The organism is Agromyces terreus (genome assembly GCF_009749465.1).
GTDB classification, from domain to species: domain Bacteria; phylum Actinomycetota; class Actinomycetes; order Actinomycetales; family Microbacteriaceae; genus Agromyces; species Agromyces terreus.
This window is the reverse complement of the sequence record NZ_WBIS01000015.1, coordinates 1-45240: the sequence shown is the minus strand read 5'-3', so window position 1 is coordinate 45240 and position 45240 is coordinate 1. Positions and strand designations below refer to the sequence as shown.

Below are 45240 nucleotides of genomic sequence, written 5' to 3'. Positions count from 1 at the left end.
GTCCCACCAGTCGAGCACGAACAGGCGTACTGGGCTGAGCGCCCCGACGTCGACTACGCTCAACCTCGCACCCTCACGGGCGCGGCTTCCAACTAACCCGGCCTCCATCAAACCCGGGGCGCATCATCGCTCTCGCGTGGATTGGACTTGGAACTGAGGCTGCGGAGGTTGCGAACATCCCGGCAATCGACGTCTGGTGGGAAACGCGAGTCTTCTGATGACGGTTGCTATTCGCCCCGAGGCCGTGAGATCCACGCACCGAGCGATTGCCATACGCGTGGTCGGATCCATTGCGATCGCAGGGCCGGTCCTGGGAGCCTGGTCGTCGACGTTTTCGACTACGCCCCCGGACTGGGAACCCTTCCTCTCGATCGTTCTCCGATACGGCCTCTTTTGTGGCCTGTGTGTGGTGGTCGCGGTCGTGGTGGGTTTCGCGATCTCGCGTGGGGCGGGGCATGTAGAACGAATCCTTCGGCGCGAAGGGTTTGATGGGCCTATCCGATTTGCTCGTGTTGGTCCGCTCCATGTGATGGCCACGCTCATCGAGCGGGAAGGGCGGATAGAGGCCTGGGTGTGGGAAAACGGACAACCCCTCCTGATCTTCGAGCAAACAACTCCGTGTTCGGCGGCATTAACTTCGCAGCGAATTGCCGGTCTGCATTACTACGCGTTGGAAGTTGAATCTGGCGATGACCAGGTGTTGCTGACTTTGGGGACTTCGTGGACCTCAGGCCACGGTGTGGCCTCACGGAAGGCTCATCTGCGATTCGCTCAGTCCCTGGTCGACGCGCGGATCAAATCATGAGCCTCATACGGCGTGGTCGCACCAACGGCGCGTGAGTCAGCGTGACTTTCGTTCCTATCCCACAGGCGGCTCCATCTTCTACATCGTTCGCGGGCCGCGCTCCGCGCCCGGCATCCGACGTCCGTTCCGGGGCGATGTCGGCGCGAATCGTTCGCGGTGCGAGCGGGCAGGATCAATCGTCTGGTCGATTCGGCCGCGCACGCCGCGCGGCTACGTTTGCGCCATGGACACGCGCATCGGGTCGACGGAACGACGGGACTTCATCGCCTTCGCCGAGAGCGGCATCTCTCCGAAGGGCGTGGCCGCACTGCACGGGCGGGCCGAGATGCTCTCGCGGCTGCCGCTCGGGCTGCAGCGTCGGATCATCGCCAACGCTCGCGCCGAGGAGTACATGGGGTTCGTCGTGGAACCGTACTGCACGTTCCTTGCCTACGAGATCCTCGACGAGGACGCGGCGGCGCGGCTGCTGCCTCCGGGGTACCGGCTCACCCCGACCGCGATGTTCGCGGGTGAGGAGCCGCGGCACTGCGCGATCATCGGCGCCTTCAACGTGCACGCCCCGGTGTTCTGGGGTGTGCGCGTCGAGCTCTACCTGATCGCGGAGGACATCCGTACCGGCATGCTGACCTGGATCATCTGCGACTACGAGTCGAACACCGTCAACTACGACCCGGCGCAGGGCTTCTCGACGCCGACCACCTCTCGCGCGGTGATGACGACCTCGCACGCCGCCGAGGTGATCATCGACGTCCGCAGCCGGCGGGGGTCGAACGACCTCGTCGCGACCGCCGGACTGCGGACGGGTGCCATGACCCCGCTCGACCAACGCCTCTGGGTCGACGGCAACCTCTCGGTCGACTACGGCGGGCGGCTCATGCACGAGGACTCGGTGGCGTTCGGGCTCGTGTTCGACCCCGACGAGATGGCCGAGGCGCTGCGGATCCCGCTCGACTCGGTCTCGGTCGAACGCAACACCTTCGGCGCAGGAGTCCTCGCCGAGGCGCCGTGCTCGGCGGCCTGCTTCCCGTACGCCCAGCACTTCCTCACGACGACCACGCCCCGCTCGAGTCCGATCCGCGATCGCGAGGCGCTGGTGGATGCGGTGCGGTCGTCCGCGGCGCGGCAGCCCTGAGCAGGCTGCGCGCCGCGCGTCGCCCGCCCGAATTGATATAGCAGCTAAAGTGAATTCATGAGGGTCATCGCGTGGTTCGGCGCGACCGGCAGCACGCAGATCAGCCGCGACGACCTCGCCGACTTCATCCTCACTCAGGTCGAGGATCGCACGTTCATCGGCGAGATGCCGTTCGTGAGCCGCTGATGGGCGCCGTCGACCGCGCAGCCCGCGTCGCCTCGGTGCTCGAGTCGATGACGCTGCTCTCACGTGCCGTCACCGCCGGGCGGCGCACCCCCTTCGGCGATCACGAACTCTCGCGCACGCAACTGCAGGCGCTGTTCACGCTCGCACACCGCCGCGGTCCCGTGACGCCGAGCATCCTGGCGTCCACGCTCGGCGTGACGCCGGGGGCCGTCACCCAGCTCATCGACGGGCTCAAGGCCGCAGGGCTCGTCGAGACCGACGCGAACCCCGATGACGCGCGCTCGCGCATCCTGCGCATGACGGATGCGGCGGCGACCGAGGTCGACCGGTTCGAGCGGTCGGTCATCGAGCGGATGCGTCCGCGTTTCGACCTGCTCGACGACGGCGAGCTGATCCTGCTCGCCGACCTGCTCGACCGGATCACGGAGGAGACATGACTCGAGAAGCGGTGTTCGTCACGGGAGCCACGGGCATCGTGGGGTCCTCGGTGGTCGCCGAACTGGTGGAGCGCGGCGAGCGCGTCGTCGCCGGCGTGCGCGGCGGGGCGGCCGAGCTGCCCGACGGCGTCGAAGCGCGGGCCTTCGAGTTCGGCGCGCAGGCGGCAGCGCTCGAAGCCGCGCTGGAAGGCTGCGATCGGCTGTTCCTCATGCGCCCGCCCGCGATCGAAGACGTGCAGACGTACCTGTTCCCGCTCATCGACGCCGCGATGCGCCGCGGCATCCGCCAGATCGTCTTCCTCTCGTTGCAGGGGGTGCAGGCCAACCGGCGAACGCCGCATCACGCCGTCGAGGCGTATCTGAAGCAGGTCGACGCGCCGTACACGTTCCTCCGGCCGAACTTCTTCATGCAGAACCTCACCGCCATGTACGGCGAGGAGATCCGCGAGCAGGACGAGATCTTCGTGCCGGCCGGGCGGTCGCACACCGCGTTCATCGACGCGCGCGACATCGGCCTCGTGGCCGCCGCGACGTTCACCGGCGAGGGGCACCTGCGCAAGGCGTACACGCTCTCGGGGGAGCAGTCGTTGACGTACCGCCGCGTCGCCGAGGTGCTGACCGAGGTGCTCGGGCGCCCGATCCGGTACGCCAGGCCGTCGGAAGGCGCGTACCTCGACCGGCTGCGAGCCGAGGGCCGGCCCGACGACTACATCGCGGTGCAGAAGATGATCTACCGCGTCGTGCGCTTCAACATCTCGGCGTTCCCGAACCGCATGGTGCGAAAGCTCACCGGGCGGCCCGCGACCACCTTCCGCGAGTTCGCCGAACGGGAACGCGGCGTCTGGGAGCGCTGAGCGCTGTGGGCGCGGTCAGCGCAGTTCGGCCGCTCCGTGCGGGTGCGTCAGGCGCGCGCGCGGGAGATCAGCGTTGCGAGCACGCTCCCGTCGGCGACGCGCGCGAGCATCTCGGCGCCGTCGAGGGGGTGCGCATCGGCGACCTGGATGTCGGCCCCGGGTAGGCGCGAACGGAGGCCGGATTCGAACTCTTCGACGATGCGGTGACTGCGGAAGATGCCGCCGGCGGCACGGATCCTCGGCGCTCGCGCGGTGTGCTCGTCGACCCGGCGCAGACCCGTGAAGGCCGACAGCGCGAGCTCGCCTGCTGCCCGTGTCGCGATGTCCCGCGCGACGGCGTCGTGGTCGGCGATCTCGCAGACCTGCCGCGCATGTGCGGCGATGCGCTCGACCCGCTTCGGGTCTGCCTGCAGCTCGATGTACGCCGCCTCCACGTCGGGGAACTCGGCTCCGACGAGATCGAGGAGCGCGGTCTGCGGGCCTCGTCCGTCGTGGGCGCGCATCGCGGCGTCGAGAGCCTCGCGGCCGATCCAGTAGCCGCTGCCGGCATCGCCCATCAGGTTTCCCCAACCGTCGATGCGTGCGACCTCGGTGGCCCCGACCGCGAACGCCACGGATCCCGTGCCCGCCGCGATGACCACGCCGCGCTCCTCGCCGAGCGCGCCGAGGTAGGCCGTGACCGAGTCGTGGGCGAGCGTGATCGTGCGGACGCCGAGCTGCTGCGGCCCCGAGCGGAGCAGCGGAACCGCGTCGGCCTCGAGATGCGTGAGCCCCGAGACGCCGATGCCGACCGTGGTCGGCCGGCAGCCGCGGTCGAACGCGTCGCGGATCACATCCGCGAGCTGCGGGCGCAGCGGAAGGTCGGTGCGGATGCCGGGACCGGCCCATTCGCGCACGTGCTCGCCGTCGTAGCGCACCTTGATCGCCGACTGGCCGGCGTCCACCGCCAGGATCGGGTCGCCGGGGGACGACCCGATTCCGGGCGTCATCGCATCGGACCCCATGAACTTCCTCCCGCTCGTCATCCGAGCGCACTCCGGCGACGGTCGACACCGGGCCTCCTGCTCGGGAGCCCGGATCCTGTGCAGCGCCGCTCGTGACGAACGCCCAGCCGCATGTCAACGATGGACATTCGGTATCCACGCATGCTACCCGACATGACGGCTTCTGTGGGAGGCTGTCGGCGAGCACTCGAGCCCACGAGCGCCGTCGGCTTCGTCGGCCCGATCGCCGACACGGAGATCTCGATGCAACCCAGAGCGACCCTTCACGATGTCGCGAGGCTCGCCGGAGTCAGCGCGAAGACGGTCTCGCGCGTCTACAGCGGCTCGTCGAGCGTGTCTCCCGAGACCCGCGAGCGCATCCTCGAGGCCGCGAAGCGGTTGCATTTCCGCCCGAACACGCTGGCCCGAAACCTCCGACAGGGCGGCAAGACCGCCACGGTCGCGTTCGTGATGGGCGACATCCGCAACCCGTTCTACTTCCAGGTCGCCGCCGGCATCGAGCAGGAGCTCACGAAGAACGGCTTCACGATGCTGCTCGCGAGCACCGGCGATGCGCCCGAGAGCGAGCCGGTCGTCGTCGACGCGCTGCTCCGTCAACTGGTGCGCGCCCTCGTGCTGATCCCGATCGCCGGCGACCAGTCCTACCTCGAGGGCGAGCGCCACCTCGGCACGCCGATCATCACCGTCGACCGCCCGGCCAACGACCTCGTCGCCGACACGGTCGTGCTCGCCAATCGCAGCGGCATGGCCGAGGCAGTGCGCTCGCTGACCGCGCTCGGCCACCGCCGCATCGGGTTCATCAGCAATCCCTCCGAGATGTACACGCTCACCGAGCGGCTGGCGGGGTATCGACAGGCACTCGCCGAGGCGGGCGTCGCCGATTCGTCGTCGTGGGAGCGGCTCGGCAACGATCGGGCCATCTCGCCCGAGTCCCAGGTGCGCTCGCTCCTGGACTCCGACGATCCGCCGACGGCCATCGTCACCGGCAACAACCGCGCGACGATGGGCGCGCTCCGCGAACTGAAAGCCCGGCCCGAGGAGATCGCGCTCATCGGGTTCGACGATTTCGAGCTCGCCGAGATGCTGGGCATCTCCGTGGTGGCGCACGACCCGATCGAACTCGGCCGCGCGGCCGGGCGCTTGGCGATCGAGCGCATCGAGCACCACGCCGGCCCGACCAGGCTCATCGAGATCCCGACGCGGCTCGTCAAACGCGGCTCCGGCGAGATCCCCGCGCCCGGCCCGCGCGCTGACTGACCAGTCGGCGTTATCCGTCCGGGGCCCCGCCGGCGATGCCCCGAGGCATCCGCGGTCCCAGAGATGTCCAACGTTGACATCCATGTCCGTCGTGTGCGAACCTGCGGTGGCAACGCTGAGATCCCGCTCTCGAAAGAATCCGCCCGACGACAACCTCGCCCGCGCGATCATCACGTCGGCCAAGCAGGCCGGCAAGGACATCTCGAAGATCACGGTCACCGGTCAGGACTCCGAGGTCGAGTCGGTCGAGTCGATCATGCCCGGCGAGCAGTACTCCACCATCAACAAGGACACGACCCTCCTGGTCGAGCAGACGATCGAGATGGTCCAGCAGCTCCAGGCCGGCGACGAGGCCGAGGTCAACGACACCGAGCAGTACGACAACGGCGTGGAGGTCGTTCCGGCGTACCTGCTCGAGCCGGTCATCGTGACGAAGGTGAACGCGGCCGAGGCGCACGCCGACAACCCGAACGTCGTCGACATCGTGAACTCGTCGAACTCGTCCGACGACGCACGGCACCGGGGCCCCCGCTCCGAACGGAGCGGGGGCCGTTCCGCGCTCCGGCCGCGGATCCGACCGTTCCGCCGTCGGCGCGCGTCGCTAGGCTGGACGAATGACCGAACGACTGCGCTGGGGCATCCTCGCCACCGGCTGGATCTCCCACCTGTTCACGAGCGACCTGAAGGCGAACGGGTTCGACGTGCGCGCCGTCGGTTCACGCTCGCAGGAGGCCGCCGACGCGTTCGCCGCCGAGTTCGGCATCCCGAACGCGCACGCGAGCTACGAGGCGCTCGTCGCCGACCCCGAGGTCGACGTCATCTACGTCGGCACCCCGCATCCGATGCACGCGGCCAATGCGCGCCTCGCGCTCGAGGCCGGCAAGCACGTGCTCGTCGAGAAGTCGTTCACCGTCAACGCGCGCGAGGCTCGCGAGATCGCCGAGCTCGCGGCATCCGAGGGCCTGCTCGTGCTCGAGGCCATGTGGACCAGGTACCTGCCGCACATGGCGCGCATCCGCGAGATCATCGAGGCCGGCACGCTGGGCGACGTGCGCTCGCTCATCGCCGACCACACGCAGAAGCTGCCCGACGACCCGGCGCACCGCATCAACGCGCTCGAGCTCGGCGGCGGCGCGCTGCTCGACCTCGGCATCTACCCGATCTCGTTCGCGTGGGATCTCTTCGGGCCGCCGACGACGGTGCAGAGCACGGCCACCTACAAGACGACCGGTGCCGACGCGCAGGTCGCCGTCGTTCTCGGCTACGACGGCGGGCGCATCGCGACCACGGTCTCGGCGAGCGACCTCAAGGGCCCCAACGTCGCGACCGTGCTCGGCACCGAGGCCCGCATCGAGATCGACGCCGTCTGGTACTCGCCCACCTCCTTCCGCGTCATCGCCCACGACGGCACCGTGCTCGAGACGTACGAGTCCGAGGTCGTGGGGCGCGGCATGCACTTCCAGGCCGAGGCGGTCGAGCGACACGTGGCGGCGGGCACCCTCGCGGGCGACCTGCTCACGATCGACGAATCGGTCGCGATCATGGGCACCCTCGACACGATCCGCGAGCAGATCGGGCTGCGCTACCCCGGCGAGTGAGCGGCCGGCCGACGCCGCATGCAGGGGATTTTCGGCCCGTGATCAGGGTTCGCTCCGGTGCGGCCCGTAGAATCCCCGGATGACCGACGAGACGGATGCCACGGGCGAGCCCGATCCCCGACCCGTCGACGCCGACGCGTCGCCCGACCCGGCCCACGCGCCCGCGGTACCCGATGCGGTCGACGCGCCCGCTGAACCCGAAGCCGCCTCCGGATTAGACGGCCCCGCGGCATCCGCACCGTCGTTCCTGCGCCGGCACCGTCGGGCACTGACGATCACCGCGGGCGTCGCGGCGTTCGCGATGCTCGGCGTCGGCGCCGTGTTCGCGGGCACCGCCGTGGCCCCGCAAGAGGCCGCTCCCGTCGCGATGGTCTCCGAGACGCCCATGCCGACGCCCGACCCGGCGCGCCCGTCCCCGGCGGTCGCCGTCGCGCCGGCCGTGATCGACACGAAGGTCCGCACCTGCTCGGTGGCCGATCGCGCCGCCGACCCGCGCCTGGCGAACCTGCAGGCGCAGGTCGTGAACGCGTCCACCGGCGAGGTGCTCTTCGACCGCGGCGGCAGCACGCCGTCGCGCACCGCGAGCGTCATGAAGGTGCTGACCTCGGCCGCCGCGCTGAACGTGCTGGGCCCCGACTACCGGGCGACGACCACCGTCGTGAAGGGCGCCGAGCCGGGTTCGGCGGTGCTCGTCGGCGGCGGCGACGTGACCCTCTCGCGCACGGCGAGCGGCAACGAGACCGTGTACCCGGGAGCCGCGCACCTCGACGACCTCGCCGCGCAGGTGCAGGCCGCGTGGGCGGCCGACCCCTCGAACCCGCCGCTGACGAAGCTGATCCTCGATTCCAGCTACTTCGGCGGCGACGAGTACCAGTCCAGCTGGGAGACGATCGAACGCGACGACGGCTACATGTCGAACATCACGGCGCTGCAGGTCGACGGCGATCGCGACGACCCGTACGCGAACACGTCCTGGCGCAGCGGCGATCCCATCAGCAGGGCCGGTCAGGCGTTCGCCGACGAGCTCGGCGGCATCGCGACGATCGAACGCGGCACCGCGCCCGCGGGCGCCCAGCAGCTCGGCGCCGTGAGCTCGCCGACGGTCGCCCAACTCGTCGACAAGGCGCTCGTCGTCTCCGACAACACCGTCGCCGAGATGCTCGCGCGTCTCGTCGCGATCGAGACCGGATCGGGCAACACGTTCGACGCGATCAACGCGGGCGTGCTGCAGGGGCTCGCCGACTACGGCATCGACACCACGGGCATCGTGATCGTCGACGGCTCGGGCCTCAGCGACGACAACGCGGTGCCGCCGTCGTACCTCACGCAGCTCTTCGTGAAGATCAACGCCCGTGAGGGCAACCTCGGCGTGCTCATGGACGGACTCCCCGTGTCGGGGGAGCGCGGCTCGCTCTCGTACAGCGACCGGTTCTCGGGCGACAACTCGGTGGCATCGGGCGCGGTGTCGGCGAAGACGGGCTGGATCAACTCGGGCTACACGCTCTCCGGAGTGATCCGCGCGCAGGACGGCACGACCCTCACGTTCGCGATCTACGCGCTGGGCGACGTGAGCGATGACGCCAAGCAGGCGATCGACACGCTCACGACGGGCTTCTACCTCTGCGGCGACGACCTCTCCGACGCCTGACCCGCCCGATTCGGCGAGGGCGGATGCCGCGACGACGCGTCGCTGGGAGAATGGGACCCATCTGCGGCATCCGGCGGCTGCGGCATCCGCACGTGCCCCGGCCCGATGCCCCGACCGGCGGGAGAGAGCCATGACCCGGGCCCTGTTCATCATCGACGTGCAGAACGACTTCACCGAGGGCGGCGCGCTCGGCGTCGACGGGGGAGCGGCGGTGGCCGCGGGCATCACCCGGCACCTCGCCGCGCACCGCGACGACTACGCGCTCGTCGTGGCATCCCGCGACTGGCACTCCGGCGAGAACGACAACGGCGGCCACTTCGCGACCGACGCCGCGCCCGACTTCGTCGACACGTGGCCGCCGCACTGCGTGGCGGGCACGAGCGGCGCCGAATACCACCCCGACCTCGACGTCGCCGCGATCGACGTGCACATCCGCAAGGGCCAGGGGGTGCCCGCGTACTCGATCTTCGAGGGCACCGACGATGCGGGCGCGACGATCGGCGAGGTGCTGACGCGCCATGGCATCACCGAGGTCGACGTCGTCGGCATCGCCACCGACTACTGCGTGCGCGCCAGCGCCCTCGACGCGCTCGAGCACGGCCAGCACGTGCGCGTGCTCACGGGCCTCGTGGCCGGGGTCGCGGCCGCGTCCTCCGAGGCGGCGCTCGCCGAGCTCGGGCATGCCGGCGCCGAGATCGCGGGGGCGGATGCCGCGGGGCGGTCGGATGCCGCGGGGTCGGCGGATGCCGCGGGGGCGGATGCCGCGGGGTCGCCGTCGTGATCCCGGCGGCGTCGCGCGACGCGGTGCTCTACGCGGAGGCCGAGGACGGCGAGCTCATCGGCTACCGCGTCACGGCCCCGCGCGACGGTGACGGCGCCGAGGGCGCCCCCGGATCCCCGCCGGTGCTGCTCGTGCACGGCTTCGCCTCCGACGCCGCGACCACGTGGGAGCGCACGGGCTGGGTGCGGGCGCTGACCGATGCCGGCCGCACGGTGATCACGCTCGACCTCCGCGGCCACGGCGCGAGCGACAAGCCGATCGCGGCGGCCTCATACACGCCCGAGGTGTTCGGCGCCGACCTGCTCGCTGTGCTCGACACCGCCGGCGTCGATCGCGCCGATGCGATCGGCTACTCGATGGGCACCCGCATCCTCTCGGCCGCTGCGCTGCTCGCGCCCGAGCGCCTGCGCCGCGTGGTCATCGGCGGAGCCGGTCCGAACGAACTCTTCGCCTCATGGGACCTCGACGAGGTGCGCGGGCTCCTGCTCCGCGGCGAGTCCACGGGGCATCCGCTCGTCGACCAGGTGCTGAAGCCCGCGCTCTCCGCCGGCGGCGACGCCGAGGCGCTGCTCGGCGTCGTCGAGGGATTCGCCGGGGCGCCGCTCGAGTTCCCGCGCGGCATCCGCTCGCTCTTCGTCGTCGGCGAAGACGACCCGGTGCCCGCCGGTGCGGGCGGACTCGCCGAGGCGTGGGGCAGCGAGCTGGTCGCGATCCCCCGACGCGACCACGTGTCGACCCTCACCGCCCGCGCCTTCAAGGACGCCGCGATCGCGTTCCTCGCCTCTCCCTGACCTGCTCCTCGCTTCTGCCGGATTCGGAGTTTTGGCGACACCCCGTGTGCCGCGGCCTCGAGCGATGGCGTGTCGCCAAAACTGCCGAATCCGGCAGCGTGGGTTGCCCGCCGAGTACTCCTCCACAGGTGCGCCGCGGTCTGGCAGAGACTCCGTGCGGCGGATGTCGCGAGATCGACCCGTGCGCTGATCGCATGCTCGTGGCATGGAACCGGCGATCGACGTCATCAGGAGACTCGGAGGCACCTGCCGAACCCGGGACCTCCGAGAGGTCGGCCACTCGCCGAAGAGCATCGCCGCATCCGTGGCATCCGGCAGCGTCGAACGTGCTCGGATCGGACACTTCGTCGATCCGGCCCTCGACGAGAGGATCAAGCGGGCGGTTCGCGTCGGAGGCCGCATCGCCTGCGTGAGCGCTGCCACGGCGCACGGGCTTCGCGTGCTCGATCCCCCGTCGGCGCTGCACGTCTCCGTCGGGGCGCACGATTCGCGGTTCCGCCGGGCGAGCGACGGACGCGGACGGATTCGTCCCAGCCTCGCCGCTTCGATCGCACTCCATTGGGACGAACGCGGTCCGGCGGGCGATGCGCTGCCGCCGATCGCAACGGTGCTCGAGCAGGTGATCGACTGCTTGCCGCCCGTCGCGGCGCTGTGCGTCATCGATTCGGCGCGCGAGTCGCTGCCATGGTCCGAGGTGCCTCCGAGGCTCGACGACGCGTCGTTCGACGCGATGCTGGGTCGCCTCAGCCGGCGGGGATTCGCGATCGCGAGCCGCTCGAGCACCCTGAGTCAGGCTGTCGGGGAGACGATCGCGCGGGAGCGCCTCCGACAGGCGGGTATCGCGGCGAAGCCGCAGGCGGCATTGCCAGGCGGGTACTTCGCCGATCTCCTGATCGGCGAACGTCTCGTCGTCGAGTGCGAGGGCTACTCGGCGCACGGAGACGAGCAGAGTTTCGAGCGCGATCGGGAGCGCAAGGCGTTTCTTCGGGCCTGCGGGTATCTCGTGCTCGACTTCAGCCATCGGCAGATCGTCGCGGACTGGCCGAGCGTGCTCAGCACGATTCACCTCGTCATGCGGCGCGGCCAGCACCGCGCGTGACCTGTGCGCGGCGCCGTCGGTGCCGTGTGCGCCTGCCACCGGATTCGGCGTTCTTGGCGACACACCGGTGTGGTGCGCGCCGGTGACGGCGTGTCACCGATTCTCCGAATCCGGCAGGCCCGTCGGCAGCGTCGGAACCGCTACCGGATTCGGAGATCTGTGGGACACGCCGAACGTGAGAGGTTTCGGCGCGGCGTGTCGCCAAAACGCCGAATCCGGCAGAGGGCAGAGGGCAGCGTCGCTACAGCGTGTTGCCGAGCTTGAAGCCCTGCTCCTCGTCGCCCTTACGGGTGTACGAGAAGCCGTCGGCGCCGATCGTGACCTCCATCTCGGAGTCGTCGGTGCGGTCGACCACGGGCTGCGGGTTGCCGTCGAGGTCGAGCACGAGCGAGGCATCCGTGTACCAGGAGGGCACGACCGGGTTGCCCCACCAGTCGCGGCGCTGGTTGTCGTGCACGTCCCAAGTGACGACGGGGTTGTCGGGGTCGCCCGTGTAGTAGTCCTGCGTGTACACCTCGACGCGGTGCCCGTCGGGGTCGCGCAGGTAGAGGTAGAACGCGTTCGAGACGCCGTGGCGGCCGGGACCGCGCTCGATCGCGTCGGAGCGGCGCAGCGCGCCGAGCTTGTCGCAGATCGCGAGGATGTTGTGCTTCTCGTGCGTGGCGAAGCACACGTGGTGCATGCGGGGGCCGTCGCCGCCGGTCATGGCGGTGTCGTGCACGGTGGGCTTGCGACGCATCCACGCGGCGTAGACCGTGCCCTCTTCATCTTGGATGTCCTCTGTGACGCGGAACCCCAGGTCCTGCATGTACTTCACGGCGCGGGGCACGTCGGGCGTCACCTGGTTGAAGTGGTCGAGGCGCACGAGCTCGCCGGGCACGTGCAGGTCGTAGCGCCACGACATCCGCTCGACGTGGTCGACCTGGTGGAAGAACTCGTACGGGAAGCCGAGCGGGTCCTCGACGCGCACCGAGTCGCCGATGCCCTTGGTGAAGCCGTCGGGGCGGCGTTCGACGCGGCATCCGATCTCGGTGTAGAACGCGACGGCGCGGTCGAGGTCTTCGGGGGTTCGCACGCGGTACGAGAACGCGGCGACCGCGGCGACCGGGCCGAGGCGGAGCACGAGGTTGTGGTGGATGAACTCCTCGGTCGACCGCAGGTAGATCGTCTCGTCGTCCTCCTCGGTGACGTAGAGGCCGAGCACGTCGACGTAGAACTCGCGCGACGCCGCGAGGTCGGTGACGACGAGCTCCATGTAGGCGCAGCGCAGGATGTCGGGGGCCGGCGACGTGGGCGTCGGCAACGGGTTCGGCGTCGCGATCGGGGCTTCTTGGGAGACGTAGAAGCCCGACGAGGTCAGGGTCATATCCGCGCGGTTGGTCATGTCAGCGTCCTTGCTCTGGTACTCGGATGTCTCGGGGCGGGCGGGTCTCGATACGCTTCGCGAACCGACCGGCGCCGGTCAGTTCTGGCCGAAGGTCGGGTTGTGGGGGGCTCCGAGCGTGATGTGCACGCTCTGCTGGTCGGTGTAGAAGTCGATCGAGCGGTAGCCGCCCTCGTGTCCGAGCCCGGATGCCTTGACACCGCCGAAGGGGGTTCGCAGGTCGCGCACGTTGTTGGAGTTCAGCCACACCATGCCGGCCTCGACGGACTGGGCGAAGTTGTGGCCGCGGCGCAGGTCGTTGGTCCAGACGTAGGCGGCGAGGCCGTACTTCGTGTTGTTCGCGAGCGCGAGCGCCTCCTCGTCGGTGTCGAACGGCGTGATCGCGACGACGGGGCCGAAGATCTCCTCCTGGAAGATGCGGGCGTCGGGGGAGACATCCGCGAAGACGGTGGGGGCGACGTAATTGCCCGTCGGGAAGCCCTCGGGGCGCCCGCCGCCCGCGACGAGGCGGCCCTCGGTCTTGCCGAGCTCGACGTAGCTCATCACCTTGTCGTAGTGCTCGGGGTGCACGAGCGCGCCGACCTCGGTCTTCGGGTCGTGCGGGTGGCCGACGACGACGCGCGAGGCCTGCGCGGCGTAGCGCTCGACGAACTCGTCGTACACGTCGCGCTGCACGAGGATGCGGCTACCCGCGGTGCACCGCTCGCCGTTCAGCGAGAACACCCCGAAGATGCAGGCGTCGATCGCCGTGTCGAGGTCGGCGTCGGCGAACACGATCGCGGGGCTCTTGCCGCCGAGCTCCATCGAGAGGCCCTTGAGGTACGGGGCGGCGTTGCCGAAGATGAGCTGCCCGGTGCTCGACTCGCCGGTGAACGAGATGAGCGGCACGTCGGGGTGCTTCACGAGCGCGTCGCCCGCGTCTTCGCCGAGGCCGTTGACGAGGTTGAAGACGCCCTTCGGCAGCCCGGCCTCCTCGAAGATGCCGGCCCAGAGCGATGCCGAGAGCGGCGTGAACTCGGCGGGCTTCAGCACGACGGTGTTGCCGGTCGCGAGCGCGGGGCCCAGCTTCCACGACTCGAGCATGAACGGCGTGTTCCACGGCGTGATGAGCCCGGCGACGCCGATCGGCTTGCGGTTGACGTAGTTCATCTGCTTGCCGGGCACCTTGAACGCGTCGTCGGACTGGGCGACGATCAGGTCGGCGAAGAAGCGGAAGTTCTCGGCCGCGCGACGCGCCTGGCCGAGCGCCTGCGTGATCGGCAGGCCCGAGTCGAAGCTCTCGAGCTCGGCGAGGCGGGCGTCGCGCGACTCGACGAGGTCGGCGATGCGGTGCAGCACGCGCGAGCGCTCGCGGGGGAGCATGCGCGGCCACGGGCCCTCGGTGAAGGCGCGGCGCGCGGCGGCGACGGCGCGGTCGACGTCGGCCTTCTTGCCGGCGGCGGCGTTCACGTAGGTCTCGTTCGTGACGGGGTTCAGCACCTCGAACGTGTCGCCGTCGACCGAGTCGACGAACTCGCCGTCGATGTAGTGGCGGATGCGGTCGGGCAGGCCCTCGGGCACGAAGGTCGCGTCGGGCGCCGTGGTGTCGGTCACGGTGGTGTCGGTCGCGGTGGTGTCGGTCATCGTGGATCTTCCGTTCGGACGGTGGGCGGGTGAGGTCAGACGGTCGCGGGCGCCGGATGCTTGTGCTCGGCCTGGTAGGCGAGCACCGCGTCGAGCGTGGCGGTGCGATGGGCTCGGGCGCACAGTTCGATGTCGAGCGCGTCGGCACCCGACTCGATGAGCTCGAGGATGCGCTCGTGCTCGGCGACGGACTCATGCGCCCGCCCCGGCACGAAGCTGAACGACGAATCGCGCAGCACCTTCATGCGGTTCCACCCGCGATGCACGAGATCGAGGATGTGCGGGTTCGGGCACTCCTCGAACAGCACGGCGTGGAACGCGAGGTTCAGCTCGGTGAAGCGCACCGGGTCGAAGTCGTCGAGGGTGCGACGCATCCGCTCGTTGACCTCGCGCGCCCGGCGAAGATGATCCGGGGTGAGGGTCGGCGCCGACAGCGCGGTCGCGGCCCCCTCGACGAGCGCGAGCGTCTGCATCGTGTGCAGGTACTCGGTCTCCTTGACGAGCGCGACCTGGGCGCCGACGTTGCGCTCGAAGGTCACGAGCCCCTCGGCCTCGAGGCGTCGGATCGCCTCGCGCACCGGGACGACGCTCATGTCGAGCTCGCCCGCGATCTGACCGAGCACGAGCCGGTAGCCCGGGACGTAGCGGCCGTCGTCGATCCGCTGACGGATGAAGCGGTAGGCCAGCTGCGACTTGCTCTCGGCGGTCATCGGGTGCTCTCGACGGAGTCGGTCGACGCGGTGGCCGCGGCATCCGCTCGCCCTGCGGCATCCGCTCGCCCTGCTTCGGCTCGCTCTGTCTCAGCGCGCTCCGCGTCGTAGCGGGCGCGCCACGCGGCGTTCATGGGGAACAACCCGTCGACGGATGCCCCGCCGGCGACCTGCTGGGCGACCCACGCGTCTTCGGCCTCCTGCGCGACGGCTTCGGCGACGACCTCGGCGAGCAGCTGCGGCGGGATCACGATGACGCCGTCGCCGTCGCCCACGATGACGTCGCCGGGCTGCACGGCGGCGCCGCCGCACGCGATCGTGACGTCGACCTCCCACGGCACATGGCGGCGGCCGAGCACGCTCGGGTGCGGCCCCTGCGAGAACACGGGGATCTCGAACCCGGCGACGGCCTCGAAGTCGCGCACGCCGCCGTCGGTCACGATGCCGGCCGCGCCGCGCACCTGCGCGCGGAGCGCGAGCACGTCGCCGACCGTTCCGGTGCCGCGCTCGCCGCGGGCCTCGACGACGAGCACTTCGCCGGGGGCGACCGTGTCGAACGCGAGCTTCTGGGCGTTGTACCCGCCCCCGTGCGCGGCGAACAGGTCGGGTCGGAAGGGCACGAACCGCAGCGTCTTCGCGATCCCGACCATGCGGTCGCCGGAGTGGTTGGCGTGCACGCCCTCGATGAAGACGTCGTGGTACCCGCGCTTGCGGAGTGCGACCGAGAGGGTCGCGACGGCGACACCGGCGATGGCGGTTCGCAGTTCGTCGGTGAGGGGGCTCGCCGGTCGAGCCGTCGACGGAGCCTGCGGAGTCGGCGTGTCGAGACCCCCGGGCGCGTCGAGCGGGCTCGCGAGCCCGGCGGCGACGGCCGCGGCATGCTCGGCCTCGCTGCCCCACGCCTCGATGCGCTGGGCGTCGTCGATCGCGGGCTTCGAGCCGAAGTCGCCGAACGGCACCTCACCCTGGGTGACGGTCGTGACGAGGCGGCCGGTCGACGGCGCGCCCGCGGCATCCGGTGCGTCGACCTCGACCTCGACGATGTCGCCCGGTACGACGACGCTCGAGCCCGCGGGGGTGCCGGTGAGGATGACGTCGCCGGTCTCGAGCGTGAGGTGCTGCGACAGGTCGGCGACGAGGCGTCCGAACGGGAAGAGCAGGGTGTCGCTGGTGTCCTCCTGCACGAGGGAGCCGTTCACCCAGGTGCGCACGCGCCAGCCGTCTTCGCCGGCGACGCTCGCGGGGATGAGTTCGGGGCCGAGGGGCGTGAACCCGTCGCCGCCCTTGTTGCGCACGTTCGAGCCCTTGTCGGCGGCCCGCAGGTCGTAGAGGCCGAAGTCGTTCGCCGCGGTCACGGATGCCACGTGCCGCCAGCCGTCGGCGGGGGAGACGTGCCGCGCGGGCTCCCCGATGACGAGCGCGATCTCGCCCTCGAAGGCGAGCAACTCCGTGCCGGCCGGGCGCTCGATCGTGCCGCCCGTGGCGGCGAGCGAGGAGGCGGGCTTGAGGAAGTAGCTCGGCTGCGCTGGCGTGCGGCCGCGCTGGGCGGCCCTCGACGGGTAGTTGAGGTGCACGGCGATGATCTTGCCGGGAGTGCCGGGGGTGCTGGGGGTGTGTGAGGTGTGTGAGGTGCCGGGGGTGGCGCCCGGGGTGCCCGGGTTCGCGCCCGTGGTGGCGGTGGCGTCGGTGGTCATTGACATCCTCGTCTCCTGATATTTCAAATGATATACGATCTGGCGGGTTGCGCAAGGTGCGGCGGCTCGCGCGCGCGGTTCCCTGCGCGCCGGCGCCGCCCGCGCGGCTCCTGCGCGCACCGGCGCCGCCCACGACGGCGAGCGTCGCGAGATCAGGCCGACCGCGCCAGATCAGGCCCGAATCGGCGATTCCGTCCTGATCCGGCGCCGTCGGCCTGAATCCGCAGCCGGGCGGCTCAGTAGCTCGGGCGCGGCGCGGAGCCGTCGGCATCCGCGTCGGGCGGCGACCCGATGTACCGGTCGGCGAGGGCTTCGGTCGCGCGGGCGAGCAGGGCGACATCCGCCCCCACGACCACGAATGACGCTCCGGCCTCGACGTACCGGTCGGCGGACGAGGGCACGAAGGCGTTCACGGCGGCGGGCTTGCCCGCGGCGCGGGCGGCGGCGATGCCGTGCAGCACGGCGGCGACGACATCCGGATGCTCCTGCTGGCCGATGAGCCCCATGGATGCCGCGAGGTCCGCGGGTCCGAAGAACACCCCGTCGACCCCGTCGACGCCCAGGATGGACTCGACGTTCGCCGCGGCGGCCGCGGACTCGATCTGCACGAACAGCGAGATCGTCGACGACGCGTCGGCGAGGTATCCGTCGACGCGGTTCCACCGGGCCGAACGCGCGAGCGCGCTGCCGACGCCCCGCACGCCGAGCGGGGGATACCGCACCGCCCGCACGATCTCTTCGGCCTGCGACGCGCTGTCGCACATGGGCACGAGCAGGTTCTGCGCGCCGAGGTCGAGGAACTGCTTGATGGTCACGGTGTCGCCGTAGGGCACGCGCACGAGCGGCGCGACGGGGTAGGCGGCGACGGCCTGCAGCTGCGCGAGAACCGACTCGAGGCCGATGGGCGAGTGCTCGGCGTCGATGAGCACGACGTCGAGGCCCGAGCCGGCGACGATCTCGGCGTTGACGGCGCTGCCGCCCGACGACCAGGCGCCGAAGAGCGGGCGGTCGGATGCCGCGATGCGGGCGGCCAGCGTCGGCGGCAACGTCATTCGAATCGGCATGTCACGGTTCCCAACTGTCCGTAGTCGGCGTGCACGGTGTCGCCGCGCTCGACCCACATGGGGCGCGTGAACGAGCCCGCGAGGATGATCTCGCCCGCACCGAGCGCCTGGCCGTGCGCGGCGAGCTTGTTCGCGAGCCAGGCCACGCCCATGGCGGGGTGGCCGAGCACGGCGGCCGCGACGCCCGACTCCTCGATGGTCTGGTTGCGCGAAAGCAGCGCCGAGACCCAACGCAGGTCGACCTGGTCGACCGTGACCGGTCGGCCGCCGACGACCATCGCACCCATGGCGGCATTGTCGCTGATGGTGTCGACGATCGTGCGGCCCTGCATCTCGATGTGCGAGTTCAGGATCTCCAGGGCGGGCACGACGTAGGCGGTGGCATCCAGCACGTCGAAGATCGTGGTGTTCGGGCCCTCGAGCGGCTTGGCGAGCACGAACGCGAGCTCGACCTCGATGCGCACGTTCGAGAAGCGGTCGAACTCGACGGAGGCGCCCGACTCGATGACCATGTCGTCGAGGATCACGCCGTAGTCGGGCTCGGTGATGCCGGTCGCGACCTGCATGACCTTCGAGGTGAGGCCGATCTTGCGGCCGACGATGCGGGCGCCGGCCTCGACGCGACGTTCGGCCCACACGCGCTGCACGGCGTAGGCGTCGTCGACGCTCATGCCCGGATGCCGCGCGGTGAGCAGGGGCACGGTGGTTCGGTCGCGGTCGGCGGCGACGAGTTCGTCGGCGATCGCGTCGATCTGGTGCTGGTCGAGCACGGGTTCTCCACTTCATCGAGGGACGACTAGATCGTATACGATGCCGCGGGCCGGATGCCGATGCCGGATGCCGGATGCCGATGCCGGATGCCGGATGCCGATGCCGGATCTCGTGGGCCGGGCCATAGTCAGCGGCCGGGCCTTCGCGATACGTTCGAACACGGCGGTGCGATGCTGCTCCGCCTTCGAACTCTCCAGGGGGAACCGATGAGCGAGTCCGCATTCATTCCGAGATCCACGCCCGGGGTTCTGCCCCGGCCCGACTTCCATTTCGGCGGCCAGGTGGGACGAACCTATCTCGAGTCCGACCCGGCGACCTTCCCGCAGCCGGTGGAGGCGCCCGAGGGTGCGCCGAACATCGTGCTCATCCTGCTCGACGACGCGGGGTTCGGGCAGTTCGGCACATTCGGCGGCGGGGTGCCGTCGCCGACCATGGACCGCCTGCGCGACGAGGGGCTGCACTTCAACCGGTTCCACACGACCGCCCTGTGCAGCCCGACCCGCGCGGCCCTGATCACCGGCCGCAACCACCACTCCGCCTCGTTCGCGGGCATCACCGAGATCGCGACGGGCTACGACGGGTACTGCTGCATCCTGCCCAAGTCCACCGGAACCGTCGGTGAAGTGCTCCGGCAGAACGGCTACATGACGGCGTGGATCGGCAAGAACCACAACACGCCCACCTGGGAGACCAGTTCGGTCGGCCCGTTCGACCGTTGGGCGAACGGGTTGGGCTTCGACTACTTCTACGGCTTCAATGCGGGCGACATGAACCACTGGAATCCGCTCCTCTTCGAGAACCGCGACCTCGTGCCCGGATCGCAGGACCCCGACTACCACCTCACCGAGGACCTCGCCGACAAGGCGATCGACTGGCTCCGCCGGTCGGCGACGATCGCGCCCGACAAGCCCTACTTCCTCTACGTGGCGCCCGGCGCGACGCACGCGCCGCATCAGGTGCCCAAGGAATGGATCGACCGGTTCGAGGGCGAGTTCGACGACGGCTGGGACGCCTACCGCGAGCGCACGCTGGCCCGCCAGAAGGAGCTGGGCGTGGTGCCGCAGGACACGCAGCTCACCGAGCGCTCGGCGGGGCTGCCGGCATGGGACGAGCTCAACGACGAACAGCGCAGGCTCTACTCCCGCATGATGGAGGTCTTCGCTGCGTTCGGCGCGCACGCCGACCACCACATGGGCCGAATCATCGATGCGGTCAAGTCGCTGCCGAACGCCGACAACACGCTCATCATCTACATCGCGGGCGACAACGGCTCGAGCGCCGAGGGCGGCCTCGAGGGCTCGCTCTGCGAGAACATGTTCTTCAACGGCTTCCCCGAGAGCTGGGAGGACAACATCCTCGCGATCGACGAGCTAGGCGGTCCGAAGCACTTCAACCACTTCCCTGCCTCGTGGGCGCACGCGATGAACACGCCGTTCCAGTGGACGAAGCAGGTCGCCAGCCACTTCGGCGGAACGCGCAATCCGATGCTCATCTCCTGGCCCGACCGAATCACGGATGCCGGCGCACTGCGCGACCAGTTCCTGCACGTGATCGACATCGTGCCCACGATCTACGAGGTGTGCGGCATCACGCCGCCGACCGAGCTGAACGGCGTGCAGCAGAAGCCCATCGAGGGCATCAGCTTCGCCGACGCGCTGCTGTCGGGCGACGCGAAGGGCAAGCGAAGCACGCAGTACTTCGAGCTCGCGTGCAACCGCGGCCTGTACCACGACGGATGGATGGCGTCCGCGCCGTCGTTCGTGCCGTGGAACCCGAACCGGCAGGAGTGGGACCCCGACAAGGCGGTCTGGGAGCTGTACGACATCACGAAGGACTTCTCGCAGGCGAACGACCTCGCGGCCGAGCACCCCGAGAAGCTGCGGCAACTGCAGGACATGTGGTGGGTCGAAGCGTCGAAGTACAACGCGCTCCCGCTCGACTGGCGCGGCACCATCCGGATGAACGCCGAAGAGATGGGCCGCCCGAATCTGAACGCCGGTCGCACGAGCGTCACCTACTACCCGGGCACGATCGCGCTGCCGGATGCCGCGTGCCTGCCCATGCTGAACAAGTCGTGGATCATCACCGCCGACATCGAGGTGCCAGACGGTGCAGCCGACGGCATGATCGTCACCCACGGCGGGCTCGAGGGCGGGTACGGACTCTACCTGCGCGACGGCAAGCCGACGTTCGTGTACAACTTCCTGTCGGTGGAGCGTCCGACCGTGGTCGCGTCTGAGCCGCTGGCGCCCGGCCGCACGACGCTCGTCGTCGAGTTCGAGTACGACGGCGGCGGCATGGGCAAGGGCGCGACGGTCACGCTCTCGGCGGGCGGCGCCCAGCTGGCGCAGGCGCGACTCGATCGAACGGTGCCGATCCAGTTCGCGCTCGGCGAGGGACTCGACATCGGCATGGACACCGGTTCGCCGATCGACTTCACCTACCAGATGCCGTTCGCGTACACCGGCACGATCCACAGCGTGCGGATCGATCTCGAGACCGAGGCGCCGGTGACCGCCTGATCGGCGGACTTTCAGCACAACGGCTGCACGGATGCCGCGGGGTCGGCGCCATCGAACAGACGGCCCGCCCTGCGGCATCCGCTCAGCTGTTCACCCGGATGATCTCCTCCTGGTACGGCGCGACGACCGTGCCCGAGATGCGGCAGTCGAGCAGCAGGAACGGCCGCTCGGCGGCGGGCCGCGCCGCCCACTCGTCGAGCGCGTCGAGGTCGGCGAGCGTCTGCACGACGACGCCTTCGGCGCCGACGGCCGCGGCGAGGCCCGCGAACGACGTCTCGGGGATGAGCATCGGCTCGGGCGCGAGCCCCTTGAGGCCGTAGAGGTTGACCTCGGCGCCGTAGGCGGCGTCGTTCCAGACGACGGCGAGCCCGCGGCCGCCGGCCGAGCGCACGGCCGACTCGAGGTCGGCGAGGGCCATGAGCCCGCCGCCGTCGCCCGTGGTGAGGACGATCGTCGACGACGGTTTCGCCGCGGCGGCGCCGGGCACGCTCGGGAAGCCCAACCCGATCGACTGGAACGCCGTGCCGACCATGATCATGCGGTCGGGCGAGGCCACCGGCCAGTACATGTTCGCCCAGCCGATGAAGTGGCCGCCGTCGCTCACGACGACGCGGTCCTCGGGCAGCAGCTCGCCGATGCGGCGCGCGACGGCGCGCGGGTCGAGGCGCCCGTCGTCGGCGAGGCCGTCTTCGCGGGGTGCGGCCGGTTGCTCGCGAAGCGGGACGAGGTCGAGCGATTCCCGCCAGCCGGATGCCTCGGCGCCGAGTTCGTCGAGCGCGTCGACGATCGCCCGTGCCGCGATTGCCGCGTCGCCGCGAAGGTAGCCGCCGACGTTCGGATGCGTCGCCGCGGGCGCCACGTCGACCTGGAACACGCGCGTGCCCGGTGCGAAGAGGTCGCCGAAGCGCATCGTGAACTGGTTGAGCGACGCCCCGAAGACGACGGCGACATCGGCCTCGCGGACGAGTCCCATGGCGCCCTCTGCGCCGAACCCGCCGGTGACCCCGAGGTCGAACCGCGCGTCGGGGAAGACGCCTCGGCCGAGCGCGGTCGAGGCGGTCACGGCGCCCGTCGCGTCGGCGAGCTCGCCGAGCGCGTCGCCGGCGCCCGCGAGCCACGCACCCCGGCCGGCGAGCAGGAACGGGCGGCTCGCGCCCGCGAGCGCGGCGGCGACGTCGGAGATGACGGATGCCCCGAACGGCCCCGCCGGCTGCAACGGCGTCGGCAGATGCAGGTCGGGTGCGGCGGTGATCTCGCCGGCGTCGCGGGCGGCGACGTCGTAGGGGATCGCGAGCACGACGGGCACTCGGTAGGAGAGCGCGTGCTCGATCGCGAGCACGGTCGTGGCCGCGGCATCCGTTCGCCCGACCGTGTACGTGCGCGCGCCGACCGCCGAGGCGAGGGCGATCTGGTCGACGTCCCACGGCCGGCGGCCCGAGGTCGGCTCGTCGCCGACGACGAGCACGAGGGGCACGCGCGCCTGCGCGGCCTCGGCGAGGGCGGTGAGGGTGTTCGTGAAGCCCGCCCCGTAGGTGGCGGTCGCCGCGGCGATGCGGCCCGAGGCGCGGAAGTGCGCGTCGGCGGCGACCACTCCGCCCGCCTCGTGGCGCACGGCGGTGAACGCGACATCCGTCTCGCGCTCGATGGCGTCGAGGAAGTACGCGTTGCCGTTGCCCATGAGGCCGAAGACGTGGTCGAGGTGGGCGGCGAGTGTGTGCGCGACGTGCGCGGAGACGGTGGGCATGGCGAAGCCTTTCGAGACGGATGACGGAGATGGGGGTTTCCGTATGTGTCTCGCGCGGCCGGCGACTGGGTCGACCGGGCTTCGTGCCCCTTTTGCGAGCACCGGCGCCGTCGTGGCGCCTGGACGAGACGAGTATACGGGCGGTCGCGGCCCGCCCCGTCGCCGTGCGACCGCGCGTGCGGCAGGATGGACGCGTGAAGACCATTCAGCTGCGCCACTACACCCTCGTCGACGGAGAGTACGACGCCTTCCTCGAGTGGTGGCAGGGCGCGATGCCCGTCGTGCGTCCCGCCGCGGGGTTCACGATCGAGTTCGCCTACGGTCTGCGCGAGTCGAACGAGTTCTACTGGGCCGTGAGCGCTGAGGGCGATCGCGACGCGTTCCTCGCGCTCGAGCAGACCTATATGGCCTCCGACGCGCGTGCGGCGGCCTTCGAGGGCGTTCCGCAGCGCGTCGCGGTGCACGACATCCGCTTCGTCGACGACGCACCCGCGACAATGCCGACGACGCCGACCAAGCCGGGCACGACGGACTGACCCCGCCGTGAGCGACGACGCCCCGACGCTCGACGCGCGAGGCCGCCCGATGCCCACGGGGCGTCGTCGCTGGGTGGGCCTCTGGGTGCTCGCCTCGGCGCTGTCGATGATCGTGCTCGACGGCACGATCGTGGGCGTCGCGCTGCCCACGCTCATCACCGAGCTCGATCTCGACTTCAGCGATGCGCAGTGGGTGAACGGCATCTACTCGGTCGTGTTCGCCGCGCTGCTGCTCACGGCCGGCCGGCTCGGCGACCGGCTCGGCCGGCGGCGGGCCATGGTGTTCGGCATCGCCCTGTTCCTCATCGGCAGCCTGCTCGCCGCGCTCTCGACCTCGGGCAGCACGCTCATCATCGCGAGGCTCGTGCAGGGCGTCGGCGGCGCGTTCATCCTGCCGACGACGCTGTCGAGCGTGAACGCCACGTTCCGGGGCCGTGACCGCGCCGTCGCGTTCGGCGTTTGGGGCGCCGTGATCTCGGGCGTCGCCGCGCTCGGTCCGCTGCTCGGCGGTTGGCTGACGGACTCGTTCGGCTGGCAGTGGATCTTCCTCGTCAACCTGCCGTTCGGCGCGATCATCCTCGTCGGCACGTACCTCACGGTCGCCGAGACGCGGGCGACCATCACCGCCCCCGGCCTCGACATCGACGGGTTGCTGCTCTCGGCCATCGGGTTCGGCGCGCTCGTGTTCGGGCTCATCGAGGGCGGATCCCTCGGCTGGTGGGCGCCCGAACGCGAGTTCGAGTTCTTCGGCCTCGTCTGGCCCGCGGATGCCGCGCTCTCACCGGTTCCGATCATGCTCGCCGTCGGCGTGGTCGCCCTCGTGCTGTTCGTGCTGTGGGAACGCCATCGTGCGCACAACGGCCGGTCGGCGATCCTCGACGTGCGCCTGTTCGCCGTTCCGACCTTCACGTGGGGCAACCTCGTCGCGTTCTGCGTCGCCGTCGGCGAGTTCGGCATCCTCTTCGTGCTGCCGCTGTTCATCGTCAACGCCATGGGGCTGTCCACGCTCAGCGCCGGTCTCGTGCTCGCCGCCATGGGGCTCGGCGCGTTCGTGTCCGGGGCGCAGGCCCGCCATCTCGCGGCACGGTTCGGCGCGCCGACCGTCGTGCTCATCGGGCTCGGCATCGAGTTCGTCGGCGTCGTGATCGCGGTGCTCGTCGTGTCGCCCGACGTCTCGAGCTGGCTGCTCGCCGGCGTGCTCGCCCTCTACGGGCTCGGGCTCGGGCTCGCCTCGGCCCAGCTCACCGGCACTGTGCTCGCCGACATCCCGCCCGACCAGTCGGGGCAGGGCTCGGCGACGCAGAGCACCGTGCGCCAGGTCGGGTCCGCACTCGGCACGGCCGTCATCGGCGCGATCCTCGCCGCGGGCCTCGCACACGCGCTGCCTGCCCAGCTCGACGACGTCGACGAGCTCGACGCGGCCCAGTCGGCCCAGATCGTCGAGGTCACCGAGCAGACGGCGGGCAGCTCCATCCCGGCGCTCCGCGAGGCGGGCGACGAGAGCCCGCTCGGCCCGGCAGGCCCAGAGGTCGCCGACGCGCTCGCCGAGGGCATGGCGGATGCCGCGCGCTGGGCGCTCGGCGGGGCATCCGCGTTCCTGCTGCTCGGCGGCGTGTTCGCGGTGCGGCTGCGCGCGGCATCGCGGCGGAGCGCCGGGGCGGCGGCGCCGGCCTCGGAGTGACGCCGCCGGGTCCGGCACGCGTCGCCACGCGGCCCCGGGCGCGCGGCACAAGGCTCTGGCTCGCGCGCAGCACGACACGGCGGCGTCCGCGGCCATCCGGCGCGGACACCGTGTACAGCCGGTTCGACCGCGCGCACCCCGTACGATCGAAGCATCCCCTGAAGTGAACCGTGGCCGAAGCTGCCCACCCGCTCGCGCGGCCGCGCCTGACCCTGGTCGATGACGCCCGCGCGCTCGCGACCGAGAAGGAAGATCGTGAGTCTCGAGTTCGACGCAAGCCGTGCCCAGTGGATCGCCCGAGAGGAGCTCGCCGAGCGGATGATCCCGCTCATCGGCAGCCTCTACCGAGACCACGGGGTCGTGACGTCCATCCACGGGCGCCGCCTCATCAACCGGTCGCCGATCGAGCTGCTGAAGGCCCACCGCTTCGCGCGGCAGGCGGGCGACGTCGAGCTCGACCCCGCCGACACGATGCGCGTGCTCGAGGCGCTGCGCGAGATCGGCCCGGGCCCGGCCTCGGTCGACGTGGCTCGGCTGGTCGCCCGCCACGCGGCATCCGGAACCGACGTCGACGGCGAGCGGATGCCGCTGGCCGACTTCCTGCGCCTCGAACTCGCGCCCGTGGTCGCCGCCGACGGCGCCGACCGGCCCGCGCGCGAGGGCACCGACGTCGTGCTCTACGGCTTCGGCCGCATCGGACGTCTGCTCGCGCGCATCCTCATCGCCCACGCGGGCGACGCGACCGGCCTGCGCCTGCGCGCCGTCGTCGTGCGCAAGGGGTCGGCGAACGACCTCGTGAAGCGTGCGAGCCTGCTGCGCCGCGACTCGGTGCACGGCTCGTTCGCCGGCACGATCGAGGTCGACGAGGAGGCCAACACGATCCTCGCGAACGGCACCCTCATCCAGGTGATCCACGCGAACGACCCCGCGGCGATCGACTACACGGCGTACGGCATCCACGACGCGATCGTCGTCGACAACACCGGCCGCTGGCGCGACGAGGAGGGGCTCTCGCAGCACCTGCGCTCCACGGGCGTCGCGCGCGTGCTGCTCACCGCGCCCGGCAAGGGCGCGATCAAGAACATCGTGCACGGCATCAACGACGGCGACATCGAGGCATCCGACCGCATCCTCTCGGCCGCATCGTGCACGACGAACGCGATCACGCCCGTGCTGAAGGCCGTCGACGACGCCTACGGGGTCGAGCGCGGCCACGTCGAGACCGTGCACTCGTTCACGAACGACCAGAACCTCATCGACAACTTCCACGCGGGCGATCGCCGTGGCCGCTCGGCGGCGCTGAACATGGTCATCACCGAGACGGGGGCGGCCAAGGCCGTCGCCAAGGCCCTGCCGTCGTTCGCGGGCAAGCTCACCGGCAGCGCGATCCGCGTGCCCACGCCCGACGTGTCGCTCGCGATCCTGAACCTCCGCCTCGAGCGGCCCGCCGCGAAGGAGGAGCTGAACCGCTACCTGCGCCAGGTCTCGCTCACCTCGCCGCTGCGCCAGCAGATCGACTACATCGAGTCGCCCGAGGTCGTCTCGACCGACTTCGTGGGCTCGAGCCGCGCGGGCATCGTCGACGGCCTCGCCACGATCGCCGACGGCACCGACGCCGTGCTCTACGTCTGGTACGACAACGAGTTCGGCTACTCGTGCCAGGTCGTGCGCGTCATCGAGAAGATGGCGGGCACGCACCCCGTGGTGCTGCCCGTGCGCGAGCCGGTGATGCTCGCGTCGGTCGGCCCCTCCGTCGAGCCGGGCGACGCCGAGGCGGACGCCGAACTCGTCGCCGGCTGAGGCGCGCGCCTCCGAGCAGAGCGGATGCCGCGAGCCCACGTCGGCTCGCGGCATCCGTCGTCGTGGTTGCCGGATTCGGAGTTTTGGTCGACACGCCGCTTCGAGCGGTGTCGCGGCCGGCGTGTCGGCGAAAGTTCCGAATCGGCGACCGTGAGTGAGCGCGACGCGGGGAATCCGTGGGCGCGGCGGCCGGACGTAGGCTGGTGCCATGAGCGCCGAAGCCGTCATCGTCGATGTCATCCGCACCCCCGTCGGGCGGGGCAAGCCCGGCGGCATGCTCTCGGGCGTGCACCCGGTCGACCTGCTCGCGGGCGTGCTCGACACGCTCGTCAACCGCAACGACCTCGACCCGGGCCTCATCGACGACGTGATCGGCGGATGCGTCAGCCAGGTCGCCGAGCAGAGCTACAACGTCACCCGCAACGCTGTGCTCGCCGCCGGGTTCCCCGAGCACGTGCCGGGCACGACCATCGATCGCCAGTGCGGATCGAGCCAGCAGGCGGCGACCTTCGCAGCGCAGGCGGTCATGTCGGGCCAGGCCGACATCGTCATCGCGTGCGGCGTCGAGTCGATGAGCCGCGTGCGGCTCGGGTCGTCGACGCAGGGCGCCGACCCGTACGGCCCCCGCCTCGCCGCGCGCTATCCCGACGGGCTCGTCAACCAGGGCGTCTCGGCCGAGCTCATCGCCGCGAAGTGGGGCCTGTCGCGCGACGAGCTCGACGCGTTCGCGGCCCGTTCGCACGCGCTCGCCGCGGCGGCGGGCGAGGCCGGCGCGTTCGCGACCGAGGTCGTGCCCGTGCACGGCGTCGACCTGCCCGGCTCGCCCGGTTCGCTCGCCGACGAGACCGTGCGGCCCGGCACGACCGCCGAGGGGCTCGCGGGCCTGAATCCCGCGTTCCGCACCGACGAGCTCGCCGCACGGTTCCCCGACCTCGACTGGCGCATCACGCCCGGCAACTCGTCACCCCTCACCGACGGCGCGTCGGCCGCGCTCATCATGAGCGCCGACGCGGCATCGAAGCTCGGGCTCGAGCCCCGGGCCAGGTTCCGCTCGTTCGCGGTGGTCGGCAGCGACCCGCTGTACATGCTGACAGGCGTGATCCCCGCCACGGCGCGCGTGCTCGAACGCGCCGGCCTCGGCCACGACGACATCGACGCGTACGAGGTCAACGAGGCGTTCGCGTCGGTTCCACTCGCCTGGCTCGCCGAGACCGGGGCGGATGCCGCGAAGCTCAACCCGCGCGGCGGCGCCATCGCGCTCGGGCACGCGCTTGGCTCCTCGGGCACGCGTCTGCTCACGACCCTCGTCAACCAGCTCGAGGCCACCGGTGGACGCTACGGCCTGCAGACCATGTGCGAGGGCGGCGGCATGGCCAACGCCACGATCATCGAACGCCTCTGACGCCCGGCGGCCGGCCCTCGGCATCCGCTCGTCGCGCACCTGCTCCTCGCGCCTCACCCACCTCACCAACCTCACCCACGAAGGGACCACTCATGCAGCTGAACGGATCCGGCGCCATCGTCACCGGCGGCGCCTCGGGCCTCGGGCGGGGCACGGCCGCCGTGCTCGCCGCCGCCGGCGCCGACGTCGTCATCCTCGACCTCCCGGGCTCCCCCGGCGAGCAGACGGCCCGCGAGCTGTCGGAGGGCTCGGCGGGCAGCGTGCGGTTCGCGCCCGCAGACGTCACCGACGAGGCATCCGTGCAGGCAGCCATCGATCTCGTGCAGGAGCGCACGCCGCTGCGCGTCGCCGTGAGCTGCGCGGGCATCGCGACGGCCGGCCGCACCGTCGGCCGCGACGGGCCCCTCGCGCTCGACGCGTTCGAGCGCACGATCCGCATCAACCTCATCGGCACGTTCAACGTCGCCCGCCTCGCCGCCGCCGCGATGGCGGCGAACGACCCGATCACGGTGCAGTCGCTGCCGGGCGTGCCCGAGACCGCCGAACGCGGCGTCATCGTGAACACCGCCTCGGTCGCGGCCTTCGACGGGCAGATCGGGCAGGCCGCCTACTCGGCCTCGAAGGGCGGCGTCGCGGCCATGACCCTGCCGCTCGCGCGCGACCTGTCGAAGCTGCTCGTGCGCGTCGTGACGATCGCACCGGGCATCATGCAGACCCCCATGATGGCCGGCATGCCCGCCGACGTGCAGGCCTCGCTCGAGGAGCAGATCCCGCATCCCTCGCGCATGGGCACGCCCGCCGAGTACGCGGCGCTGGTGCGCCACGTCGTCGAGAACCCGCTGCTGAACGGTGAGACGATCCGCCTCGACGGGGCGATCCGCATGCAGCCGAAGTAGCGGCTTCGCACGAGCGAGCGGATGCCGCGGCATCCGCTCGCTCGTGCGTTTCCGGGTTCGGGCCGCTTACGGCTGCGTCGACTAGGGCCGCGTGCTGCGATTGCCCGGGAAGCTCAGCGTGCCCCGACCGCCGCCCTTGGCCGCCTTGACGATGCCGTCGATCGCGTCCCAGAGGCAGGCGCCGACGACGAGGGCGACGAACAGCACCGACAGCGCCCGGACCGCATCGGCATCGAGGTGCGGCGAGACGACGGCGAGGAACTCGTCGCTGAACAGCCGCCCCTCGACGAAGAGCCAGATCAGCGGCACCGCGAAGGCCGCGTTCAGCACGACGTTGACGACCGCGCTCGCCGGGCTCCAGTCGTTGCGGAAGATCCACACGGCGAACCCCGCCTCGAGCGCGATGAGCACGTACAGGTACGGGATCCAGAACGCCCACAGCTCGGGCGAGAGCAGCGGCACGGCGCTGCGCTCGCCGTCCTCCCACACGACGCCGAACTGCTGCCACAGGAGCAGGCCCGCGGCGATGCAGAGCCACACGAGCGTCGCGATGAGGTCGGCGCGGCGGTGCGGCCGACGCGACTCGGGCAGCTGGGGGAGCTGCTCGGGGGTCCAGGCGAGCGGGTCTGCTTCCGCCGAGCCGCGCCCGTCTGCGGCGGCGCCCGTGCCCGGCCACTGCCCGCTGCCGGCGCGCTCGATCAGGGCGAACACGAGCGTCAACCAGAACGCGAGGTGCACGGCCACGGTGACGCCGATGCCGATCGCCTGGCCGACGACCTCCCAGCCGCCGCCCGCGATGACGAGACCGAGCGCCGAAGCCGCGGCGGCCGTCGCCGGAATGAACGACTCGAGGAAGATCAGCAGCCGCCGCCAGACGAAGTAGTACCGCGGGCCGATGAGCATCGGCGGTCGGTCGCTGTAGCTCGCGGCGAGCGTCGCGGGGTGGCCGAGCTCGACGAGCGCGTCGCGCTCGGCCGACTCGGGATCGGAGGCGCCCGACTCGATGCGGGCGTCGATCGTGTCGGCGATGCGCTCGGCGAGGTCGCGCGAGAGCTCCTCGCGCTGCGATTCGGGCACGCTGCGGGCCGCGGCCCATACGTAGCGCTCGGTCAGGGTGGTCATGATGCGTCTCCCGTGAGTCCGGTGAGGGCGTCGTCGATGCGGCGCCAGTCGGCCATGAGCGCGGCGGCGAGTCGTTCGCCGGTCTGGCTCGTGCGGTAGAACTTGCGTGGCCTGGCCTCGTCGGTGTTCCACTCGCTCGTGAGCAGCCCCTGCTTCTCGAGCCGACGCAGCAGCGGGTACAGCGTGTTCGCGTCGACGAGGATGCCGAGGCCGTTCAACGACTCGAGCAGCGCGTACCCGTAGTCGGGGGTGCGCAGACGCTCGAGGCAGGCGAGCACGACGGTGCCGCGCCGCAGCTCCTGCAGGTGCGCGGCCGTCGTGTCGTCGGGTTGGTCCATGCTCCACACGATACTGTGTCACGCACACTATTGCAACCGACACCTCATCGTGTGCCCGCCCGTCCGCCCGCCCGTCACTCTTCCCTCTCGCAATTCAGGAGCGGAGTCGTGTCGCGGCCCGTGCTGCCGCATGCGGCGGGCGACACGCCGGGTGCCGTCCTGAATTGGCAATCCCGTCGGGCGGGTTGGGCCGGGTGCCGTCCTGAATTGGCAATCCCGTCGGGTGGGTTGGGCCGGGTGCCGCGCTGAACTGGCGAGCGCGAGCGCGACGGCGAGCGCTACTGCCCCGCGTGCGCCTCGAGGAACTCGTAGACCTCGGCGTCGTCGACGCCGGGGAACGTGCCCGACGGCAAGGGGGAGAGCACATGCGCGTGCAGGCGCGCGCTCGGCCAGGCGCGGCCCGCCCAGCGCTCGGCGAGACCGCCCGGCGCCCGGCGGCAGCACGCCTCGTCAGGGCAGGTCGACGCCGCCCGCAGCGTCGTCTCGCGCCCGCGGAACCACTTCGCCTGCGCGAACGGCACCCCGACCGAGATCGAGAACTCCGCGGCATCCGTTCGGCCCGTCTGCGTGGCGCACCAGAACGTGCCCGCGGGGGTGTCGGTGTACTGGTAGTTCTCGGTCGTGCGGTTCGTGTGCTCGAACGCCGAGCGCGCGCTCCACTTCTTGCACACCCACTGGCCCTCGATCGAGCCCGTGACGTCGGTGGGCAGCGGCAGGCCGTCGTTCTCGTACCCCTTGAGCAGGGCGCCGTCGCCCGCGACGCGGAGGAAGTGCACGGTCATGTCGAGATGCGACGTGCCGAGGTTCGTGAAACGCAGCGCGGCCGCCTCGTGCGTGACGCCGAACGCGTCGCGGAAATCCTCGATGGCGAGCCGCTTCTCCTTCTTGGCCTGTTGGAGGAAGGCGACGGATGCCTCGCGCGGCATGAGGCACGCGGCGGCGAAGTAGTTGATCTCGAGGCGCTGCCAGAGGAACTCGTCGTAGCTCGCGGGCGGCTGGTGGCCGAGGAGTCGGTGCGCCATGGCCTGCAGCGCCATCGAGCGCAGGCCGTGGCCGCCCGGGATCGACGCCGGCGGGAGGTAGATGCGCCCGTTCTCGAGGTCGGTGATCGACCGCGTCGAGTCGGGCAGGTCGTTGACGTAGATGAGCTGGAAGCCGAGCCGCTCGGCCATGACGCTCACCTCGCGGTGCGTGACGGCGCCCGCGCGATGGCCCGCAGCGCGCACCTGCTCCTCGGCGAGCTGCTCGATGTCGGGCAGGTAGTTGGCCTCGGCGCGCATGCGCTCGCGCAGATGCGTGTTGGCGCGCCGCGCCTCCTCGGGCGTGGCGATCGCCTGGCTGGCGCGCCGCTGCAGCTCACGGTGCAGCCCGACGATGGCCTCCAGTGCCTCGTCGGAGATGCCGCGACCCGGTCGGATCGGCGGCAGGCCGAGGCTCGCATAGAGGGGGCTCGTCTGCGCGCGGCCGAGCTCGAGCTCGAGCGCCGCCCTGGCGCTCGGCGCCTCGGGCGAGAGCAGGTCGCCGAGGGCGATGCCGAACGCGCTCGCGAGCGCGTCGAGCGTGGAGAGCTTGGGCTCGCGCTTGCCGTTCTCGATCAGCGAGAGCTGCGAGCCGGCGAGCCCGACGGCCTCGCCGGTCTGGTCGAGGGTCATGCCGCGCTCGCCGCGGAAATGGCGGATGCGCTGACCGAGGGTCGCGAGATCGGGGGTTCCGGCCTTCATGCCTTAAGCCTATCGAAAGAAGGCCCATTCTTAACAGTCGAATTGGCCAACGAGACGTCCCATTTCGACGCATTCTTGAAACACGAACCGATTCCGAGGCTCGCGACCCGCGAGAACGGACCCACCAGAAGGGACGACGATGACCATCTCCGAGTTCGCCGGCACCGAGGCATCCGTCGAGGCATCCGGCTTCGAGGCACCCGTCGACGCCACCGTCGAGGCATCCGTCGGTGCCACTGGCTCCGCTCCCGCGCAGGGCACCGTCGATCCCGACCTGCGGGCCTGGGTCGCCGAGATCGCCGCCCTCACCAAGCCCGACGCGATCGTCTGGTGCGACGGTTCGAAGCACGAGGCCGACGTGCTCACGAAGCAGCTCGTCGCCGAGGGGCGACTCATCAAGCTCAATCCCGAATGGCGCCCGAACAGCTACCTCGCGCGCACCGACCCGCGCGACGTCGCCCGCGTCGAGGACCGCACCTTCATCTGCTCCACCTACGAGGAGGACGCCGGCCCCACGAACAACTGGCGCGACCCCAAGGCGATGCGCGGCGAACTCGACGACGTGTTCGACGGCTCGATGAAGGGCCGCACCATGTACGTCGTGCCGTTCTCGATGGGACCGCTCGGCGGACCGATCAGCCAGCTCGGCGTCGAGATCACCGACTCGCCCTACGTCGTGCTCTCGATGGGCATCATGACCCGCATGGGCGAGCAGGTCTACCGCCTCATCGAGGCCGGCGACCCGTGGGTGCGCACCGTGCACTCCGTCGGCCACCCGCTCGTCGACGGCGTCGGACACCGCGTCGCCGAGGTCGACTGGCCCTGCAACGAGACCAAGTACATCGTGCAGTTCCCGGACTCGCGCGAGATCTGGTCGTACGGCTCGGGTTACGGCGGCAACGCCCTGCTCGCCAAGAAGTGCTTCGCGTTGCGCATCGCGAGCGTCATGGCGCGCGACGAGGGTTGGCTCGCCGAGCACATGCTGCTCATCAAGATCACCTCGCCCGAGGGCAAGGCGTACCACGTCGCCGCCGCGTTCCCGTCGGCGTGCGGCAAGACGAACCTCGCGATGCTCCAGCCGACCATCCCCGGATGGCGCGTCGAGACCATCGGCGACGACATCGCGTGGATGCGACCCGGCGCCGACGGCCGCCTGTACGCGATCAACCCCGAGGCCGGCTTCTTCGGCGTCGCCCCCGGAACGGGCGCCTCGACGAACCCTACCGCGGTCGAGACGCTCTGGGGCAACACGATCTTCACGAACGTGGCGCTCCGACCCGACGGCGACGTCTGGTGGGAGGGCCTGACCGACGAGGCGCCCGCCGAGCTCACCGACTGGGAGGGCAACCCCTGGACGCCGGCATCCGGTCGCCCGGCCGCCCACCCGAACTCGCGCTTCACGGTCGCCGCTGCCCAGTGCCCGCAGATCTCCGACGACTGGGACGCCCACGACGGCGTGCCGATCGACGCGATCCTCTTCGGCGGACGGCGCGCGACCAACGTGCCGCTCGTCGCCGAGGCGCGCAGCTGGAAGCACGGCGTCTTCATGGGCGCCACGATCTCCTCCGAGAAGACGGCCGCGGCTGAGGGGACCGTCGGCGAACTCCGCCGCGACCCGTTCGCGATGCTCCCGTTCTGCGGCTACAACATGGCCGACTACTGGAGCCACTGGGTCAAGATGGGCCGCGTGCTCGGCACGAAGGCTCCGAAGATCTTCCAGGTGAACTGGTTCCGCAAGGGCGACGACGGCTCGTTCCTCTGGCCCGGATTCGGCGAGAACTCCCGCGTGCTCGAGTGGATCGTCGGCCGCGTCGAGGGCGGCGCAGACGTCGTCGAGACGCCCATCGGCCTGCTTCCCGCGTCGGGTTCGCTCGACCTCGACGGACTCGAGATCACGGATGCCGCGCTCGAGCAGCTCTTCGACGTCGATCGCGACTCGTGGCTGGCCGAGTGCGACCTCACCGACGAGTACTTCGCGCAGTTCGGCGACCGCGTGCCGGCCGCCCTGCGCGCCGAACTCGCAAGCCTGCGCTACCACCTGGAACACCGGGCGTAGCGCGCTCGGGGTCGTGCGGTGCTCCAAGCGCACGGCCCCTCGTTGGGATGCCCCGGTGGGCGCGTACGGGAATGCGCGCCTGTCCGGGGCATCCGTCTGCCCGCGGCACGCGCTTCCCAGTTCTGCGCACACCTTCGCGTTCCCACCGAGTCGCCCGATTGCGTCCACAGTCGGGCAACTCGCGCCGGGCGCGGGCGCGGCCACTGCGCAGGACCGCGTGCATGCCGAGGTCACGCTGCAGGCCGCCATCCTCGCGATCGGAGGTGTGCTTCGACGAGGTCGAGCGTCGCTTCGAGCGAGGCGAAGTTGCCGGCGTTGACGCGAAACGCCGCCCAGCCTGCACGCTGATACCGGTTGAAGCGTGTGAGGTCGTGGGTCCATTGCCCTCGATCGGTGCGGTGGTGGTCGCCCTCGTACTCGAGCAGCGTCAGGTACTCGGGGAACGCGAGATCGGCGTGCCCGACGAGTTCTCCGGTGTCGTCGTGCACAGGATGCTGGACCGTCGGTGTCGGCAGTCCACGCGCTACGAGCGCCGCTCGCAGCCTGGTCTCGCGACCTGAGTCGGCACACGACTCGAGCTTCGCCAGAGCCGCCGCGGCGTTGCGCGTGCCGCGGCCCTTCCACCCGGCGACGGCGCGAACGAGTGCGTCGGGTTCTGCGAGCGGTGCCCGCCTGCTCAGGAGGCGGTCGCCCGCAACGATCAGGTCGTCGACGGAGGACCCGGTCGCAGCGAGGTCGAGCCACGTCCTGATGGGGGCGGTGATGGGCACGCCGAAGCGGGCGATCGCCTCACCGTTGCGCAGCCTGAGCGAATGGCCGCGGAGCCCAGCGGCATGCGGTGCTCTTCGCGGGGCCAGGACCGAGAGGTGGATCGGCTCGTCTTCGGCTCGGTCGAGGTGGAATCCCCAAAGGTGGGCGGCCGTCGCATGGCTGACGAAGACGCCGTCGCCGAGCCGGCGCACGAGGAGCAGACTCCGCGCACGCGTGTCCAGGATGGTGCCCGCCTCGATGCGAGTGCCGGTGTACGGAGTCGAGAGGTCGCGTGCGCGGAGACGACCATAGGTAACACCGGATGCCTCGGCTTCGGCAACCGTGAATCCGGCGCGTCGGAGCGCGGCCGGGAGCTTCGAATGTGCGGTCACGCTCAGAGCCTGCTGCGTTTGCCGGGGTGCCCCGCGACTCGGACGGCCGATTGGGGAAGGATGCTTCCGCCAACGGCCTGTGGAGATGCAGTGGCCTGCTCGAGTTGCCCCGCTTTGGACGAATGTGGGCGACTCGGGGAGCGTGCGGGCGCTGGTGGTGCCGAGTTGCCCGGTTTTGGACGAATGTGGGCGACTCGGGGAGCGTGCGGGCGCTGGTGGTGCTGAGTTGCCCGGCTTTGGACGGAAGTGGGCGACTCGATGAATGCCAGTGCTCGCCGAGCCCGAGCGCGAGCCCGAGCGCGAGCCCGAGCCCGAGCCCGTGCGCGAGCCCGTGCCCGCGGGTCAGACGAGCAGCTGGTGCTCCGCGAGCTCGCGGTACAGCGGCACGGACGCCACGAGCTCGGCGTGGGTGCCTTCGCCGACGACGCGCCCGCCGTCGAGCACGACGATGCGGTCGGAGTCGATCACGGTCGAGAGGCGGTGCGCGATGACGATGAGCGTTCGCCCGGCTGAGACCTGGTCTATGGCCTCGCGCATCATGCGCTCGTTGACGCCGTCGAGCGAGGAGGTGGACTCGTCGAGCAGCAGGATCGGCGGCGCCGCGAGGAGCGCCCTCGCGATGGCGAGGCGCTGGCGCTCGCCGCCCGAGAGCATGATGCCGTCGTCGCCCACGGCGGCCGAGAGGCCGGCGGGGTCGCGGTCGAGCACGGATCCGAGGTTGACGGCGCGCAGCACGTGCTCGCACTCGTCGTCGGTCGCGTCGGGGCTGCCGAGCAGCAGGTTCTCGCGCAGGGTGCCCGCGAGCACGGGCGCGTCCTGTTCGACGTAGCCGATCTGCGCGCGGAGTTCGGCGCGGTCGAGCGAGCGCAGGTCGAGGCCGCCCATGCGCACGGTGCCGATCGACGGGTCGTAGAACCGCTCGATGAGGGCGAGGATCGTCGACTTGCCGGCGCCGGACGGCCCGACGAGCGCGATGCGCTGCCCGCGGGGCACGTCGAAGGAGACGCCGCGCAGCACGGGCTGCCGATCGGTCACCGACGGTTCGTTCGCCGCGGCGTCGTCGGATTCGTTGCCGGGGTCGGCGGGGTCGGTGCGGGTGGTGGCGTAGGCGAAGTGCACGTCGTCGAGGCTGATCGCCGCGGCATCGGGCATGACGCCGGCGTTCGCGTCGCCGACCATGAGGGCGAGCGGGGCGAGGTCGCGGTCGTGGGCGTCCTCGTCGGGCAGGTCGAGGATCTCCTGGATGCGGCCGAGGGCGCCGAGCGCCTGGTTGACCGAGGTGATCGCGCCGAAGAACAGGCCGAGCGGCATGATCATCATGAAGAGGAACAGAATGAACGCCACGAGGTTGGCGACGGTGATCGCCTCGGATGCCACGCGGTAACCGCCCACGCCGAGCACGACGAGGAACGAGACCTGCATCGCGATGCCCGCGACGGGCACGATGAGCGCCGAGATCTTCGCGACGTTGACGCCCATCTGCCAGGCGCCCTCGGCCTCGCCGTCGATGGTGCGGCCCTCGCGTTCGGTGGCGCCGGCCGCGCGGATGGTGCGCACGGCCCCGATGGCGCGCTCGACGGAGGCGGCGACGTCGCCGACCTTCTCTTGTGCGGCCTGAGATGCGCCGCGCACGCGCTGCGACAGCAGCACGACGGTGACGACGGCGACGGCGATGACGAGCACGGTGAGCCCGAGCAGCACGGGGTCGATGATGAGCATCGCGATGAGCGCGCCGATGAACGTGACCGTGCCGCCGATGGCCTCGACGAGGCCCTGGGTGAGCACCGCGCGGAGCATCGTCGTGTCGCTGCCGACGCGCGAGACGAGGTCGCCCGTGCGGCGCGTGTCGAACTCGGCGATCGGCAGGCGCAGGATCTTGGCGACGAGGCGCTTGCGGCTGGAGAGCACGATGCCCTCGCCGGTGCGCTGCAGGAGGTAGTGCTGGTAGCCCGAGATGACGCCGCTCACGATGACGAGCACGATGAGGGCCCAGACGATCCAGTCGAGCGGCTGGCCGGCTTCGACGATGGTGATGACGCGGCTGACGAGCAGCGGCTGGGCGAGGGTCGTGAGCGCGCCCACGATCGACAGGGCGGCCACCCAGACCAGCACCGGCCGGTGCTCGAAGATGAAGGGCAGCAGTTGCGAGAACGAAGCGCGCGGCCCTTCGGTCTTCGCGGGGCGGGCGAACGGGCTGCGTCGGGGGGCGGTGCGGTGCTGGGTCTGGCTCATCGTCTCTTCCTGGGCGGTGCGGCGGAGGGCGATGCGGTGCAGCTCGATGCGACCGGGTTCCGCGGCGTTCGCCCGGAACAGCCTACGTCGCTCAGCTGCGACCGTACTTCTTGTGCACAGCCTGCTTGGAGACGTCGAGCGCGAGGGCGATGAGCTGCCAGCTCGACCCTGCCGCCCGTGCACGCCGTACGGCGACGGCCTCGGCCCGGTCGAGCTCGCGGTTCACCTCGATGCGGGCGTGGTGCAGCGCGCGCAGGGCGCGGTAGGGGTCGTCGCCGTCGGCCGCGGCGATCGCCGTCCGGATGGTCGTGTCGTCCATGCCGTCAACCGTAGTTGACACGTGGAAGAACGTCAACTCACATTGACGAGTCGGAGGAGGCGGCCGCGTGCGCTCCCGGACTTCCGAGCACGGATGCCGCGGAGCGATGCCCCGCGAGGCACGCCGTCTCGGCATCCGCACCGTGCAGCCTCGCCGCGAGGAACCCGGCGGCGAACGCGTCGCCCGCGCCCGTGAGGTCGCGGATGCCCGTGACGGGTTCGACGTCGACCCGGGCCGAGAGCCGCCCGTCGACGATGACGTCGGTGGGCAGTGCGCCGTGCTTGACGACGACGGTCGGGGCGACGGATGCCGCGACCCGGCCGCCGTCCGTCAGCCCGAGCAGTGCCGCCTCGTCCTCGTTGGCGAAGAGCACGTCGGGCCGGATGCCGCGGACGAGGTCGAGGGCGAACCCCACGCCGAGCCCCTCGAGGAGCCCGGTCGAGGAGGCGTCGATCGAGACCTCGGCGCCGGCGGCGCGGGCGGCCGCGGCGAGCCGGGCGAGTTCGCCGCGCATCGGCTCGCGTTCGAACCCGTAGGCGGGCAGGTGCAGCAGCCCGACCTCGTCGAGCCACGCGGCGTCGACCCCCTCGAGCTCCGCGGAGGCGCCGCGGTCGGGGTACATGGTGCGCTCCCCGTCGACGTCGATCAGCAGCACGACCGTGCCGGTGCGTCCGCCGCGCTGGGTGCGCACCTCGACCCCGCTCGACGAGAGCGCGGCGACGAGCGCGTCGCCCGCGGCATCCGCCCCCACCCGGCCGATGAAGCGCGTCTCGACGAAGCCCGCCGCGAGTGCGGCGACGTTCGCGGCGCTGCCGCCCCTGGCGCGGAACACCCGCGCGGCGGTGTCGGTCGCGCGGTGCACGGGTTCGCTCGCCCAGACCACGATGTCCTCGACGAGGTCGCCGGCCACGGCGAGCCGCCCGGTCGGCCGGCCCTGCCGAGCGTCGGCGCCGACCCCGTCAACGGGCGACGGCACGCGCGATCTCCGCCCCGAGCGCGACATTTCCGCGGTACACCTCGAGGTTCACCTCGAGACTCGCGCCGCCCGTCGCCCGCTGCACGTGCTCGAGCAGGAACGGCGTGGTGTCGTGCCCGACGACGCCCTGAGCGGATGCCGCGGCCAGCGCCTCGGCGAGCACGCGGTCGTGGAACTCGGGGTCGAGCTGCCTCGCGGCCTCGACCGGGTTGGCGACGAGCACCGCCTGCGGAAGTCCGAGCTCGTCGCGCGCGTGCGCGAGATCGGCCGCCTCGGCCGGGGACTCGATGCGGTAGTCGAGCGAGAAGCCGGAGTCGGTCACGTAGAACGCCGGGTAGCGGTCGGTGCGGTAGCCGACGACCGGGATGTTCAGCGTCTCGAGCCGTTCAAGCGTCGCCCCGATGTCGAGGATCGACTTGACGCCGGCGCTCACGAGCGTGATCGGCGTCGTCGCGAGCGTGCCGAGGTCGGCGGACTCGTCGAAGGTCTCGGACGCCCCGCGGTGCACGCCGCCGAGTCCGCCCGTCGACATGACGCGGATGCCGGCGCGGTGCGCGAGCCACGCCGTCGCCGCGACGGTGGTGCCGGCGTCGAGCCGCTTCGCGCGGGCGATGGGCAGATCGCGCACGCTCGCCTTCACCACGCCGTCGGCGGTGCACAGCCGCTCGATCTCGTCGGGGGAGAGGCCGACGACCGCGACCCCGTCGACCACGCCGATCGTGGCCGGCTCGACGCCGAGCTCGCGCACCTGCTGCTCGGACGCGAGGCCGACCTCGAGGTTGCGCGGCGACGGGAGGCCGTGCGTGAGGATCGTCGACTCGAGCGCGAGCACCGGGGCGCCGCGTCGGAGAGCCTCGCGCACCGCCTCGCCGATGCGGATGCCGCGGATGCCGTCGATGCCGCGGATGCCGGCGTCGTCGTCGCCGTCGTCGTCGCGTTCTGGGTGCGTCTGCATGCCCGTCATCGTAGGAGCGCCCGCCGACGCCTGAGCGGAGGCCCGCCGCCCGGCATCCGACCGGTGTTTCGGCGTGTGACGTGGGTGTTTCCGCGTGTGACGCCGGCCCCGCGACATCCGCGGATCGCGAGCGTAACGTGGCCGCATCGAACCCCGAGGAGCCCTCATGCCGCACCGCGAGCCGCACGCCGTCACCCCCGCCACGGGCGAGGCCACGGGCATGCGCGGCTGCGAGCGGGCGGCCGGGTGCACGAGTGAGCGGGCCGGGCACGGCCTCAACGCCGTGCAGGAGCGGCTCGCCGCCGTCACCGCGAGCCGCTGGATCGACGCGATCGTCACCTCCGTCGACACGACGACCGGGTACGCCTGGATCGCGACCCTCGACGGCGGCATCCGCCGGGTGTGGCAGCACGACGCGTTCGGCGGTGCCCTCGCCGTCGGCGACCCGGTCGCCCTGCACGGGGTCTACGGGGTGCTCGCCGCGGGCGACCGGCGCTTCAGCGTCGCCGACGCCTGACCCGCGCGGCACAGGCTCGGGCGCGGCGGCGCCCGCGGCTCGCGGCACAGCGCGCGGCGCGGTTCACCCCATGGGCATCGCGTCGCGCATCATGCCCGACATCTTCTCCATGGTCGTCACGAGTTGATCGCACGCCATCGCGCACATGCGGCAGTGCTCGCTCATCTCGGCGTGCATCATGCACTCGGCCGAGCACGCCCGCGCGGTCGTGGCCGTCGCCTGCATCATCGACATCATCACGGCCATGTCCCAGCCGCGCGTGCGCAGCATCATCCGCATCATGGCGTCGCACACGTCCGCGCAGTTCGAGCACATCGACGCGCAGCGCCCCATGCCCTCGGCGGCGTCGGCATCGGCGCACATCACGCAGGCCTGCATGCACGCCGAGAGGGCCTCGAGGCACTCCTGCATCATCATCGGATCCATGCCGTCCATCGGCATCTCCGACGACGACATGGCGCCCTTCATCATGTCCATCGTCATGTTCATCGCATCGCTCGCTTCCGGGGCTGCGAGTGCCGGCCGGCGGCGGCGGATGACTCGGCTGCCCTGCTCGCGGCCATGCTACGCCGGGGCCGACCCCGCGTGAAGGGCCGTGCGTGACGTTCACGTGAACCCTCGGTCACGTGCCTGGCCGCACTGCCCCAGCCCGCATTGCCCCAGCCCACCCTGCCCGGCCGGCCCGTCCGGCCGAGTCGGGCCGCCCGGCCCGCCCGACCCAACCGCCCGACCGAGTTGCAGGAACTTCCGACCAACACGCCGCGCCGCGGCATCCGCACCCCGGCGCGTCGGCCGAATCTTCCTGCAGTGTCGGGGCACAGATCCCGGGCGCCGACGGAAGAGGGGCGGATGCCGCGGCATCCGCCCCTCAGAGGGTCACCGGATGCCTCGGCATCCGCTCGCTCGTGACGTGTCAGGCGTCGAGGTCGACGTCCTTCGTCTCCTTCGACAGCAGGAGCGCGATGAGCGTGAGCACGGCCATGACCGACAGGTAGACGCCGACCCAGAACGGGCTGCCGTCACCGGCCTGCCACAGGGCGACCGCGATGAACGGCGCGACCGCCGCGCCGAGGATCGACGACACGTTGTACGAGATGCCCGAACCCGTGTAGCGCACGTTCGTCGGGAACAGCTCGGGCAGCAGGGCGCCCATCGGGCCGAACGTGAGGCCCATGAGCGAGAAGCCCACGACGAGCCAGATCATGACGCCCGCGAAGCCCGCGTTCAGCAGCGGCACCCAGAGCAGGCCGAACACGATGATGCCGAGCGTGACCCAGATGAGCGTCGTGCGGCGGCCCCAACGGTCGGCGAGCGGGCCCGACACGAGGGTGAACACGCCGAAGAACAGCACGCCGCCGATGAGCATGAGCACGAACGTCGAGTACGAGTAGCCGAGGCCGGGCAGCGCGCCGTCGGCGGCCTCGACGGGGGCGCGGCCGTAGCTCAGCGAGAACGTGGTCATCAGGTAGAAGAGCACGTAGGTGGCCAGCATGAAGAACGTGCCGAGGATGAGCTGCTTCCAGTAGCTCTTGAACACCGTCGCGAGGGGAAGCTTCTTCAGCTTGCCCTTGGTCGCGGCCTTCGTGAACGCCGTCGACTCCACGAGGCGCAGGCGCACCCAGAGGCCGACCGCGACCATCACGACCGAGAACAGGAACGGGATGCGCCAGCCCCAGTCGAGGAACGCCTGCGACGGCATCGACGGGTCGTCGCTCGGCAGCACCGCCGCGATGACGAGGAACAGCCCGTTGGCGATGATGAAGCCGATGGGCGCACCGAGCTGCGGGAACGTGCCGTACCAGGCGCGCTTGCCCTTCGGGGCGTTCTCGGTCGCCACGAGCGCGGCGCCCGACCACTCGCCGCCGAGCGCGAAGCCCTGCGCGATGCGGAGGATCACGAGCAGCAGCGGAGCGAGCCAGCCCACGAGCGCGTACGTCGGCAGCACGCCGATGAGGAAGGTCGCGATGCCCATCGTGAGCAGGGCGCCGACGAGGGTCGCCTTGCGGCCGTGCTTGTCGCCGAGGTGGCCAAAGACGACCGCGCCGAGGGGGCGGGCGACCATGGCGGCGCCGAAGACGGCGAACGAGGAGAGCAACGCCGTGGTGGCGTCGCCCGTCGGAAAGAAGAGGTGCGGGAAGACGAGCACCGCGGCCGTGGCGTAGACGTAGAAGTCGTAGAACTCGATCGTCGTGCCGATGAGGCTCGCGAGGATCACGCGACTGCGCGGATTGGCGGGGGTGGTCGAAGCGGGGGATGCGGCCGTGGCCGCGGATGGTGCTGGCATTGCTGGCGAGACTCCAGTGCAGTGATCGAACGCGCGCCGTCGGGCGGTCGGTCTGGCCGTGCTCGCGGGACGCGGGGGAATCGTCGCTTGTGGCAACCGATCCAGCCTACGCGCCGCCGTTCGGGCGGGCACGCTGGGCGGGCGCCGTCGGCGCGGAATGCGACGAACGGCGGGATCGGTGCGACGAGCGGCGGATGCCCCGCCCCGGCGTTACCGCCAGAGGACGGCGATGCCCGCGTTCACGAGCGTGAGCACGCCGATCGACCAGAAGAGCGCCGGCGGAACCGAACCGTTGCGGCGCTGACGCGCGGAGCCGATGCCGAGCAGGGCGCCGATCGCGAGCAGCACGACGAGCTTCACGCCGATCTTGACGTAGTTCATGTCGTACGAGATGCCCCACGGGGCGGCCAGCGCGAGGCCCGCGACACCCGCGATGAGCAGGCCGTAGCTCATGAGGCGCGTCACCTTGTACCGACGGTTGACGGCTTCGACCGCCCATGCGCCGAAGAGCAGGGCGAAACCGACGAGGTGGACGAGCAGAACGACGTGGCGCAGGGTCTCCATGGGCACGATTCTATGTTCTACGGCTTGTCGAAGTCGACCGTCGAACGATTGAGCCGGTCGAGGAGCGAAGCGTCTCGAGACCTCCTCCCGTCGGTCGAGGGGCGAAGCGTCTCGAGACCTCCTCCCGTCGGTCGAGGGGCGAAGCGTCTCGAGACCTCCTCCCGTCGGTCGAGGGGCGAAGCGTCTCGAGACCTCCTCCCGTCGGTCGAGGGGCGAAGCGTCTCGAGACCTCCCGTCGGTCGAGGAGCGAAGCGTCTCGAGACCGCTCAGGTCGGGTCTCGAGACGCTCCTTCGTCGCTCCTCGACCGGCGAGCGCTCCTCGACCGGCGAGCGCTCCTCGACCGGCGAGCGCTCCTCGACCGGCGAGCGCTACTCGACCGACGGCGAGACGGCGCGGATCGCGCCGAGCGCGCGCGCCGTGGCGAGGGCGGCCTCCGCAGCCTCTCGACCCTTGTCCTCCTTCGACCCCGGCAGCCCCGAACGGTCGATCCCCTGCTGTTCGTCGTCGAGGGTCAGCACGCCGAAACCCACGGGCTTGCCCGTGTCGAGCGCGACCCGCGTGAGCCCGTCGGTCGCGGCCGCCGAGACGTACTCGAAGTGGGGCGTGCCGCCGCGGATGATCACGCCGAGCGCGACCACCGCGTCGGCGCCCGCCTCGAGCACCGCCTTCGACACGACGGGCAGCTCGAAGCTGCCGGGCACCCGCACGAGCGAGAACGAGGCGCCGGATGCCTCGAGCGTGCGCGTCGCCCCCGCGATGAGGGCGTCGGTGATGACGTCGTGCCAGCTGCCGGCGACGATGACCACGTGCAGCCCGGCGCCGTCGATGTCGAGGGTGGGGGAGCCTGCTCCGCTCATGATGCGTGTCCTTCCAGGAGTGCCTCGGCCGCGGCATCCGCGAGCTGGGCGTCGTCGATCGCGTGGCCCATGCGGCGACGCTTGGTGTCGAGGTAGCCGGTGTTGACGGCACCGACGCCGACCACGAGCGGCAGACGCTCGTCGACCCGGATGCCGTGCGACTCGAGTTGTCGCACCTTCTCGGGGTTGTTCGTGAGCAGCCGCACGTGGTCGACGCCGAGGTCGGCGAGGATCGCGCCGGCCGCACGGTAGTCGCGCGCATCGGCCGGCAACCCGAGGGCGACGTTGGCGTCGAGGGTGTCGAGCCCCGCCTCCTGGAGCCGGTACGCCCGCAGCTTGTTGATGAGGCCGATGCCGCGGCCCTCGTGCCCGCGCAGGTAGACGACGACGCCGCCGTGCTCGCGGATCTCGCCGAGCGCCGCGTCGAGCTGCGGCCCGCACTCGCACTTCAGGGAGCCGAACGCCTCGCCCGTGAGGCATTCGGAGTGCACGCGCACGACCGCGCCCGCGGCATCCGCTGCCGGCTCGCCGGAGATGATGGCGACGTGGTCGGCGCCCGTCTCGCGGTCGCGGTATGCGCGCACCCGGAACTCGCCGTGCACCGTCGGGAGGGTCGTCTCGACCTCGAAGAGCACCCGCGACGACTCGGCAACCCGGGCCGGAACGACGGTGTGCGCGTCGACGGCGTCGGCGCCCCCCGCCGGGGCGCCCGCGCCGGCGCCCGCGCCGGCGCCCGC

At 71.1% G+C, this 45240-nt stretch carries 40 protein-coding genes and 1 pseudogene; 20 read left to right on the top strand and 21 right to left on the bottom strand.

The features are described from left to right. Positions 1 to 529: 529 nt before the first annotated feature. The 5 genes from GQQ92_RS15920 to GQQ92_RS15905 all read left to right on the top strand — a co-directional run bounded on the left by GQQ92_RS15920 (position 530) and on the right by GQQ92_RS15905 (position 3414). Entirely contained in the window at positions 530 to 805 is a 276-nt protein-coding gene (locus GQQ92_RS15920; protein ID WP_157000282.1) for a hypothetical protein, read from the top strand. A gap of 223 nt (positions 806 to 1028) precedes the next feature. Beyond that, positions 1029 to 1937, top strand: a complete 909-nt coding sequence (locus tag GQQ92_RS15915) for a hypothetical protein (RefSeq protein ID WP_157000281.1) — start codon at positions 1029 to 1031, stop codon at positions 1935 to 1937. A 57-nt stretch (positions 1938 to 1994) separates the two neighbouring features. Further along, positions 1995 to 2123, top strand: coding sequence for a hypothetical protein (locus tag GQQ92_RS16960; protein WP_269149189.1), 129 nt, complete (start codon positions 1995 to 1997; stop codon positions 2121 to 2123). Beyond that, on the top strand, positions 2123 to 2560 hold the full coding sequence (locus tag GQQ92_RS15910) for a MarR family winged helix-turn-helix transcriptional regulator (RefSeq protein ID WP_157000280.1): 438 nt from the start codon (positions 2123 to 2125) through the stop codon (positions 2558 to 2560). The genes GQQ92_RS16960 and GQQ92_RS15910 overlap by 1 nt, the downstream gene beginning before the upstream one ends. Further along, on the top strand, positions 2557 to 3414 hold the full coding sequence (locus tag GQQ92_RS15905; protein ID WP_157000279.1) for an NmrA family NAD(P)-binding protein: 858 nt from the start codon (positions 2557 to 2559) through the stop codon (positions 3412 to 3414). Before GQQ92_RS15910 ends, GQQ92_RS15905 begins: the two co-directional genes overlap by 4 nt. A gap of 47 nt (positions 3415 to 3461) precedes the next feature. Here the strand turns inward: GQQ92_RS15905 and GQQ92_RS15900 are convergent, their stop codons facing one another. Beyond that, on the bottom strand, positions 3462 to 4403 hold the full coding sequence (locus GQQ92_RS15900) for an N-acetylglucosamine kinase (protein WP_232057756.1): 942 nt from the start codon (positions 4401 to 4403) through the stop codon (positions 3462 to 3464). Between the two features lie 168 nt (positions 4404 to 4571). Here GQQ92_RS15900 and GQQ92_RS15895 point away from each other — a divergent pair, with 168 nt between their 5' ends. From GQQ92_RS15895 to GQQ92_RS15865, 7 genes and pseudogenes are all read left to right on the top strand, one after another. Continuing rightward, positions 4572 to 5675, top strand: coding sequence for a LacI family DNA-binding transcriptional regulator (locus GQQ92_RS15895; protein WP_232057755.1), 1104 nt, complete (start codon positions 4572 to 4574; stop codon positions 5673 to 5675). Positions 5676 to 5817: 142 nt separating this feature from the next. Next, positions 5818 to 6162, top strand: a pseudogene (locus tag GQQ92_RS16895) (sugar ABC transporter substrate-binding protein); the annotation flags it as partial. Positions 6163 to 6289: 127 nt separating this feature from the next. Continuing rightward, positions 6290 to 7273: a Gfo/Idh/MocA family protein gene (locus GQQ92_RS15885; protein WP_157000277.1), complete on the top strand. Its 984-nt coding sequence runs from the start codon at positions 6290 to 6292 to the stop codon at positions 7271 to 7273. A 79-nt stretch (positions 7274 to 7352) separates the two neighbouring features. Beyond that, positions 7353 to 8921 carry a D-alanyl-D-alanine carboxypeptidase/D-alanyl-D-alanine-endopeptidase gene (locus tag GQQ92_RS15880; protein ID WP_232057754.1) on the top strand — a complete coding sequence of 523 codons (1569 nt, stop codon included), beginning with the start codon at positions 7353 to 7355 and terminating at the stop codon, positions 8919 to 8921. A gap of 130 nt (positions 8922 to 9051) precedes the next feature. Continuing rightward, the gene (locus GQQ92_RS15875) at positions 9052 to 9702 is read left to right on the top strand and encodes an isochorismatase family protein (RefSeq protein WP_157000276.1); all 651 of its coding nucleotides are present in this window, start codon (positions 9052 to 9054) and stop codon (positions 9700 to 9702) included. Next, on the top strand, positions 9699 to 10493 hold the full coding sequence (locus tag GQQ92_RS15870; protein WP_197738301.1) for an alpha/beta fold hydrolase: 795 nt from the start codon (positions 9699 to 9701) through the stop codon (positions 10491 to 10493). The genes GQQ92_RS15875 and GQQ92_RS15870 overlap by 4 nt, the downstream gene beginning before the upstream one ends. Before the next feature lie 409 nt (positions 10494 to 10902). Next, the gene (locus GQQ92_RS15865; RefSeq protein WP_197738300.1) at positions 10903 to 11592 is read left to right on the top strand and encodes an endonuclease domain-containing protein; all 690 of its coding nucleotides are present in this window, start codon (positions 10903 to 10905) and stop codon (positions 11590 to 11592) included. Between the two features lie 241 nt (positions 11593 to 11833). Here GQQ92_RS15865 and hpaD read toward each other — a convergent pair whose 3' ends face one another. From hpaD to hpaH, 6 genes are all read right to left on the bottom strand, one after another. After that, positions 11834 to 12976, bottom strand: coding sequence for a 3,4-dihydroxyphenylacetate 2,3-dioxygenase (gene hpaD, locus GQQ92_RS15860; protein ID WP_157000274.1), 1143 nt, complete (start codon positions 12974 to 12976; stop codon positions 11834 to 11836). A 78-nt stretch (positions 12977 to 13054) separates the two neighbouring features. After that, positions 13055 to 14599: a 5-carboxymethyl-2-hydroxymuconate semialdehyde dehydrogenase gene (gene hpaE / locus GQQ92_RS15855; protein ID WP_232057753.1), complete on the bottom strand. Its 1545-nt coding sequence runs from the start codon at positions 14597 to 14599 to the stop codon at positions 13055 to 13057. 35 nt (positions 14600 to 14634) lie between these two features. Beyond that, a complete protein-coding gene (locus GQQ92_RS15850; RefSeq protein WP_157000273.1) occupies positions 14635 to 15309 on the bottom strand; it encodes a GntR family transcriptional regulator in 675 nt (224 codons plus the stop codon). Continuing rightward, the gene (locus GQQ92_RS15845) at positions 15306 to 17009 is read right to left on the bottom strand and encodes a fumarylacetoacetate hydrolase family protein (RefSeq protein ID WP_232057752.1); all 1704 of its coding nucleotides are present in this window, start codon (positions 17007 to 17009) and stop codon (positions 15306 to 15308) included. Before GQQ92_RS15845 ends, GQQ92_RS15850 begins: the two co-directional genes overlap by 4 nt. 230 nt (positions 17010 to 17239) lie before the next feature. Continuing rightward, the gene (locus tag GQQ92_RS15840; protein ID WP_157000272.1) at positions 17240 to 18067 is read right to left on the bottom strand and encodes an HpcH/HpaI aldolase family protein; all 828 of its coding nucleotides are present in this window, start codon (positions 18065 to 18067) and stop codon (positions 17240 to 17242) included. Continuing rightward, positions 18052 to 18837, bottom strand: a complete 786-nt coding sequence (gene hpaH, locus GQQ92_RS15835; protein WP_157000271.1) for a 2-oxo-hept-4-ene-1,7-dioate hydratase — start codon at positions 18835 to 18837, stop codon at positions 18052 to 18054. Before hpaH ends, GQQ92_RS15840 begins: the two co-directional genes overlap by 16 nt. A gap of 282 nt (positions 18838 to 19119) precedes the next feature. Here hpaH and GQQ92_RS15830 point away from each other — a divergent pair, with 282 nt between their 5' ends. Further along, positions 19120 to 21360, top strand: coding sequence for an arylsulfatase (locus tag GQQ92_RS15830; RefSeq protein WP_197738299.1), 2241 nt, complete (start codon positions 19120 to 19122; stop codon positions 21358 to 21360). An 82-nt stretch (positions 21361 to 21442) separates the two neighbouring features. On the opposite strand, the gene GQQ92_RS15825 is transcribed toward GQQ92_RS15830, so the two are convergent. Beyond that, positions 21443 to 23104 carry a thiamine pyrophosphate-binding protein gene (locus GQQ92_RS15825; RefSeq protein ID WP_157000269.1) on the bottom strand — a complete coding sequence of 554 codons (1662 nt, stop codon included), beginning with the start codon at positions 23102 to 23104 and terminating at the stop codon, positions 21443 to 21445. Between the two features lie 194 nt (positions 23105 to 23298). On the opposite strand from GQQ92_RS15825, the gene GQQ92_RS15820 reads away from it, so the two are divergent. The 5 genes from GQQ92_RS15820 (at position 23299) to GQQ92_RS15800 (ending at position 29419) form a co-directional block, all read left to right on the top strand. Further along, entirely contained in the window at positions 23299 to 23640 is a 342-nt protein-coding gene (locus GQQ92_RS15820) for a hypothetical protein (RefSeq protein WP_157000268.1), read from the top strand. A 7-nt stretch (positions 23641 to 23647) separates the two neighbouring features. Further along, positions 23648 to 25321 carry a DHA2 family efflux MFS transporter permease subunit gene (locus GQQ92_RS15815; RefSeq protein ID WP_308206771.1) on the top strand — a complete coding sequence of 558 codons (1674 nt, stop codon included), beginning with the start codon at positions 23648 to 23650 and terminating at the stop codon, positions 25319 to 25321. 255 nt (positions 25322 to 25576) lie between these two features. Then, on the top strand, positions 25577 to 27121 hold the full coding sequence (locus GQQ92_RS15810; protein ID WP_269149188.1) for a glyceraldehyde-3-phosphate dehydrogenase: 1545 nt from the start codon (positions 25577 to 25579) through the stop codon (positions 27119 to 27121). Positions 27122 to 27329: 208 nt separating this feature from the next. Beyond that, positions 27330 to 28523 carry a thiolase family protein gene (locus GQQ92_RS15805; protein WP_157000266.1) on the top strand — a complete coding sequence of 398 codons (1194 nt, stop codon included), beginning with the start codon at positions 27330 to 27332 and terminating at the stop codon, positions 28521 to 28523. Positions 28524 to 28615: 92 nt separating this feature from the next. Then, positions 28616 to 29419: an SDR family NAD(P)-dependent oxidoreductase gene (locus tag GQQ92_RS15800; protein WP_157000265.1), complete on the top strand. Its 804-nt coding sequence runs from the start codon at positions 28616 to 28618 to the stop codon at positions 29417 to 29419. Between the two features lie 81 nt (positions 29420 to 29500). Here the strand turns inward: GQQ92_RS15800 and GQQ92_RS15795 are convergent, their stop codons facing one another. The 3 genes from GQQ92_RS15795 to GQQ92_RS15785 form a co-directional block, all read right to left on the bottom strand. Next, positions 29501 to 30541 (bottom strand): permease prefix domain 1-containing protein, encoded by a 1041-nt coding sequence (locus GQQ92_RS15795; protein WP_157000264.1) that lies wholly within the window; start codon positions 30539 to 30541, stop codon positions 29501 to 29503. Then, entirely contained in the window at positions 30538 to 30879 is a 342-nt protein-coding gene (locus GQQ92_RS15790) for a PadR family transcriptional regulator (protein WP_157000263.1), read from the bottom strand. The genes GQQ92_RS15795 and GQQ92_RS15790 overlap by 4 nt, the downstream gene beginning before the upstream one ends. Before the next feature lie 278 nt (positions 30880 to 31157). Next, complete coding sequence (locus GQQ92_RS15785; RefSeq protein ID WP_157000262.1) at positions 31158 to 32600, bottom strand: helix-turn-helix domain-containing protein; 1443 nt, start codon at positions 32598 to 32600, stop codon at positions 31158 to 31160. 139 nt (positions 32601 to 32739) lie between these two features. Here GQQ92_RS15785 and GQQ92_RS15780 point away from each other — a divergent pair, with 139 nt between their 5' ends. After that, entirely contained in the window at positions 32740 to 34656 is a 1917-nt protein-coding gene (locus tag GQQ92_RS15780; protein WP_157000261.1) for a phosphoenolpyruvate carboxykinase (GTP), read from the top strand. A 230-nt stretch (positions 34657 to 34886) separates the two neighbouring features. On the opposite strand, the gene GQQ92_RS15775 is transcribed toward GQQ92_RS15780, so the two are convergent. The 5 genes from GQQ92_RS15775 to GQQ92_RS15755 form a co-directional block, all read right to left on the bottom strand. Further along, positions 34887 to 35798 (bottom strand): hypothetical protein, encoded by a 912-nt coding sequence (locus tag GQQ92_RS15775; RefSeq protein ID WP_157000260.1) that lies wholly within the window; start codon positions 35796 to 35798, stop codon positions 34887 to 34889. Between the two features lie 342 nt (positions 35799 to 36140). Beyond that, complete coding sequence (locus GQQ92_RS15770) at positions 36141 to 38030, bottom strand: ABC transporter ATP-binding protein (protein WP_157000259.1); 1890 nt, start codon at positions 38028 to 38030, stop codon at positions 36141 to 36143. Positions 38031 to 38121: 91 nt separating this feature from the next. Then, complete coding sequence (locus GQQ92_RS15765) at positions 38122 to 38349, bottom strand: hypothetical protein (RefSeq protein ID WP_157000258.1); 228 nt, start codon at positions 38347 to 38349, stop codon at positions 38122 to 38124. 37 nt (positions 38350 to 38386) lie between these two features. After that, the gene (locus tag GQQ92_RS15760) at positions 38387 to 39325 is read right to left on the bottom strand and encodes a carbohydrate kinase family protein (RefSeq protein ID WP_232057751.1); all 939 of its coding nucleotides are present in this window, start codon (positions 39323 to 39325) and stop codon (positions 38387 to 38389) included. Further along, positions 39309 to 40280 (bottom strand): pseudouridine-5'-phosphate glycosidase, encoded by a 972-nt coding sequence (locus tag GQQ92_RS15755; protein ID WP_157000256.1) that lies wholly within the window; start codon positions 40278 to 40280, stop codon positions 39309 to 39311. Before GQQ92_RS15755 ends, GQQ92_RS15760 begins: the two co-directional genes overlap by 17 nt. 166 nt (positions 40281 to 40446) lie before the next feature. On the opposite strand from GQQ92_RS15755, the gene GQQ92_RS15750 reads away from it, so the two are divergent. Beyond that, complete coding sequence (locus tag GQQ92_RS15750; protein WP_157000255.1) at positions 40447 to 40797, top strand: hypothetical protein; 351 nt, start codon at positions 40447 to 40449, stop codon at positions 40795 to 40797. A gap of 63 nt (positions 40798 to 40860) precedes the next feature. Here the strand turns inward: GQQ92_RS15750 and GQQ92_RS15745 are convergent, their stop codons facing one another. The 5 genes from GQQ92_RS15745 to ribA all read right to left on the bottom strand — a co-directional run. Then, a complete protein-coding gene (locus GQQ92_RS15745) occupies positions 40861 to 41280 on the bottom strand; it encodes a hypothetical protein (protein ID WP_232057750.1) in 420 nt (139 codons plus the stop codon). 430 nt (positions 41281 to 41710) lie between these two features. Further along, on the bottom strand, positions 41711 to 43081 hold the full coding sequence (locus GQQ92_RS15740; protein ID WP_157000254.1) for an MFS transporter: 1371 nt from the start codon (positions 43079 to 43081) through the stop codon (positions 41711 to 41713). A 210-nt stretch (positions 43082 to 43291) separates the two neighbouring features. Continuing rightward, on the bottom strand, positions 43292 to 43645 hold the full coding sequence (locus GQQ92_RS15735) for a Fe-S protein (protein ID WP_157000253.1): 354 nt from the start codon (positions 43643 to 43645) through the stop codon (positions 43292 to 43294). A gap of 369 nt (positions 43646 to 44014) precedes the next feature. Continuing rightward, the gene (ribH, locus tag GQQ92_RS15730) at positions 44015 to 44503 is read right to left on the bottom strand and encodes a 6,7-dimethyl-8-ribityllumazine synthase (protein WP_157000252.1); all 489 of its coding nucleotides are present in this window, start codon (positions 44501 to 44503) and stop codon (positions 44015 to 44017) included. Further along, positions 44500 to 45240 (bottom strand): GTP cyclohydrolase II (gene ribA, locus GQQ92_RS15725; protein WP_232057749.1); only part of this gene is annotated, 741 nt, incomplete at its 5' end. The genes ribA and ribH, both read right to left, overlap by 4 nt.

Coding starts and splice junctions, on each gene's coding strand:
- GQQ92_RS15840 (WP_157000272.1), bottom strand. CDS start 18,067: ATGCCGATTCGAATGACGTTGCCGCCGACGCTGGCCGCCCGCATCGCG.
- GQQ92_RS15915 (WP_157000281.1), top strand. CDS start 1,029: ATGGACACGCGCATCGGGTCGACGGAACGACGGGACTTCATCGCCTTC.
- GQQ92_RS15920 (WP_157000282.1), top strand. CDS start 530: ATGGCCACGCTCATCGAGCGGGAAGGGCGGATAGAGGCCTGGGTGTGG.
- ribH (WP_157000252.1), bottom strand. CDS start 44,503: ATGAGCGGAGCAGGCTCCCCCACCCTCGACATCGACGGCGCCGGGCTG.
- GQQ92_RS15765 (WP_157000258.1), bottom strand. CDS start 38,349: ATGGACGACACGACCATCCGGACGGCGATCGCCGCGGCCGACGGCGAC.
- GQQ92_RS15905 (WP_157000279.1), top strand. CDS start 2,557: ATGACTCGAGAAGCGGTGTTCGTCACGGGAGCCACGGGCATCGTGGGG.
- GQQ92_RS15735 (WP_157000253.1), bottom strand. CDS start 43,645: ATGGAGACCCTGCGCCACGTCGTTCTGCTCGTCCACCTCGTCGGTTTC.
- GQQ92_RS15910 (WP_157000280.1), top strand. CDS start 2,123: ATGGGCGCCGTCGACCGCGCAGCCCGCGTCGCCTCGGTGCTCGAGTCG.
- GQQ92_RS15790 (WP_157000263.1), bottom strand. CDS start 30,879: ATGGACCAACCCGACGACACGACGGCCGCGCACCTGCAGGAGCTGCGG.
- GQQ92_RS15880 (WP_232057754.1), top strand. CDS start 7,353: ATGACCGACGAGACGGATGCCACGGGCGAGCCCGATCCCCGACCCGTC.
- GQQ92_RS15750 (WP_157000255.1), top strand. CDS start 40,447: ATGCCGCACCGCGAGCCGCACGCCGTCACCCCCGCCACGGGCGAGGCC.
- GQQ92_RS15780 (WP_157000261.1), top strand. CDS start 32,740: ATGACCATCTCCGAGTTCGCCGGCACCGAGGCATCCGTCGAGGCATCC.
- GQQ92_RS15895 (WP_232057755.1), top strand. CDS start 4,572: ATGACGGCTTCTGTGGGAGGCTGTCGGCGAGCACTCGAGCCCACGAGC.
- GQQ92_RS15770 (WP_157000259.1), bottom strand. CDS start 38,030: ATGAGCCAGACCCAGCACCGCACCGCCCCCCGACGCAGCCCGTTCGCC.
- GQQ92_RS15800 (WP_157000265.1), top strand. CDS start 28,616: ATGCAGCTGAACGGATCCGGCGCCATCGTCACCGGCGGCGCCTCGGGC.
- hpaE (WP_232057753.1), bottom strand. CDS start 14,599: ATGACCGACACCACCGCGACCGACACCACCGTGACCGACACCACGGCG.
- GQQ92_RS15900 (WP_232057756.1), bottom strand. CDS start 4,403: ATGACGCCCGGAATCGGGTCGTCCCCCGGCGACCCGATCCTGGCGGTG.
- GQQ92_RS16960 (WP_269149189.1), top strand. CDS start 1,995: ATGAGGGTCATCGCGTGGTTCGGCGCGACCGGCAGCACGCAGATCAGC.
- GQQ92_RS15740 (WP_157000254.1), bottom strand. CDS start 43,081: ATGCCAGCACCATCCGCGGCCACGGCCGCATCCCCCGCTTCGACCACC.
- GQQ92_RS15805 (WP_157000266.1), top strand. CDS start 27,330: ATGAGCGCCGAAGCCGTCATCGTCGATGTCATCCGCACCCCCGTCGGG.
- GQQ92_RS15875 (WP_157000276.1), top strand. CDS start 9,052: ATGACCCGGGCCCTGTTCATCATCGACGTGCAGAACGACTTCACCGAG.
- GQQ92_RS15850 (WP_157000273.1), bottom strand. CDS start 15,309: ATGACCGCCGAGAGCAAGTCGCAGCTGGCCTACCGCTTCATCCGTCAG.
- GQQ92_RS15745 (WP_232057750.1), bottom strand. CDS start 41,280: ATGACGATGGACATGATGAAGGGCGCCATGTCGTCGTCGGAGATGCCG.
- GQQ92_RS15885 (WP_157000277.1), top strand. CDS start 6,290: ATGACCGAACGACTGCGCTGGGGCATCCTCGCCACCGGCTGGATCTCC.
- GQQ92_RS15755 (WP_157000256.1), bottom strand. CDS start 40,280: ATGCAGACGCACCCAGAACGCGACGACGACGGCGACGACGACGCCGGC.
- GQQ92_RS15845 (WP_232057752.1), bottom strand. CDS start 17,009: ATGTCAATGACCACCGACGCCACCGCCACCACGGGCGCGAACCCGGGC.
- hpaD (WP_157000274.1), bottom strand. CDS start 12,976: ATGACCAACCGCGCGGATATGACCCTGACCTCGTCGGGCTTCTACGTC.
- GQQ92_RS15795 (WP_157000264.1), bottom strand. CDS start 30,541: ATGACCACCCTGACCGAGCGCTACGTATGGGCCGCGGCCCGCAGCGTG.
- GQQ92_RS15785 (WP_157000262.1), bottom strand. CDS start 32,600: ATGAAGGCCGGAACCCCCGATCTCGCGACCCTCGGTCAGCGCATCCGC.
- GQQ92_RS15825 (WP_157000269.1), bottom strand. CDS start 23,104: ATGCCCACCGTCTCCGCGCACGTCGCGCACACACTCGCCGCCCACCTC.